The organism is Vibrio sp. LQ2 (assembly GCF_023920125.1).
In the GTDB taxonomy this organism is placed as follows: domain Bacteria; phylum Pseudomonadota; class Gammaproteobacteria; order Enterobacterales; family Vibrionaceae; genus Vibrio; species Vibrio fluvialis.
Genome location: NZ_CP085308.1, coordinates 399,723 through 457,393, shown reverse-complemented (window position 1 = coordinate 457,393; position 57,671 = coordinate 399,723). Strand labels below are relative to the sequence as shown.

Below are 57,671 nucleotides of genomic sequence, written 5' to 3'. Positions count from 1 at the left end.
CCAGCAAGGTGTCGAAATCTTTGATTTCTTCAACCTGGCAAATGTGGAACAGCTCCTGACGGGAGTATTCAAAGTGTTCACAAATATGATTGGTCACTTCCACGCCCATGGCCACCAGTTCAGCGTCCAGCACCGATTTTACCATGCTGGAACAGCCGCCACAGCCCGTGCCCGCTTTGGTGACGGATTTGAGTTCATTGAGCTCGGTCGCGCCAGCATGAATCGCAGCCACCAGCGCGCCTTTGGTGACGTTGTGGCACGAACAGATCATGGTGTCGTCCGACACTTCGCCGCTCAGCATCGACGTATCAAACAACAGGTGCGCCGGATGATCAGGCAGCACGGTTTGGTTGAGATACGCCTGCAGCAACGCATCGTAGTCGCTGTTGTCACCCACCAGAATCGCGCCGAGTAATTGGGTACCACTCGCATCGACGATCAGTTTTTTGTAGGTTCCCTGTACCGTGTCCTGCAACACCAGTTCCAGCGCGCCCGCGGTTTGCATCTGCGCGTCACCAATCGAGGCCACATCCACCCCCAACAGTTTGAGTTTGGTACTCATGTCCGCACCCGTGAAACTGCCACTCTGTCCCATCAACTGGTCAGCCACGGCGCGCGCCATCGCGTACCCCGGTGCCACCAGGCCAAAAATCCGTTGTTGCCACAGGGCACATTCGCCAATGGCGTAGATGTTCTCATCGCTGGTTTGGCAACTGTCGGAAATGACAACGCCGCCACGTTCGCCCACCGCTAAACCGGACTGACGCGCCAACGCATCCTGCGGGCGAATGCCGGCAGAAAACACAATCACGTCCACTTCCAGCGGCTCTGCATCTTTGAATACCATGCGATGCTTGGCGCTTTCGCCGTCAATGATGCGCTCAGTACCCGTTGAGGTATGCACCGTCAGGCCTAGCTGCTCAATTTTCTGTTTCAGCACACCACCCGCACCATCATCGAGCTGAACCGGCATGAGTCGCGGCGCGAATTCGATCACATGCGTTTCTAATCCCAGCAGACGCAGCGCGTTGGCCGCTTCTAATCCCAGCAGACCACCCCCGATCACTGCCCCCGTGCGAGCATGTTCACACGCATTGCGAATCGCAGACAGGTCGTCCAAAGTACGGTAGACAAAGACGTTGTCACGCTCTGAACCCGGCACGGGTGGCACAAACGGATAAGAACCGGTTGCCAGCACGAGGGAGTCGTAACCCAGCACATCTTCGTCATCCAGAATAATGCTTTTCTGCACTCGGTTAATGGCCGTGACCTGGCTACCCAGGATCAGATTGATCCCGTGTTTTTGATACCACTCTTCGCTGCTCAGCATCAGATCATCATGCGATTTACCGGAGAACAGCGACGACAGTTGTACGCGGTCGTAAGCGATAAAACGCTCCTCGCCAATCACGGTAATCCGTTTTTCAAGGTGGGCTTGTTTTTCCACCAGCTTAGCAACCAGATGGTGACCGACCATTCCGTTGCCGATAATGACAATATGTTCCATCATTTTGCGTTTCCTTATGCAGTTTTGGCGACCGTTGCAGCAGCAGGTTGACGACCTTCAGATTTCGATTGTTTCTCATACAAAAAGCGCAGTACCGACTGACGATATTTCTGATACGTCGGGTCATCCGCCAGTTGAACGCGATTGCGTGGGCGCGGCAGTTCAATGTTGAGCACTTCGCCGACCGTCGCAGCCGGACCGTTGGTCATCATGACGATTTTGTCCGACAGCAGCACCGCTTCGTCCACGTCATGGGTGATCATGATGACGGTGTTATTCAGCTCGGCCTGAATCTCCATCAGCGCATCCTGCAAACGAGCACGGGTTAAGGCGTCGAGTGCACCGAACGGTTCATCCATCAACAACACTTTCGGTTGCAGTGCCAGCGCGCGGGCAATACCGACGCGCTGCTTCATCCCACCCGAGATCTCATCCGGCTTCTTATCCGAGGCGTGCGCCATTTGGATCAGGTCGAGATAATGTTCAACCTGCTGTTTAATTTGGGCTTTGCTTTGTCCTCTGGCGACCTGTTTTACCGCCAGCTCAACGTTTTGGTACACCGTCAGCCACGGCAGCAGCGAATGGTTCTGAAATACCACCGCGCGCTCTGGCCCAGGGCCGTCGACTTCGCGTCCATCCACAATCACTCCGCCGTCGGTGGGCATGTAAAGGCCCGCGACCAGGTTAAGAACGGTTGACTTGCCGCAACCTGAGTGGCCAATCAGTGAGATGAACTCGCCTTTTTGGATCTGCAGGTCGACGTTTTTCAGCGCGACAAACTCACCTTGTGGCGTGGGAAAGCGCATGCCGAGTTGGGTTAAATCTAAAAATGCTTTGGACATAGGCCGTTCTCCTTAACGCAGCGCTTGCTGTTTGTTCCAAGACAGATGTTTTTGCAGTTGCAGCATGCCGCGATCCAACAGTAGCCCGATAAAGCCAATCGCAATCACCGCCACCATAATTCGCCCCAGCGACGCAGAGCTGCCATTCTGGAATTCATCCCACACAAACTTGCCGAGACCCGGGTTCTGCGCCAGCATCTCTGCGGCAATCAGCACCATCCAGGCAATCCCGAGCGACAACCGCAGCCCGGTGAAGATCATCGGAATCGCTGAGGGCAACACGATGGTGCGAATATGTTGCCACCACGACAGGCGCAGCACCTTGCTCACGTTAATCAGGTCTTTATCCACACTGGTGACGCCAACCGCGGTATTGATCAGCGTGGGCCACAAGCTGCACAGCGCCACGGTAAACAGCGAGTTGACGAACGATTTGGCAAACATCGGGTCATCGCTGACGTAAGTCGCACTCACCACCATGGTGACAATCGGTAGCCAAGCCAGTGGCGATACTGGTTTCAGCAGTTGAATGATGGGGTTGAATGCCTGATACAGTCCGTGGTTGAGCCCCAGTACAATACCGAGCGGTATCGCAATCAAAGACGCCAGCGCAAACCCCGCCGCCACCGTGACCAGGCTGGTCCCGATCTGATCAAAGAATGTCGGTTTACCGGTGTACGGACGAATGCGGACATCTGCATTGGGGTCTTTGGCCAATTTGGCAGCGTTACGCTTCTCCTGGCGTTCAATAAAAGCCTGCTCTTTTTCTCGCTCTTTGAAATGTTCATTAACCAAGTTGCTGAACTGGGCGAACGTCTGCACCGGTCCTGGCAGCGTACCGAGTGACGTTTCGACCTGTCTGGCGGCGAGGTGCCAGAACATCAGAAAGATAAGGATTCCAATCAGAGGCATCAGCATCACTTTACTGCGGCTGACCACTTTTTCGCGACTGGGGATCAGTGAAATTACATTGCTCGACATAGCAAACTCCTTGCGCTATTGCGTCTCGTCCCTGTGAAGGCAGGTCTGGTGCAGCCGTGTGGCATTGACCCAAAGCACCAGACCCCGTGTTTTATACTTTGTCGTTACCCTTCAGACCGATAGCGAACTTGTTGAGGTAAGCGTTCGGTTGATGGCCGTCGTAGACGATGTCATCGATGAAGTGTTTCTGTGGCGCGCGGAAACCGTCTTCATGGTTGAAATCCGGAAAGTCTTTCGCGCTCATCACACCGTCTTCAATCAGAGATTCCGCCGCCTGCTGATAGATATCCGGACGGTAGACCTCTTTGGCGATATTCATGTACCAGTCGTCCGATTTGGCATCCGCAATCTGGCCCCAGCGGCGCATCTGAGTCAGATACCAAATCGCATCGCTGTAGTACGGATAGGTTGCGTTATGACGGAAGAACACGTTGAAATCCGGCACCTCACGTTTGTCACCTTTTTCGTACTCAAAGGTGCCTGTCATGGAGTTGGCGATCACCTCCTTATCGGCACCGACATACTGACTTTTCGACAGCATCGCGACAGCTTCGCTGCGGTTGGCATTGTTGTTTTCATCCAGCCAGTGCGCTGCACGAATCAAGGCTTTCACCACGCGAATGTGCGTATTCGGATATTTCTCCGCCCACTCTTTTGATACGCCAAACACTTTTTCCGGGTTGTTTTTCCAGATCTCGTAATCCGTGACCACCGGAACACCGATGCCTTTGAACACCGCCTGCTGGTTCCACGGTTCACCCACGCAGTAGCCTTTGATGGTGCCCGCTTCCATAGTCGCTGGCATTTGTGGTGGCGGAGTGACGCTGAGCAGGACGTCGGCTTTCAACTGGCCGCTGTTGTCCCCCGATTGCGGTGCGTAGTAACCCGGATTGATACCGCCTGCCGCCAGCCAGTAACGCAGCTCGTAGTTGTGCGTCGAGACCGGAAACACCATACCCATGTTGAAAGGTTTGCCTTGGTCGCGATATTGCTGCACCACAGGTTTCAGAGCATCCGCTTTAATGGGGTGAACGATTTTGCCGTCGCTCTCTTTGCTCAAAAACGGCTTCATCTGCTCCCAGGTATCATTGGAAACGGTGATGGCGTTGCCGTTAAGATCCATACTGAACGCCGTGATGACTTCTGCTTTGGTGCCGATACCAATCGTCGCACCCAGCGGCTGGCCCGCCAGCATATGCGCGCCATCCAGTTCGCCATCAATCACGCGATCAAGCAGCACTTTCCAGTTCGCCTGTGCTTCGAGCGTGACGTACAGTCCTTCGTCTTCAAAAAAGCCTTTTTCATAAGCGACGGCAAGTGGTGCCATATCCGTCAGTTTGATAAAGCCGAACTTCAAATCTTCCAACTCTGGCTCACCCACCTGAGCATAGGCTCCGGCGCTCAGCAGTGAAGCGCTCAACAGTAAGCTGCGCATCCATGGTGTTTTCGATTGCATCGCAATACTCCCTTTCCTTGATTACAAATCCTGTCTGATTCCAAAACTTGCTTGATTCAAAAAGCCACAAAAAAGGCGCTACTGCTTCTCAGAGCAGTAGCGCCTTTGCTATTTCCGTCATCACCGCCGTTGATGATGTGGGTCAGCAGCCTTGCGGCTTATTCCAAATTGTCGGATGTACGTCATTTCCGTTACTGAAGATGACAATCCAAGTTACATGCCAGTTTTTATAGTTATTATTTATCAATAGGTTAAGTTGAACTTCTGAGATATTTACTGTTTTCGTGCTTTGTTTATGTGCAAAGTGCACCAGTGATAAGAATTCCGCCTAACCCCAAAGTATTATCAAACACCCAGACCTTCCATAGTGTGAATCACGTTCTTCGCCACCTGCGCCAGTGACAGGCTCGATTGCATCGCGCTACTGCGCAGTGCGCGATACGCTTTATCTTCATCCAAACCATGCAGACGCATCAGTATCCCTTTGGCCTTTTCGACCCATTTACGCTCTTCCAGTTTTTGCGTCAACGACTCGATTTCCTGCGCCATCGCCATACTGGTCTCACGCACCTGCTTGGCATAATCAATCCAGGGCTTGAGCTCAAACGCCGAGTCAAAAGGCAACAAAACGAAATCGTGATGTTGCGGTAAGCGATTGATATCGTTCACCTGAAGCTGTTTAAGAATCACCAGAAGCGGCACCTTGCGCTGGGAACAAAACTCAACAATGAGCCGCAGCTCTGCACTCGGTTGACGCCACGACACCACCACGGTGGGTGAAGATTCTTTGTCGATCATGCGCTCCAACTGAGCCAGTTGGCAGAGCAGGATCTGGTCGTAGTGCAACGCAAGTTTGGCACTGATCCCGGCCTGATCGCTGACGCTGTCACAGCACACCACAATGGATTGAGAAGAGTGAGAGAGAGACATAGCCATTCCTTGTTGTGTTCAAACTCTATGGAATGAAACTGCAAGGAGTGCGCCATGTTGAAGGTGCGAAATTTAGTTCAATAATAACAATAATATAAAGTTAATATCTGACAATTTATAACTCTTTAGGGCTAGATTGATCGGTACACCCAAAAGTGCTCACGACCTTCCCGGCGCCCTCTTGTTACAGAGAAGCGCTCAGGAGCAGCGACGCACGTTAACTTCACGATGTGATAGTTGAATGACTTGGTTGCGTCAATCCGCCATTTGATGTGGCAGAGGAGAAAAACGCGGGGGTAAATCAGTGCGTGTCGACATAGGCTTGCCAATAGCGAAAGGCCGTCGCCATCGCGGTATCGCGATCGAGCGTCTTCGCAAACAGGACAGCGGTCATGGTCGCAACGACACTGTTCGCCATCTGGACCCACTCTTCTTGCGGTGTACCCAGTGGGCAAGTGTTAGGCAGCGCGATGTCTGAGACAAACTGCTCAGGCCAATAGTAAGAGTGCACGCCATCGGTCTGGCTGAGCCACACCGTCTGGCTCACCTTCGGGTTGTACTCCGACTCACCGGACTGGCCTTTAAATGAGATAACCGCATGGGCGGTTTTGCCAATCACGTGCTCAACTTCTGCGTGCAGTTGCTGAAAACCAGGATGGAAACTGCCTCGCAGGCCAATTTCACCGCCGCCAGGATTCAGCGCCCGCACTACCGTGTTGATCGGCGTGCGCAGGCCGTAGCGGTTTTTCCAGCCAATCATCACCTCGGCTTGCGGTGCAAAATGACGCAGCGGCAGATACGCAATGTTGCCTTGTTGCAGCAGCGCTTTGGCCTGCTCTGCATCCTTGGCAAGCGGAACCTCACACGCGACCAAATAAGCTTCTGCATGCTCACGTGACGCCGGTTTGTCGTTGTAGCCGTGCATCAGTACTTTGTGTCCGTTGTCAGCCATGATTTTGGCGGCCAGCAGATGCCAGGGTTTACCCGCCGCGGCACGTTTTCCGGCGTAACACGGCCAGTCAATCTCCGCGCCAATACTCGGCACTCGGGACTGAAACGCTTTCACAAATCCGGCGATCTCAGCATTGGTTTCGTTTTGCACTCGGATCAGCATCAGCAGCATCGCCATCTGATCATCGCCCACGTCTCCGTTCAGGTAGTCATCCATCACCTGAAATGCCTGCTCAAAACTGAGCGGTTTGCGGCCGCGCTCACCGCGGCCGACAGTACGAATACAGTCCAGAATTGTGCTCATGAGTCCTCTTAATAAGCCGGGGCGCGTGCAGGTTGCGAATGTGACTGGGTCACCGCGTGCGCCGTTTGCATCAGTTGCTCCCGAAGTTTTACCACGTCTCCCATAATGATCAATGCCGGACTGAGACCTTTGAGTGCATTTGCTGTTTGTGTGAGCTGATTGAGCTCAAAGGTCACGACCGTTTGCTGCTCAGAACAGCCTTGGCCGACCACAGCAACCGGCGTTGAACCACTGAGACCCGCGGACATTAAACCCTGTTCAATCGCGTCTGCTTTTTCCAGCCCCATGTAGAACACCAGCGTCTGACCGCTGCTCACCAAACCCGCCCAGGCAGGCAATGCACCCGTGACGACTTGGCCGGTGATTAACGTCACGCTGCGCGAGACCTCTCGATGTGTCAGCGGAATCAACGCGCTTGACGCACAACCGATAGCGGCTGTAATGCCCGGTACCACTTGATAAGCAATGTTATGTTTGACCAGCGCCAGCGCCTCTTCACCACCGCGACCAAAGATGAACGGATCGCCGCCTTTCAGCCGCACTACCTGTTTACCTTGCTGAGCGAAATCGACCAGCAGCGCGCTGATGGCTTCCTGTGTCATACTCGGCTGTCCGCAACGTTTACCCACATACACCATCTGCGCATCGGGATTGGCGAGTTCGAGAATATCGCGGCCGACTAAGCGGTCATAGACCACCACATCAGCGTGTTGCAGGACTTTCACGGCTTTGACGGTGAGTAAGTCCGGATCGCTCGGCCCCGCGCCGACCAGAAACACAAAGCCTTTTTGACCAGCAGGTTGGCTTGTCTTCGGCGCGCTTGGGCTGTTCTGATAGAAGCGGTCATGCACCGTAAAGGAGGTCGCGTCAGAGCGGGGACTGCGCGCAAATCGTGGGGTTGAATCGGTTTTCATGGCTCGACTCCTGAGATTAAGGTTTCGCCATCACCAGCACAGAACGGCTGGCCAGCAATTTGTTGACTTCCGGCAGGCAGGAACCGCAGTTCGTGCCGCACTTCAATTTGCTCTGTAACAGGTTGAGCGTCACGCAGCCATCCTGCGCCATCGCGTGTTGAATCTGTTTGTCCGTGACGCGAAAGCAGCTGCACACCAACTGGCTGGTTACGGTTTCCCCGGCAAGTGCGAGCACAGAACCCAGCTGCAATGGCTTGCCAATCAGCGCCACCATCGCGGTGTACTCCTGCTCGACGGGTTGGGCGGAGACCATCAGGATGCCAGTCACTTCCATCGCAGGTGTATCAGCTTTTGCGCGCCCGATGACCATCATCCAGCCTTGCGGCAGATCCCAACGCAGCACCTGCTCGCCGCTGAGCAATTCAAACTGACCTTTGCCCAGCTCCGTTAGTGAGGCAAAACGCGTCACACCAAGGCGTTCTTCCTGCTGATAGCTGACATAATCACATTCTGGTAGCGTGCGGGACGCGCCGACATACAGGCCGTAACTTTGCATGGTGACGGGCGCAAGATGCACGTGAGCCGACTTAAACGCAGGCTGACCGGAGATGGGGTCGGCCGCGCGCAGCACGGCACGATTGACCTGAGAGTGCGCGCTGTAACGCCCGGCCCAGTGCATGGACATAAATAGCTGCTTTCCTTTCAGCCCCTCATCAAACGCCACGCGCGCGAACACGCACTGAGTTTGGCTGTCACTGCGCAGCGCGGCGATTTCCCCTTCCTTGAGGCCAATCGACTGGCCCGCAAGTTTGTTGACGTAGAGCGTCGGTTCGACTTCTGCCGCTGCCAGTTTGGCAATGTGTCCGGTGCGGGTCATGGTGTGCCATTGATCGCGCTGACGCCCGGTATTGAGCCACCACTCACCGCTTGGCACCTCATGAGGCTCAACGGGGATAAAATTGGCACGTCCGGATGGCGTTGAAAACTGGCCGTCGCGATATGGCGCACTGCGTGTCAGCGGCCATTGCACCGGCGTCCAGCGCTCATACTCATCGTCACTCATCGTGGCAAACATCGACAGATCGAGCAGATAGGGCGTACCCCGGTTGATGCCCGTCAGCCCCGCGTATTCGCGAAACACATCCGCTACGCTTTGAAACGCAAACCCGTCAGCGATGTTCAGGCGTGAACATAACGCACTCCCGACTTGGCTCACCGCCCACCAATCCGGTTTGGCTTCTCCGGGCGCGGCAAGAAAGGCGCGCTGACGCGACAAACGGCGCTCGGAGTTGGTGACCATGCCCTGTTTTTCACCCCAACCCGCCGCAGGCAGCAACAAATCAGCATACTCGGCGACATCGCTGCTGGCGGTAATATCTGAAACAATCACAAAGTCGCAGTGTTTCAAAGCTCTACGGATACGGTCGCTGTCTGGCAACGAGACAACCGGGTTGGTAGCCATGATCCACAGCACCTTAATTTGACCAGCTTCGACGGCATCAAACAGATCCAGCGCTTTCAAGCCCGGTTTATCCGCGATGGTTGGCGATTGCCAGAACGTCTGTACTTGCTGGCAGGCGATGTCATCAAAACCGCGGTGCACAGCGAGTTGATTCGCCAGCCCGCCGACTTCGCGTCCGCCCATCGCATTGGGCTGACCAGTGAGCGAGAATGGCCCGCAGCCTTCGCGACCGATTTTACCGCTCGCCAGATGTGCATTGATGATAGCGTTGCCTTTATCCACCCCCGATACAGACTGGTTCACGCCTTGGCAAAACAGCGTCAACGCCGTCGGGCTGGAAGCAAACCAGCGGTAAAACGTGCGCAGCGCCTCTTCGTCAACATCCAGCGCTCGGCTGACATGACTGAGCTGGTAACGCTCATCGGAAATTTCCGTTAATAACGCCTCAAAACCCTGCGTGTGCTCGTCAATATACGTCTGGTTAAGCGTACCGCTGTCTTTCATAAAACGCAGCAGGCCATTATACAGCAAGACATCACCATCATTTGCGATCGCCAGATGCAAATCAGCCTGCTCAGCGGTAACGGTGCGCCGCGGGTCAATCACCACCAGCTTGAGTCTGGAGTTACGTTCACGGGCCTGCTGAATACGACGAAACAGCACCGGATGCGTCCAGGCCGTGTTGGCGCCCACCAGCACCAGTAGGTCCGTTTGATCGATGTCATTGTAATTAACGGGAACCACATCTTCGCCAAAAGCGCGAACATGCGCGGCCACCGCCGACGACATGCACAGACGGGAGTTGGTATCGATGTTGGCGCTGCCAACGTAGCCTTTCATCAGCTTGTTGGCGACGTAGTAATCCTCAGTCAGGATCTGACCTGAGACATACATCGCCACCGAATCCGGTCCGTGCTGCTCAATTGCCTGATGAATGCGAGTGGCAATATCGTCAATTGCCGCATCCCACTGGATTTCTTGGCCTCTGAGTTTGGGATACAGCAAACGACTGGGCATATTGAGGCTTTCAGCTAATGCAGAACCTTTGACACACAGCGCGCCCTGATTCGCCGGGTGTGTTTTGTCCCCAACGATCGTCTCGCGGTTGGCTGACACGCCACACCCGACGCCACAGTATGGACACGTTGTGAGAATATTGGCTTGAGTCATCATCACTTCCTTGTGCTCAAGGCAAATAAAAAGCGCCTTACTTCCGAGAAGTAAGGCGCCTTTGCCTAGGTATTAACAAATATCTTTAATCGATATAGACAGAGCAAACCTTATACCAACTTTTGCGCTTTTATTTTTCAATAAGTTAGCAACATACGTCTGTTTTCGTTGCACCAGTGAAGTGCAGACTGCCCTGAAATTCAACACCAATTCTAGCAACCAACTAACCACAGGTTTGACAACAACGGACAAACCTTGACCAGCCATTTAGACGTCTAGACGTTGACATTCATCAGCGAGGCGATTAGTCTTCACGCCTTTCTATCTTTAAGTTTGTCGTTTACATGTCCGGTTCCCAGCACACTACAAAAACAGTTGCACCGTCTGCGGTCGCGCTGATCCCACTGATTATCTTTCTTGCACTGTTTATTGGTGTAGGTACTTACTTGTCTTTGCAAGGCGTTGAGTTTGCCTTTTATCAATTACCTGCACCGATTGCGATTCTGCCTGCTATCATCATCGCTTTTCTGTTGAGCAAAGATAAGCTCAGCCGCTCTATTGAGCACTTTATGCATGGCGTCGGCCATCAAGACATCATCGCGATGTGCATGATCTATTTACTGGCGGGTGCCTTTGCCGCCGTTGCTAAGGCTTCTGGAGGTGTGGATGCGACCGTCAACCTCGGTTTGTCAGCCATTCCAACCAACATGATTCTGCCTGGTTTGTTTCTGATCTCCGCCTTCATCGCCACCTCAATGGGTACCTCGATGGGGACCATCGCTGCGGTAGCACCGGTTGCACTTGGCATTGCGCAATCGGCCGGAATGAGCTTACCAATGACTGCCGGCGTCGTCCTGAGCGGCGCAATGTTTGGTGACAACCTGTCGATCATCTCGGACACCACTATTGCGGCAACGCGCTCGCAAGGCTGCGAAATGAAAGACAAGTTCAAAGAAAACGTTCGTATCGCATTGCCGGCCGCGCTGATTGCGTTGGTCGTGTTCGCTTACCACAGTACCGCGACACAAGTGCCGCAAGCCGGCCCGATTGAGTGGCTGAAAGTGCTGCCGTACATCACGATTCTGGTGTTGGCTGTCTCTGGGATGAACGTCTTTGTGGTCCTGACTATCGGTATTTTGCTTGCAGGCGGTGTGGGTCTGGCGTCGGTCGATGGCTACGCGCTCACCAATCTGGCTCAGGATATCTACGCCGGATTTGGCAACATGCAGGAGATCTTCCTGCTGTCTATGCTGATTGGTGGATTGAGCGAACTGATGCGTCGTCAAGGCGGACTGGCTTTTCTGACTAATCTGGTCAGCCGTTTGATCAATACCTTTGGCTCACGCCACTCAAAACACGCGAACAGCCGTGCGAGTGAACTGGGTATTGCCGGACTGGTTTCGCTGGTGAACGGCTGCACCGCGAACAACACCGTCGCGATTATTGTCTCAGGCAGCGTGGCTCGTCAGTTAGCTGAGGAGAACGATGTCTCACCCCGCCGCTCAGCCAGTTTGTTGGATATCTTCTCGTGCGTGGTACAAGGCATTCTGCCTTATGGCGCTCAGGTGCTGCTGCTTGGCTCTGTGTTTAAGCTGTCACCGCTGGAAATCGTCGCAAACTCCTACTACTGTTTTGCACTGGCGATTGCTGCCATCGTTGCCGTGTTCCTCAAACACCAGCCGCGACAAGCCACAGTGAAAGCAGAGAGCTAACAAGCGCTCTCAGCCCCGCCTCCCGACCATTTTGGGCAACGCGGCTGAAAGTAATGTTGCCTTGCTGTGTTCAGCACATAAAAAAACGGAGTGTTCACACACTCCGTTTTTTTGTACCTGTTCACTCAGATTGGCTTAGCCGATATGAGTCACGCCGCCCATGTACTTTTGCAGTACCGCTGGGATTGCGATGCGACCGTCAGCTTGCTGGTAGTTTTCCAGAATCGCAACCATGGTACGACCAACCGCCAGACCAGAGCCGTTCAGCGTGTGAACCAGTTCAGGTTTCTTCTCGCCTTTACGACGGAAGCGTGCTTGCATGCGACGAGCCTGGAAATCCCACATGTTTGAACAAGAAGAGATTTCACGGTAAGTCTTCTGAGCCGGAACCCAAACTTCCAAGTCGTAAGTCTTGCATGCGCCAAAGCCCATGTCGCCAGTACACAGAACCACTTTGCGGTATGGCAGCTCAAGCAGTTGCAGAACTTTCTCAGCGTGGCCCGTCAGTTCTTCCAGTGCTGCCATTGAGTCTTCAGGCTTAGTGATCTGAACCAGCTCAACTTTGTCAAACTGGTGCATACGAATCAAACCACGCGTGTCACGACCGTATGAACCCGCTTCAGAACGGAAACATGGTGTGTGCGCTGTCATTTTCAGTGGCAAATCCGCTTCTTCAGTGATGGTGTCACGAACCAGGTTCGTTACCGGCACTTCAGCAGTTGGGATCAGAGACAGGCGACGAGGTTCTTCATCGCTGGCTTTTTCTGCCAGAGGTTCAGTATGGAACAGATCTTTACCAAATTTTGGTAGCTGGCCAGTACCAAACAGCGTGTCTGAGTTGACCAGATAAGGCACGTACAATTCAGTGTAACCGTGTTGCTCAGTATGCAGATCCAACATGAATTGCGCGATAGCACGGTGCAGACGAGCGAACTGACCTTTCATGATCACAAAACGTGCACCAGTAATTTTGGTTGCACTCGCAAAGTCCAGACCGTCGCCCATTTCACCCAGGTCAACGTGATCTTTCACATCGAAATCGTACTCTTTGGGTGTACCCCAACGAGACACTTCAACGTTGTCGTTTTCGTCTTTACCGTCTGGCACAGAATCGTCAGGCAGGTTTGGCACGCTTTGAGTGATCGCGTCAAGCTGGCTTTGAATCGCATCCAGTTCCACTTTCTTCGCGTCCAGATCGTCACCCAGAGTACCGATCTGCTTCTTCACTTCTTCCGCGCCTTCTTTGTCGCCTTTCGACATCAGTTGGCCAATTTGCTTGGAGATGGAGTTACGCGTGGATTGTAAATTTTCAACTTCTACTTGAATGGACTTACGTTGTTCTTCAAGTGTACGAATTGTGTCCACGTCGAGTTTAAAACCGCGACGCGCCAGTTTTGCAGCTGTTTCATCCAGCTCAGTACGAAGTAATTTAGAATCCAGCATTGCTAATCCTATGCTTTAAGAGTTGCGAAAAAACGCGTGTGCTTCCTTTTTAATCAAAGCCACGCGTATAGAAATTTAACCCGTCAACGATAACGAAAAGCCGCTAATTTTCATAGCGCTTTTGTGGGCTTTTTGCGTCTAAATCCGCCAGATAATCTAACTTTTCACCAATCTTGGTTTCTAAGCCCCGATTCGTCGGCTGATAATAGCGAGTTCCGGTCATTTCAGGAGGGAGGTAGCGTTCACCCGCCGCATACGCGCCGGGTTCATCATGGGCATAACGATACTCTGCGCCATAGCCAAGATCTTTCATCAAACTGGTTGGTGCATTACGCAGGTGCACGGGCACTTCATACTCGGGCAAATTCTGTGCATCACTCAGTGCCTGCTTCCAGGCGGTATAGACCGCATTGCTTTTTGGCGCGCAAGCGAGATAGACAATGGCCTGGGCAATCGCACGATTGCCTTCTGCCGGACCAACCCGAGTGAAACAGTCCCACGCCGACATCGCCACTTGCATGGCGCGCGGGTCGGCATTACCGACATCTTCAGAAGCAATCGCCAGCAGGCGACGTGCGATATAGAGCGGATCGCAGCCCGCTGAGATCATGCGCGCCGCCCAATACAGTGCACCATCCGGATTCGAACCACGAATCGACTTGTGTACCGCTGAGATTAAGTCGTACCAAATGTCGCCTTTGTTATCAAAACGCGCCACTTTTTCGCCCGCGACTTCCGCTAGCAGGCTGAGCGTTATCTGCTTTTCGCCCTGCTCGTTCTCTTCTGCCATGTCATACAGCAGTTCAAGATAGTTGAGCGACATGCGCGCATCACCATTGACCAACTCGGACAGGCGATCCAGAACATTGTCATGAAACTGCGCGGCTTGTTTACCCAAACCTCGCTCGGTGTCTTCAATGGCCTGATCCAACGCCTGACGAATTTCCGTCTGGCTGAGTGACGTCAGCTTGTACACGCGCGCACGGGACAGCAGTGCGTTATTGAGTTCAAAAGAGGGGTTTTCAGTAGTGGCGCCAATGAAAGTCACCGTGCCGTCTTCGATGTGTGGCAGAAAAGCATCCTGCTGCGATTTGTTGAAGCGGTGGACCTCATCGACAAACAGTATGGTGCGCCGGCCTGCAAGCTTGTTTTCACGTGCTTTCTCTATCGCGGCGCGTATCTCTTTCACGCCTGAAGTGACTGCCGAGACGCGCTCCACTTCCGCATTGGCGTAGTTCGCGGCAACTTCTGCCAGAGTGGTTTTACCTGTGCCGGGTGGGCCCCACAAAATCATCGAATGAATGTGGCCAGCTTCCAGCGCCCGGCGCAGCGGTTTACCCGGACCAAGAACGTGTTGCTGACCAATATATTGTTCAACGGTTTGTGGGCGCATTCGCGCAGCAAGGGGACGAAAATCTTCGTCCCCGGCAAAATCAAAACTGTAGTTGCTCACGGTACTCACTTACCGGGTATGTGTAACCCGATTTAATTACGTTGGTCGTCGACTTCCACACCGTCAGGAACATCGAACTTAAAGCGGCTTGCCTGCGGCTTTTGTTGTTTCACATCATTAAACGTGAACAGACTCTTCTGTCCATCCTGCTCAATAACATTAAAACCTTTTACCACGCCTTTGCTGTCGATGGTGATTTGGAACTGACCCTGATTCGAATCGACCGCTGTTGGCGTCAGAGTAAAAACATCGCCTTTCTCTTCAACCTGGTAGGCATCCCAGTCACTGGCGCGATTACGGGTCAGCAGGACAAACGGCGTTTGCTCGGTCGCTTGTTCCTGATTGTAAATGGTCACCTGTTCAATAAAAGGGCTGTAATACCACAGCGATTTACCATCCGACACCAGCAGATTCTCGTCCGGCGCCAGTGTCTCCCAGCGGAACAAACTCGGGCGAGCAATATCGACCAGACCATTGCCTTCCATGACGACGTCACCGTCGGGGCTGACAACCTGCTGCTCAAACTTGGCACTGAAGCCATCGGCCAGCGCCAAACGCTCGCTGAGCGTCTCTTTTGGCGTCGCGAATACGGAAAAACTACAAAAAAACAGTGCGAACCATTTCTTCATTCTGTTACTGCTCCTAGCAATTGGGGATAAGGAAGTTATAGGCTTTTCGCTTCCTTATTGTGTCAATCCTGTGTGGGAAAAGTTCGATTATTTGCCGGAAAAGTTACTGCCCGCAGCACTGTTTGAACTTTTTACCGCTACCGCACGGGCAAATGTCGTTCCGGCCAATCTCCTTGAACGGGTTGACGCTTTGCGCTTTGTTACCCAGCATCGCTTCGTCTGCCGCCAACGCGACCTCATGCACCATCAAATCGAGCTGTTCGATCATATTAGCCAGCATTGGCAGTGATTCATAACCGGCTTCTCTCATCTGAGCGTGCGTCTGCTCTTCGTCGATCGCCAACATCAGCGTGGTCAGCAGAGCTTGAAGCATACGCATAGAACCATCGGAAAGACTGACCGACTGCCATTGTGATTCGACTTGCGGCCACACACTCATAAAGCCTTCAGCGAAATCGGCCAACGCCGCTTCACGCGACATCTCCTGATGGGCAAGCAAAGCCAACAAAGCATACTCATTGCGTTTGAGCTGGTGATATTGGGCATGAATCTGAGCCACGATGACCGCTTCCAACGCGGGTGCCTGTTCACCGAATACCACCGGGATCCACATCTCTGGATCCAGCGGCTGAGTCGCCAGGTTGGCCGCGTACACGGCACCTTCAATAAACAACGGGGATTCATTGCACTCAATCTGAGCCAAATTCACTAGCTGGTAACTCATGAAATCTCTTTTATCATAATGACTGGTTAGCCGAGCATTATACCCCAGCCTGCCGATTTGGCGAGTTTGACGGGGAAAATCATCGGGGCAACATATTTTTCTTTTAAAAATTTATTCATAAGAGCATTATTTCAGAATAATTCAAATAACAACCCATAACTCACTATGAAACGTCACTTTGGCTTTACTTTAATCGAGTTGATTGTCGTCATTGTTATTCTCGGCATTCTGGCCGTTACGGCGGCGCCTCGCTTCTTTAACCTTCAGAGAGATGCGCACGAAAAACGCGCCGCCGCGGCTTTTGCCAGTTTCCGCACCTCGGTGACTATGTACAATGCCCAATGGCTGGTTGACGGTGAACCCGCTATTTCTCAAGCCGTTGGTTATGGTCAAGGCGACATCTATCCTTCAACAACGGGCTATCCGATTTCCGTTAATCAAATCCCGTACAACGAAGGCAACTCGATTCGCGGCGAGGATTGCGTGGCACTCTGGCCAGCGCTCCTCAATACCGACCTGACGATTCGTTCGCAAATGGATACGGGCTATGTGTTGCCTTCCGATAGCGACATCGTGAGTTGGTACACTGGCAGTAACGAATGTTATTACTACTACACCTCCGGTTACGGCGCAGAAGATAATCTGCCGATACTCTATTACTCCCCTCTGACTGGCGAGATCAGTGTCACAACCGAGAGTCCGACCGTCACGCCATAAGCCTTCGTGACATTGCGCCCGCTTCCAACTACAATCTCGCCTCAATTTTATTTGGCGAAGACAAAAACAGAATATGCGAGTCATTTTAGGCCCGATGGAGGGCGTGCTGGATCACCTGATGCGTGAAATGCTGACACAGATTAACGATTACGATTTCTGTGTCACCGAGTTTGTTCGTGTGATCAATCTGCCGCTTCCGGATCATGTGTTTTACCGTCTTTGCCCAGAGCTGAAACAAGACTCGCGCACCAAAGCGGGTGTTCCCGTGAAAGTTCAGTTGCTGGGTCAAGAGCCACACTGGATGGCGGAAAATGCGGTACGCGCCGCTGAACTTGGCGCATGTGGGGTTGATCTGAACTTCGGCTGCCCAGCTAAAATGGTTAACCAAAGCAAAGGTGGCGCGGCACTGCTGCAACACCCTGAACTGATTTATCAGGTGATCAAAGCGTGCCGCGATGCAGTTCCTTCTGATATTCCGGTCACCGCTAAAATTCGCCTTGGCTGGGAAAACCCGGATGACTGTTTTGAGATTGTCGACGCCGTACAACAAGCCGGTGCGGATGAACTGACCGTACACGCCCGAACCAAAGCGGGCGGCTACAAAGCCAGTGAGATCAAATGGGATTACATTGATCAGATTCGCCAGAAAACCACCGTTCCTCTTATTGCAAACGGTGAAATCTGGAATTATGCCGACGGTCAGGCGTGCATTGAAACGACAGGCGTGGATTCTTTGATGGTGTGTCGCGGCGCATTGAACGTGCCTAACTTGGGCAACATCGTCAAACACAACCACAGCGCAATGTCATGGCATGAGGTGGTGGATCTGCTGCTGGAATACTCAGCGTATGAAGTGCGTGGTGACAAAGGTAAATACTACCCGAATCGTGTAAAACAATGGTTCTCTTACCTACGCCAATCTTACCCACAAGCAGCCGATCTGTTCCGTGAAATCCGCACTATGACAGAAGTCGACCCTATCGTGAGCCATTTTCAGCGTTACCGCGACACGCTTGCTTAAATCTAACAGCTGGTGTCAAAACACCAGCTTATCTTTCCCTGTGGTTTTCGCCTCATACAACTTCTCGTCTGCCAGTTTGAACAGCTCATCGAAACTCCAGTCCGGGTCGCTTTCAATGACTTCTACTCCGCCTGAAATGGTGAAACCATTCGGCACAACCTGTTTGGAATCCTTGGTAATGGCATCTTTGATTCGCTGCATAACGATCTTTAACTGCGCTGCATCTTCGCTGGTCAGATATACAACGAATTCCTCGCCGCCAAAGCGTGCAACGGCATCGGTATCACGCATGCTGTGTTCAATACGCTCGCCCATGTAACAGATCACGTCATCTCCTACGTCATGGCCGCGAGTATCGTTAATAGACTTGAAATTATCGATGTCCAGCACCGCAATAGACAGATAACGACGATGTTTTTGCGATGTCAGGAACTCTTTCATTCCCCGTCTATTCAGCAACCCTGTCATCGGGTCGCGTGACGCCAGATTCTCGTAGTAGGATTTTTCGATACGGGTGTTGAAGTAGAACAGAGCCACCACTGACACCATGTAAGCCAGCAGCAGCGCAATCAACGCTGACTGTTTCTCCGCTAAAAACTGCTTCGCTTCCGCGGCCCAATTCCACTCGTAGTAAAGATAGTGATCGAGATTGACGTAGTTGGCTTCCAGACGATAAGGCTGATAAGCCGAGCCATCGACGGGAAGGTCTGCCGTTCTCACCAACTGAATTTTACCCTGCAAACGTGAGTCGCTACCGATGAGCTTGTCGACACTGACGTCCAGCACAACCACTCCCTGAAATTCATTACCCTGAAAGACGGGCATGGTTAGGGTCATATTGTTGCGCTGGTGCAGCACCTCACTGAACGCACTTGGCCCAACCACACTGATGACATCGGGGTGGCTTGACGCTTCCTGCCAGAATTCCCGTAACTTGACGGTGACCAGCTGCTCTTTAGAGATGTCTTTGATCACGCTATCCGGAGCTGAGATGACATAACCGTGGTTATCAATGTAGTGCACGCCAATAATGTAATCATCGAGGTCATGCAAAAACGAGATGATTGGCGCAAGCGACACTTTGCGCAGCATCGAACGATACAGGGGATGGTGTTCATCACATAAGGACTCATCCCCGACCAACATGTAGCTGATACTGATAGGCGGTGAAGAGTTCGCTTTCTTATTGGAAATGATCAGCGACTCTTTCGGGGTGATACGACACAGACCATCACTGATCCCTTGGTTGAAACCGGAGGACAGAATTGGCGGCGATTCAAAATAATTGGTGAAGCCGTAATCGAGAGCCACCACGATTTTGCTCGCGCGCTGCAGCATGGCTCCCACACTGTGATACTCATCGTCAATATCGTTGTTCAAGACCTGCATGTAGGAGTAAATCATGGCAGCAAGCATCACCAATACGACGAGAAACGGTCCCAAGATTGCGTTTTTTTTACTGTAGTTCTTCTTTGGCTTCATTTGAGTAATCTGAGATTGAGCGGAGAGCGACCTGCTCACTATATACACATGGGTGGATATGATACAGCAGAATCACAGCAATACTATAAACCAATCATTGCTTCTTCAGTGCTTCCATCAGTGACAGTTATCAAATGCTGGCTAGCGGATAGATGCAGACATGCAGCTACCCACAGTGACTATGGACCAAAACAAAATAAAAAACCTCCCGTTGATTGAACACCAAACGGGAGGCTCGCTTTATGTTGTACGGGTTGATTAACTCAGCAACAGACTATCATCGCTCAGCTCTTCGCCACGCACTTTAGAGAACATTTCAAGCAAGTCAGGCACCTGCATATTGGCACGCTGCTCACCTGCCACATCAAGAACGATTTGTCCTTGGTGCAGCATAACGGTGCGATCGCCACAGGCTAACGCATCTTTCATCGAGTGCGTGACCATCATGACAGTCAGGTTGAACTCCTTCACGATCTTTTTAGTCAGGTCGATGATGAAAGCCGCCATACGCGGATCCAGTGCCGCTGTATGTTCATCAAGTAATAACAGTTTGCTGTCTGATAGCGTTGCCATCACCAGACTCACGGCCTGACGCTGGCCACCGGAAAGCAGGCCAATGCTGTCACCTAAACGGTCTTCCAACCCAAGCCCGAGGATACTGATACGTTCCTGAAACAGCTTACGGCGATTGGAAGAGAGTGCATGCGTCCAGCTGCGGCGTTTGCCTCGCATATAGGCCAACGCCATATTTTCTTCGATGGTCAGAGCGCCACAAGTCCCCGCCAACGGGTCCTGGAAAACGCGCGCACATAAACTGGCGCGTTGGTCCACACTCTGGCGAGTTACGTCCGTTTCATCAATCAGGACTTTGCCACCTACCATTGGCGTTTCCCCGGTAACGGCGCCCAACAGTGTCGATTTACCCGCTCCGTTCGAACCGATAACGGTCAGGAACTGATGCTCAGGCACCTCCAGGCATACGCCTCTCAACGCTCGGTTTTCCAGAATAGTGCCAGGGTTAAACGTAACTTGAATATCTTCTAAACGGATCATACTGCTTCTCCTGACGACTTACCCTGCTTAGATACCGCTATCTTCTGAGCAGGTGCACTACCCTTTTTTAATTTCAGATTCCTTTTCATTTTCGGCATGATCAGCGCCAGTGCCACCAGCACCGCGGTTACCAGGTTCAGATCCGATGCCTGCAAACCAAACATGCCAGTACTCAGTGCAAAAGCCACCGCAAGACGGTACAACACCGAGCCTACAATCACCGCCGTGACTGCAACCCAAATTTTTCGCCCCGGGATCAATGTCTGACCCAGAATTACCGCAGCCAGACCGACCACGATCGTACCGACACCAGAGGTTACGTCAGCGAAACTGTTGGTTTGTGCAAACAGAGCACCGGCAAAGCCAACGAAACCGTTCGACAAAGCAAGACAGAAATAAGTGTAAAATGCGGTGCTGGCACCTTGCGCCGCAACCATACGCGCGTTGACGCCCGTAGCACGAAGACCCAGACCAAAATCACTGTTCAACAGACGAACGACAAACAGCGCCGAAATCAATACCAGTACCGCGACCACTAACGGGCGAATATACATGGAATCGCCCATGGCTTCGAACGGCGTGAGAATCGTGTCATCCCCGAGAAGCGCCAGGTTTGGTCGGCCCATAATGCGGATATTGATGGAAAACGCAGCAATCATAGTAAGAATCGATGCGAGAAGATGCAGGATGCCACATCGAACGGTGAGGAAAGCGGTTACCCAGCCTGTCGCAGCGCCGGCTAAAATCGCCATGCCCGTTGCCACCCAAGGGTTAATGCCTGAAACAATAGCGGTTGCGGCGACCGCAGCTCCCATCGGGAAACTACCGTCCACACTCAAATCGGGAAAATCAAGAACTCGGAATGTCAGATAAACACCCAGAGCAACCAACCCGTAAATAAGGCCTACTTCCAAAGCCCCAAAAAATGCAAAAGCAGACATACAAACTCCCTTTCTGCTTAACAATGCCGGCATGGCGTCATACCGGCATGATTAATCTATTATTTTACGCTGGTCGCACGGTCCAGAACGGACTGAGGAATGGTCATGCCTAACTTGTCAGCCGCCGTCTTATTGATGACGAGATCAGAACCTTTCGCTACTTTCACATCCAGAGTACCTGGATCAGCACCTTCAAGGATCGCCGCTACGTAATCCGCAGTCTGTACACCAATCTGGTAGTAGTCGAAGCCCAAGCTCGCAACCGCGCCACGTTCAACGTATGACGTTGCAGCACCAAATACTGGCGTTTTCGCCTGATTTGCGGCCACAATCATGCCTTCGATAGCACTCGCAACTGTGTTGTCAATCAGTGCATAGATGATGTCAGATTTTGCAGCAATCGCTTGAGTCGCAGATTGTACATCCGCACTTTTCAGCGCTGTTGCTTCAACCAGCTGCACGCCATTTTTCTTCGCGGCCACTTTCAGAAGCTCCATCAGGCTAACCGCGTTCGCTTCACCCGGGTTGTAAACGACACCAATCGATTTCACATTTGGCATCAGTTCTTTGATCAACTCAACGTGTTGTTCAACCGGAGAAAGGTCAGACAGACCCGTAACGTTTTTGCCCGGCTGTTCCATCTTCTTCACCAGTTTGGCGCCGACAGGATCAGTGACTGCTGTGAAAACGACGGGAATAGATTTGGTCGCAGCGACTAATGCCTGAGCAGTTGGTGTGGCAATGCCCACCAATACATCTGGGTTTTCACCCACAAATTGACGTGCAATCTGTACGGCAATCGCTGGGTTACCTTGAGCGGTTTTGAAGTCAAATTCTAGGTTTTTGCCTTCTTCATAGCCTTTCGCTTTCAAACCGTCCAGAAGCCCTTGACGAGCCGCATCCAAAGCAGGATGTTCAACGATTTGCGATACAGCCACTTTAGCGACATTGGCCAGAACAGTGTGTGAAGAGAGTAATGCAGCTCCGGCTAGAACGGCGGTAGCTATAGCTTTGCCTGCTTTCATCTTAACTCCTTGATTTAAGCATTATTATTTTGGATGTTGTGTTGTGTTTGTTTTTATCGCGCACAGAGTGTGCAGCTAACGACATTATTACCAGTAAGTTTGGGGAAAGGGAAGCAAGAGTTAACAGGAAAGTAACAAAAAGAGAGATGGGAATATGGTATACAGCGCAAAATCAAGAGGAGTTCACTATTTGCACTTTTTCACTTGAAGAAAAGACCGTCTTGAACTAATCAAAACGGCCTCTCAGAGGAACTAGAACCAGCGTTCGAGCGCGGCCTTATCCAACTGACGGAACGCTCGGTTGAGCACCATCGCCAGCTCTTTATAACGTGGTTGAGACTTAATGGGTTCGAGTGCAAATCCGGTTTCAACGATTTTCTGATACAACTCGCGATACCAACTCGCGAGCGCTGGTGGCAGCTGTGTGTTGGCACGGTTGCCCAACCACCAGATACCTTGCAGCGGCAAACTGATTGCAAACAGGGCGATGATGATGGATTGTGGCATCGCCTGCACATTGTGGAATGTCATCTGGGTCAGCACACTGATTGCGGCAACCGCAGGCATCACTTTAATACCAAAGCGGGTTGCTTTAATGATGCGCTGCTCCGGGAACAGAAGGTTCAACTCTTTTCGCATCGGCCAGGTATCCATGTACTTCTGACCATCTTTTAGGCTGTGAACGATTCCGGCTCTATTACTCATACCATTTCCCCTCACTGTCTGGCGATCATTTCACTAAAAAATAGTTGAATGATTCAACAAATGGCGTAAAAATTTGACAAAAGCTAATATTGTTTCAAATTTTTTTTGTTATATTGGCCCATTATCGCTATCCTTTGCGGACTCTCAATCTCATTGTTGCCGTTATTTACAATTTAGGCAACTCCGAGGCGAATGCTGCACGGAACGCACCGACGATTTCACTGACACTGTCACGTCTTACTATACGGAAATTGAAGTTTTATTGACCAAGATTAGTACGCACTCTTTGGTGGGTCGTCTATTCTTGTGATTAATTTTTATCCTAACCGATTATTACAGGTAGTTACTCATGTCTAAGCTAGTTTTAGTTTTAAACTGCGGTAGTTCTTCACTGAAGTTCGCTATTGTCGATGCACAAAATGGCGACGAGTTCCTTTCAGGCCTTGCTGAATGTCTACACCTTCCAGAAGCACGAATCAAGTGGAAACTTGATGGTAAGCACGAAGCACAATTGGGTGAAGGCGCTGCACACGATGAAGCTCTGACTTTCATCGTTGAAACTATTCTTGCTTCTAAGCCAGAACTGGCAGAGCAACTGAAAGCCATCGGTCACCGTGTTGTACACGGCGGTGAGCAGTTCACTCAATCAGCACTGATCGACGAAACCGTTCTGAAAGGTATCGAAGACGCAGCAAGCTTTGCACCTCTGCACAACCCAGCACACATCGTGGGTATCAAAGCAGCACAAAAAGCATTCCCGGCTCTGCAGAACGTTGCGGTATTCGACACTGCTTTCCACCAAACTATGCCAGAAGAAGCGTACCTGTACGCTCTGCCATACAAACTGTACAAAGAGCACGGTATCCGTCGCTACGGCGCACACGGTACTTCTCACCTGTTCATCGCTCGTGAAGCGGCTGAGCGTATGGGTAAACCAGCAAACGAACTGAACATCATCAACTGCCACCTGGGCAACGGTGCTTCTGTTTGTGCCATCAAGAACGGCCAGTCTGTAGACACTTCTATGGGTCTGACTCCGCTTGAAGGTCTGGTTATGGGTACTCGTTGTGGTGACATCGATCCTGCGATCATTTTCCACCTGCACGACACTCTGGGTTACTCAGTTGACGACATCAATAAGATGCTGACTAAAGAGTCTGGTCTGCTGGGTCTGACTGAAGTGACTTCTGACTGCCGCTTTGTTGAAGACAACTACGGCGCTAAAGAAGAAGCAACTCGTGCGATGGATGTATTCTGTCACCGTCTGGCAAAATACGTTGCTGGTTACACTGCGAGCATGGACGGCCGTCTGGACGCTATCGTGTTCACTGGTGGTATCGGTGAAAACTCTGCACCAATCCGTGAAATGGTTCTGAACCGTCTGGCTATCTTCGGTATCGAAGTAGACGGCGACGCAAACCTGAAAGCACGCTTCGGTGGTGAAGGTGTAATCACCACAGCAAACAGCCGTATTCCAGCGATGGTAATTTCTACCAACGAAGAGCTGGTTATTGCTGAAGACACTGCACGTCTGACTAACATCTAATCATATTCATCTGGCTAACTGCGAAGTTAGCCAGTGTTTTATAGGGGCTCAACTCCTATTCATTCTGAATACGCAGTTGGGCTTTGTTCCTTTCAATCTAAGTCCCTTAGATTGCAATCAATAGTGTTGAGGTACTTTACGAATGTCCCGTACTATTATGCTTATCCCAATCAGTGCTGGCGTTGGTTTGACCAGCGTGAGCATGGGTCTTCTGCGCGCTATGGAGCGCAAAGGTGTAAGCGTTTCTTTCTATAAACCAATCGCACAACCTCGCAGCGGCGGTGACCAACCAGATCTGACGTCCACTATCGTGGGTCGTAACAGCGACATGAAAATTGGTGAGCCAATGTCTATGTCGTCTGCAGAAACTCTGATCGGTAGCGAAAAAATGGACGTTCTGCTGGAAACAGTGGTTGAGCGTTACAACCAAATCAACACTGCAGAGGTCACTCTGGTTGAAGGTCTGGTTCCAACTCGCAAACACCCATTTGCTAACCAAGTGAACGCGGAAATCGCGAAAACTCTGGGCGCAGAAATTGTGTTCGTTGCGACACCTGGTACGGACAACCCAACGCAGTTGAAAGAGCGCATTGAAGTTGCGTGTTCTAACTTCGGCGGCACTAAGAACAAAAACATTTCAGGCGTCATCATCAACAAGCTGAATGCACCGGTTGATGAAGCTGGCCGTACTCGTCCAGACCTGTCTGAAATCTTCGATGATGCAGATGGCGCAAAACAAGCCAATGTTGAAGTGATGCAGATCTTCAACACTAGCCCAATCCGTGTGCTGGGTTGCGTGCCTTGGAACGTTGATCTGATTGCAACTCGTGCCATCGACATGGCGAAACACCTGAACGCTGAAGTGATCAACCAAGGCGACATCAACACTCGTCGTATCAAGAGCATCACTTTCTGTGCGCGTTCAATCCCGCACATGATTGAACACTTCCGCCCAGGTTCTCTGCTTGTGACATCTGCGGACCGTCCTGACGTTATCGTTGCAGCCTCTCTGGCAGCAATGAACGGTGTTGAAATCGGTGCTGTGCTGCTGACTGGCGGTTACGATATTCCTAAAGAAATCGTTAGCCTGTGTAAACCAGCGTTCGACACTGGTCTGCCAATCTTCAAAGCTCAGGGTAACACTTGGCAAACGTCTCTGAACCTGCAAAGCTTCAGCCTGGAAGTACCGGCAGACGACCGAGAGCGTATCGAGTTTGTTTGCGACCACGTTGCAAGCCACATCGACGGTCCTTGGATTGATACTCTGACTGAAGGTACTCAAGGTACTCGTCGTCTGAGCCCACCAGCGTTCCGTTACCAACTGACTGAGTTTGCCCGTCGTGCCAACAAACGTATCGTTCTACCGGAAGGTGACGAACCACGTACAGTTAAAGCGGCAGCCATCTGTGCTGAACGCGGTATCGCGACCTGTGTGCTATTGGGTAACCCAGATGAAATCCGTCGTGTTGCAGCACAGCAAGGTGTTGAGCTGGGCGCTGGCGTTGAAATCATCGATGCAGATTCAGTTCGTGAAAACTACGTTGCTCGTCTGGTTGAGCTGCGCGGCGCGAAAGGCATGACTGAAGTTGTGGCACGTGAAAAACTGGAAGACTCCGTATTCCTTGGCACCATGATGCTGGAAGCGAACGAAGTTGACGGTCTGGTTTCTGGTGCGGTTCACACCACAGCAAACACCATCGTACCTCCGTTCCAGATCATCAAAACAGCACCGAATGCATCGATTGTATCGTCTGTATTCTTCATGCTGCTGCCTGATCAAGTACTGGTTTACGGTGACTGTGCAATCAACCCGGATCCAACCGCTGAACAACTGGCTGAAATCGCAATCCAGTCTGCAGACTCTGCAGCGGCATTCGGTATCGACCCACGCGTAGCGATGATCTCTTACTCTACCGGTACATCTGGTAAGGGTGCAGACGTTGATAAAGTACGCGAAGCAACACGTCTTGCTCAGGAAAAACGTCCTGATCTGATCATCGACGGTCCTCTGCAGTACGACGCAGCAATCATGGAAAACGTAGCGGCTTCTAAAGCACCTAACTCTCCAGTTGCGGGTAAAGCGACCGTATTCGTGTTCCCAGACCTGAACACAGGTAACACCACTTACAAAGCGGTACAACGTTCAGCTGACTTGGTATCAATCGGTCCAATGCTGCAAGGCATGCGCAAGCCGGTTAACGACCTGTCTCGTGGCGCGCTGGTTGACGACATCGTCTACACCATCGCTCTGACTGCGATTCAGGCAGACCAAGAGCAGAAATAATCGCTCTTAGTGCTAAGCAAAAAGCCTTCGGACTCCGAAGGCTTTTTTGTATCTCTTACCCCGTCAATCGCTATCTCACACTCAATGCAGTATCAATAGCGTCACCGCGCCCGCGACAACCGACAGCACCATCGCTGGTGCAACCCTAACCCACAAGCCTCGATCCCCGATACTGATCACCATCCCCATTTTTACCAACGTATTGACCGAAGCAGCGATAATGATCCCCATCGCAGCGGTATAAGCATCCAGCGAGTGAGTACTTTGCCGGCCTAAAGCCAGCGTTATCGCATCAACATCCGTAATACCGGAGACCGCAGACAGTGCTAGTGTCCCCGCCTGCCCAAACCAATCTGACAGCGCATGCGCGAGCAGCATGATAATGGCCAGAATGACACCAAACCAGAGTGCAGATTGCAGCGCTAACGGGTTTTTATGATTGGCCGACTGGTCTTCATTAAAATCTACATCCGTCGAGCGCCAGATAAACCAGGCCGGAATATAGAGCCCAATCATCATTACGGCAATGACAGGCCAGAGAATCGGGGTTAATTCGGTATTGATCAGAGAAGCCACAATCAATAAACGCGGAAACATGGTACCGCAACAAAGCAGAATACCCGAAGCAAGGAGTGGGCTGATAGTGGGCTGATCGCGCGACAGATTGGAAAATTGTAAAGTCAGAGCGGTTGAAGAGCTGAAACCAGCAAACACGGATGTAAATAACACCCCGCGTTTCGCACCACCAATTTTAATCGCAAAGTAGCCGAGAAAGGAAATGCTGGCGATTAGCACCACCATCCACCAAATCTCATACGGATTGAGTGCCTGCCAAGGCCCGTAGCTTTGATTGGGTAGAAGCGGCAACATGACAATAGAAATCAACATCAGACGCAGCGCCGCGTCTAACTCGTACTCTTGCAGTTTTTGCAACGCTTCGTGCAGCTCTTTCTTGTTATCCAATACCACGGCCGTGATCACCGCCGCTGCGGCCGCAAGCACAGGTTCCCCAGACACAGCCAGACTACCAAGCACAAACGTCACCAGCAAACTGACCACCCCGGTGATACTGATGTCCTGACTTTTGCGTTGCTTGAGTACAAACGCGATGCTGGCTAATACCACCAGCGCCAGTAACGCAAAGCCAAGCAACAGCGGAGAATAATGAGCAGCCAGTATCGCAGACAAGCCACCGTAAAGACCGACCAACGAGAAGGTGCGAATACCCGCGACCCGACTGCCTTCAACATTGTTGCGAGCCACCCAACCACGTTGCGTACCGACGATCGCTCCAAGTAGCAGTGCGACGAGAAGATTCCAGACAACACTCTGGCCGCTGACAATTTCGTTTAAGTCCATCGCCCTCTCCTTATCTCATCACTTACCTTTAGTGTATGCGATTTACCCGGTTAATCCGTGAGCGAGGCAAAATTGTGGTTATCTTTCAGTGCACTGAAAAAGGGAGATAAAAAAGCGCGGCCAGATGCTGCGCTTTTCTTCACGTAATGCGGGTTACATTTTTTCCCGGCCATGTGGCGATTCCAGATCCAGTTCAGGACCAACCGGCACCACTTGTGTTGGGTTGATGGTTGTGTGACTGAAGTAGTAATGTCGCTTAATGTGGTAGAAATCCGTGGTCTCTTTCACACCCGCTACCTGATAGAGCTCTTTCATGTAGCCATTCAGATTCGGGTAGTCGGCGATACGCTTCTTGTTACATTTGAAATGGCCAACGTAAACCGCATCAAAACGAATAAGCGTGGTAAACAAACGCCAGTCGGCTTCAGTAATTACACTTCCCGCCAGATAACGATGAGTAGCCAGATGCGCTTCCACTTTATCCAAAGCATCAAACAGGGAATCATACGCTTCTTCATACGCTTCTTGTGTGGTAGCAAAGCCGCAGCGATAAACCCCATTGTTGATGTTTGGATAAATGAACGTATTCCATTCATCGATCAACGGGCGCAGGTGTTGAGGATAGTAATCGTCATCGTTGCCAGTCAGCTCGTTGAATGCAGAGTTGAACATGCGAATGATTTCTGAGGACTCGTTACTCACGATGGTCTGAGTTTTCTTATCCCACAACACCGGGACAGTTACACGGCCTGTATAATCTGATTTAGCCTGAGTATAAATCTGGTGCATTTTTGTATGACCAAACAACGGCTCTGGGATGCCAAATTTCCAGCCTTCGCTCATCATATCCGGACAGACGATGGTCACATCAATATGTTCCTGAAGCTGCTTCAATGAGCGGAAGATCAGGGTACGATGCGCCCATGGGCAAGCCAAAGACACGTACAGATGATAACGACCTGATTCCGGAGCAAACTGTGCATCTGCTTTGTTTTCGATCCACCCACGAAAGCCCGCATCCTCACGCACAAAGCGTCCGCTGCTGCTTTTCGTGTCGTACCAAACGTCTTGCCACACGCCTTCGATCAGTTTACCCATGACTCACCTCGTTCTAATTCAAGTAATGCTTTAATTAAGTCCATTATAGATATTGAAAAATAGGATATAACCGGAGAGTTCTGGCTTAGTTATTCGAAAAATTTGAACTAGGTGCAACACCAGCCTTTAAGGCATATCAGGGTTCTCTAAGCAGTTAAAACCGACCCAAAACTGGGTCTTCATCCCGATCGATTTTACATCAACAATCTCACCGGGCTGTTGAGGGTAATGCACCCATCGGTCATAAAGACGATAGCTACAGGTTGTGATGACGCCTAACGCCAACATCACCACTATCACGTGACTGAGTAGCGATGGTGCTACTGCGGACAACTTAGGCTTTAACGATGCCCAAAATGCCGCCAATGAGATAATGGCCAGCAGTTGGCTCATCGGCGAATCCAATACGCTGGAAACCAAACTATACAGTAGCCCTGTCAATACACTCGCGCCCAGCACTTTAGTGACGCGGGAAGCAGCCGTAGCAACCTTAAACAGCAGTAAAAAGCACAACACAACATAGCAAACAGCCGATACCCAACCCCAATGGACTAACACGTTTAACACTGAATTATGGGGGCGACCAAAGTTGAAGTCGTGGCAGACAAAGGCACCACCACCATTCCCCCAAAATGATGCAATACTCAATGCTTGTGACCACAACGCCAGCCTGTCTGACGTTGTAGTGCGAAATAAAATGGCTTCACTTTCAATACCAAGAAGATACGACGGCAGTGGATTCAAAAATACAAATGAAATACACGCCCCAAAAAAGGCGCCGATTAGCAGCGTCTTGATCCATTGACGCCACAACTCCCTGTCCACTAGTGACATCAGAATAAAACCGGACAATACGGCCAGAACGACTCCCCTGCCGTTGAGGGTAAAGCAGACTGAAAACGCCATTGAAACCGAAAGCAATGGCAAGAAGGCAGATTTTTTTCTTCGCAAAGCACGCACAGCTAAATATGCCATAGGCAAAATTAACCAGACTTGCACTTGATTAATAAATCGGGGATTAGAAAATCCGTAAAAGGTTGTCGTGCCGACTGGTACCCGGTGAAAGAGAAGCGTCCAGAACGCCACTGCGACACTCAAAAATAGCAAGACATTAAGCAACATCGCTAAATTGAATAACACTGAGCGGGAAGACTGAAAATAGGAATTGAACAGTCCCAGCAGTAAAAACAAGCCCACCAGATAAAACCATTGGCTTGGCGCACTGACACTATAGTGACTCAATGCAGTGGCAATCATACTGAATACGACAAACACCACTACCAATCCTTTAACTGGCTGTTCAAGCGATTGATAAACTTTGATCACAGGCTGGCGAATACGTGCCGACATGACCAATCCTGCCGCAAATAAAATGAGCAACAGGCTGACAACTAAGCGTTTAGAGTCATAGATAAACAACAGTTGGTTGCGCGGAATAAAGACATTAAAACTAAAGACAATCAGCGACCAGAAAGTCAGTTTGACGATCAAGGTTTCCCATAACGAATTACGATTCACCATTTGCGCCTTTCATTATTATTTTCAATAACCTGAGTATTGTTGATATTTTACAAATGGCAAACTTGGATCGGCGTTTTGAGAATTGAGAGCAACGCAAAACTTGGAGCGAGAAATAAACACAAAAAAAGCGCGACCCAATTAAGGAGCCGCGCTTAAGCCCGTCACAGGCTGAATTTACGCACTAACGTGCAAGCAGGATACGGAATGCGTATCTGTGCCTTCAATTTGTGGTTTGGTCTTCGCACATTCCGCGGTTGCTTGCGGGCAACGAGTACGGAATACACAACCGGATGGTGGATTGATTGGCGACGGCAAATCACCTTCCAACATCTGAATTACTTTGGCGCGCTCCAGGTTTGGATCCGGAATCGGTACCGCCGACATCAGCGCTTTGGTGTATGGATGCAGAGGGTTAGCAAACAGTTCATCGGCTTCGCCCAGTTCCACCGCATTGCCCAAGTACATCACCAATACGCGATCAGAAATGTGTTTTACCACTGACAAATCGTGCGCGATGAACACCAGGCTGAGGCCCAGTTCTTTCTGTAGCTCTTTCAGCAGGTTGACCACCTGAGCCTGAATCGATACATCCAACGCTGATACAGGTTCGTCACAGATGATCATCTTAGGTTTCAGAATCAACGCGCGAGCGATACCGATACGCTGACACTGGCCACCTGAGAACTCGTGCGGGTAGCGGTTAATCACGTTAGGCAACAGGCCTACTTTAGCCATCATTTCCTTAACGCGATCTTTGACTTCCTGCTTAGACAGCTCAGGGTAGAACGTCTGCAATGGTTCCGCGATAATGTCGCCCACCGTCATACGCGGGTTCAGAGAAGCCAGTGGATCCTGGAAAATCATCTGAATTTCTTTACGCGTATTGCGGCGTTTCACTTCCTGCATACGAGTCAGATCCTGACCCAGCCACACCACTTCACCTTCGGTTGACTGAACCAGACCGATGATCGCGCGGGCAAAGGTGGATTTACCACAGCCGGACTCACCCACAACGCCTAATGTTTCGCCTTCGTAAAGACGCACGTTAACGCCGTCTACCGCTTTCAGGGTAGATGGTTTAGTCCATGGCCAGCCCGATTTAGCCGCGATGCTGAAGTGAACTTTCAGGTTTTTTACATCTAACAGTAATGGTTTATCTGCGCTCATTTTGTCCAAGTCTCCCAATCAGAAAAACAAGCACGCTGACGACCATCACCAAATGGAGTCAGAATCGGTGCTTCACGCTTACAACGGTCCATCACACGATGGCAGCGCTCTTGATAAGGGCAGCCAACAGGCAGACGCAGTAAGTTTGGCGGATTGCCAGGAATGGTTGGCAGAATTTCGCCTTCTGTATCCAGACGAGGAATCGCTTTGAGCAGACCTTCCGCGTATGGGTGGCTTGGGTTATAGAAAATCTCGTTAACGCTGCCGTACTCCATGGTACGACCCGCGTACATCACCAGCACTTTGTCACACGATCCTGCAACCACACCGAGGTCGTGAGTGATCATGATGATTGCCGTGTTAAATTCGCGCTTCAGCTCGTTCAGCAGATCCATGATCTGCGCCTGCACGGTCACATCCAGTGCGGTAGTTGGCTCATCGGCGATCAGCAGTTTCGGACGACACAGCAGTGCCATCGCGATCATCACACGCTGACGCATACCGCCCGAGAATTCGTGCGGATACATGGTGATACGTTTACGTGCTTCAGGGATTTTGACCGCTTCCAGCATGCGCACTGATTCTTCAAACGCTTCCGCCTTGCCCATGCCTTTGTGCAGCATCAATACTTCCATCAGCTGATCGCTGACTTTCATATATGGGTTCAGAGACGTCATCGGGTCTTGGAAGATCATCGCGATCTGCTCGGAACGAACTTTGTTCAGTTCTTTCTCAGGCAGGTTAAGAATCTCTTTACCTTCGAATTTTGCACTGCCCGAAATCTTACCGTTTTTCGCCAACAGGCCCATGATCGCGAATACCGTCTGAGATTTACCCGAACCGGACTCACCGACAATACCCAGTGTCTCACCTTGTTTAAGTGAGAAGTTCAAATCGTTGACTGCGGTTACGATACCATCTTGCGTGGTAAATTCGACGCGCAGATCTTTGACATCTAATAAGCTCATCATTGCTTCCTTAATCTTGCTCTTTTCTGATTATCTGTCTTTTGGATCCAGCGCGTCGCGCAGACCGTCACCGACGTAGTTAAAACAGAACAGGGTAATCACCATGAATGCGGCCGGGAACAGAAGCTGCCAAATCGCGACTTCCATTGTGTTCGCACCTTCTTGTAACAGTGCGCCCCAGCTGGTCATTGGTTCCTGTACACCCAGACCAAGGAATGAGAGGAAAGATTCTGTCAGAATCATGCTTGGGATCAGCAGCGTTGAGTAAACGGCTACGATACCCAGTACGTTAGGCACGATATGACGGGTAATGATTCTCCATTTGCTAACACCACATACGTGGGCCGCTTCGATAAATTCTTTGCTGCGCAGGCTCAGAGTCTGGCCACGCACGATACGCGCCATATCCAGCCAGGCAATCGCGCCGATAGCAACGAAAATCAGAATGATGTTACGACCGAAGAAGGTCACCAGTACGATAACCAGGAACATGAACGGTATTGCGTACAAAATTTCCAGAATACGCATCATGACACGGTCAGTACGGCCGCCGATGAAACCAGAAGCAGCGCCATACAGCGTACCAATCAGGACCGCCACCAGCGCGCCCATGATACCGACCATCAGAGAGATACGGCCACCCACCAGAGTTCGCACCAATAGGTCACGACCCAAAGCATCGGTACCAAACCAGTGCTCAGCCGTTGGCGCTGCGTGCATTGCGTACCAGTCCGTATCTTCGTAGGTGTAAGCAGAGAACATCGGCACAAAAATAACGGCCAGTGTAATTAAAGACAGAATGAACAAGCTGACCATCGCCGCTTTGTTGCGCATGAAACGAATGCGAGCATCCTGCCATAGGCTGCGACCTTCAATTTCCAGGTTCTCAGTGAACTTTTCGATCGCTTCTAAGTTTTCTTTTTTGGTTAACATAATATCCGTGTCCAATTAGTAGCGAATTTTAGGGTCGATATACGCGAGCAGAATATCCACAACCGCATTGAAGAGAATGAATAGGAAACCGATAAGGATCGTTACACCCATAACCAGAGAGTAATCACGGTTAAAGGCAGCGTTAACGAACAGTTTACCAATCCCTGGCAGACCAAAAATCGTCTCGATAACCACTGAACCTGTAATGATGCCGACGAATGCCGGGCCCATGTACGATACAACAGGCAACATTGCTGGTTTCAGCGCGTGTTTAATCACGATGTAGCTGTAGCTCAGGCCTTTCGCACGTGCGGTACGAATAAAGTTACTGTTCAGTGTTTCAATCATTGAACCACGGGTAATACGCGCAAAAGTTGCAACGTACAATAGCGACATACCAATCACAGGCAGCGCCATATAGTGGAAGGAGCCATCTTGCCAACCACCCGCCGGAAACCAGCCAAGGTTGATGGAGAAGATGTAAATCAGTACCGGCGCTAACACGAAGGATGGCATGACCACCCCGAGCATGGCTGTCGACATGATCGTATAGTCTATCCAGGTGTTGTGCCTTAGTGCCGCAATGGTGCCAACCGCTACCCCCATAATGACGGTAAAGATGAAGGCCGCAAAACCCACTTTGGCAGACACTGGCAGCGCACTCGCGATAAGCTCGTTCACCGAATAGTCTTTGTATTTGAATGACGGACCAAAGTCACCCTGCAGGATGTTGGTCAGATACGTTAAATACTGTTCAGATACTGGTTTATCCAAACCGTATTTCGCGTTGATGTTGGCCATTACCTCTGGCGGCAAAGGACGCTCAGAAGAAAATGGGTTACCTGGTGCAAAACGCATCAGAAAGAAAGATATTGTGATCAGCACCAACAAGGTTGGAATCGCTTCAAATATCCTTTTTGCAATGAATTTAATCATAAACTCACTCTTTCAGTCTGTGACAATAGAAAATGAAAAGACGCTGTATGTGCGCTGCACATACAGTGTCTATATATTTATAGTTTTAAATGCTCAGGAATTACTGAGCTTTGATGTAAAGATCTTTTGCGTAGATCTTATCTTCCGCGTTACCAGCTGGGTAGCCGCCAACAGTCGGAGATACTAGACGTGATTTAACGTACTGGTAGATAGGCACGAGTGGCATATCACGAGCCAGCAGTTTCTCAGCATCAACGTACAGCCCTTCACGTTCAGCGTCTGAAGTGGTGTTCATCGCTTTTTCCATCACTGCATCGTATTCTGCACTGTGGTATTTCTGGTCGTTTGAGCTGTTGTTAGACTGCATCAGTGACAGGAAGCTTGATGCTTCGTTGTAGTCACCACACCAACCTGCACGAGTCACGTCGTAGTTACCTTGACGACGAGTATCCAGGAAGGTTTTCCACTCTTGGTTTTCTAGCGCTACGTCAACACCCAGTGTGGTTTTCCACATTGATTGGATCGCAGTTGCAATCTTCTTGTGGTTTTCTGAAGTGTTGTACAGCAGTGTGAATTTCAGAGGGTTTGATTTGTCGTAACCCGCTTCAGCCAGAAGTTTCTTCGCTTCAGCAATGCGCTCTTTCTGAGTCATCTTGCCGTAAGCTGGCATTTCTGGGTGGAATCCTGCCGTGATTTCTGGCGTCAGGAAGTAAGCAGGTTTCTGGCCTTGGCCAAGAATCGCGTCGGTGATGATGTTACGGTCAATCGCGTAAGACAGTGCTTTACGGATACGAACATCGTTGAAAGGCGCTTTTTGGTTGTTGAAACCGTAGTAGTAAGTACACAGGTTACCTTGTACTTGAACTGACTCTGGGTGCTCTTTCTGCAGACGTTTGAAGTGCTCAAGTGGCAGTTCGTTGGTGATCTGGATTTCGCCAGATAGGAAACGGTTCATTTCCGCAACTTGGTTTTCAATCGGCAGGTAAGTCACTTTGTTGATGACTGTGTGCTCGTTGTCCCAGTAGTTCGGGTTACGTTTCAGTTCCATGCGTTCGTTCACAACCCATTTGTCTAGAACGTATGCACCGTTACCGACGAAGTGATCAGGTTTGGTCCACTGATCGCCCCATTTTTCAACCGTTGCGCGGTGAACTGGTTTCACAGTAGTGTGGCCCATCATTTTCACAAAGTATGGAACCGCTGATTCAAGTTTGATCTCCAGTGTGTTTGCATCCAATGCTTTCACACCCAGAGTTTCTTTGTCTTTTTTCCCTGCGATGATGTCAGCAGCGTTTTCCATCGTCGTCATCTCTAGGTACCAAGAGTATGGCGACGCGGTTGCTGGATCAACTGCACGTTTAAAGCTGTATACGAAGTCTTCAGCAGTCACAGGATCGCCGTTAGACCATTTTGCATTTTTGCGCAGGTGGAAAATAAAGGTTTTGTTGTCTGTCGTTTCCCAGCTTTCAGCCACACCTGGAATAGTGTTGCCAGCTGCATCCTGGTTCACCAAGCCTTCTAGCAAATCGCGGATAACGTTTGACTCAGGCACACCTTCCGTTTTGTGCGGATCGATAGACGCAACTTCAGTACCGTTACCGCGTACGAGTTCTTGTACATCCGCCAATTTGGTGCCTGCTGGAACGTTAGCAGCGATGGTTGAGAAAGAAGTGGTTGCCACTGCAAGGCTAGCGCCTAGAAGAAGGGCTTGTGTGATTTTATTTTTATACATGCATAAACTCCAAGTTTTCATTTTGCATCCATGACTTCTCTGGAGAGCATCTAGAACGAAACGGCTAGCACTCAGGTTGCTTAGTGCAAAAACTAAACTAAAAAAACCTAAACCCTCACAGAGAATGCGGCACACATTAGCAATCATCGAAGTAATTTGCCATAAATTTGTAGCAAAAACTGAATATATTCTGAGCCAACTTCAATAATTAGCGTAATACTTCAAGCTTGTTCTATAGGCTAGATTATTAGAACAAAGAACAACTTACGCGTAGACCATAGTGCCATTTCATCTAACTAAGATTGCATTTATAGAATCTTATGCTAGAAATTACTCAAAAATTTAACATTTAGTGTACAAGGCGTCTAATTGAAAGTGATGATCCACTCGTCAGATGACAGGATTTGTGAAGATAATCACCTCTTGCACTAGGATGATCAGGACTGCACTTCTTCGGCGCAGCCAGTGCATAAATATTGAAAGGATACTTCGGCAGGAAACGGGAATATGCAGCAACCCACTTTTGTATCGTTGGGCGCTGCAATTAAGCATTATTGAGCGTCGCGAATCAGTTCAGCGAGGCTGGTTAAACGGCGGCGGGAATCTTTCACATACGGATTTTGAGTATCCCAGGCATAGCCAGCCAAAATAGAACAGATCATCTGTTTGATACGCTGATTGGGCTTGTCATAGTAGATAACATCCTGAAGCGAACCGTCATACCACCCTTCTACATAAGTGCGGAACGTATTCACGCCCACCATCAACGGCTCGGCATACTCTTGCTGCCAATCAACGGTTTCACCGCTCAGTTGACGCTGCACGCAGCGCACCGCAAATTGCGCAGATTTCATGGCAATTGTTACACCGGATGAAAAGACCGGATCCAAAAATTCGCCGGCGTTGCCAAGCAAAGCATAATGGCGGGTAGCAAGGTGCTTCACGTTCGCAGAGTAACCACGCAATTCACCAGCCGCATTTGGGTATTCCGCCTGCTTGAGCAGCTCTGCCAGGCCAGGCTCTTCACCCACCAGTTGTTGCAGTGCGGTGAGTTTGTCCAGCGAATAACGTTCAAAGAACGCGGGCTTACCAACCACACCTAAAGAGCATGTACCGTTAGAGAATGGGATCAACCAGTACCATACGTCGCTGTTCTCCGGATGAACGGAAATCAGAATTTTATTGCGGTCATAAGGCAGGCTTTCGGACTGAATATGATCAACCACGTGAGTAAAAATCGCTTTACGTGGCGGCAAGCAAGATGGCTCTTCCAACTCGAGCAATTTTGGCAATACTCGGCCAAATCCACTGGCGTCCAATACATAGTCCGCTTCTACCTGATAAGGTTGGCCCAACTCGTCTGCAATCGTCAACCAAGATTTTGAACCTTCAAAAGCTACCGCCAGCACTTCATGACCGTAACGAATCTCCACACCCTGTTCTGCCGCACTGTCAGCCAGTACTTTATCAAAGCTGGCGCGTTGGACCTGAAACGTCGTGCCCGGTCCTGGCGTAAATTTATCGGTGAAATCAAACTCGGTATACACGCCTTGCTTGCGAAACGCCGCCCCATTTTTAAATTGGAATCCCGCAGCTTGCACCGCGTCGGTCATGCCCGCTTCTTCTACCACTTCCATACACGCTGGAAGCAAACTTTCGCCGATGGAAAAACGCGGAAACTGCGCTTTTTCGACCACCAGCACATCAATTCCTTGCTTGAGCAACAGTGCTGCAGCCGTCGAACCTGACGGGCCTGCACCGATAATAACCACTTGACGCTGCTGAATATTCATTGTTTTTACTGTCATTCTGACTTTGCTTTGAGTTTAAGTAAGGTATGGCCTAAACCAATATTGTCGGTACGTTCTTCAATGACCAACCCCGCCGCTTCGATAAGTTCAAGGAAGTCATCACTGCGGTAGAAACGGCTGTTGCCGTTGGCAAGGCAGGTGAAATAGAGTGAAGTCGCATTCAGACTGTATGACGCCGCATCATATTTTTGTGCATCCCAAAACAGTTCGAGAATATATACCACGGCATCTTCGGTTAACTGAGCTCGTACCCGTTGCAGGATACTGAGAATTTCCATTGGTGAAAAGCAATCAAGAAACTGGCTCATCCACCATACGTCAGCTTTCTCCGGCAGCGCTTGCGCTTTGTCCAGCATATTGGCCGGATACGGATGAATACGCTCGGCAAATCCTTGCTCGGACGCATTACGCATCGCCATTTCCAGTTGCTGTGGTAAGTCGACAATCGTTACCTGCACCTCTGAATCATAACGGCAGCATTGCAGTGCCCATTTTCCGGTGTTGCCGCCAATGTCGACCAGATGTTTCGGCTTGTCGGCAAACACCCGTTCCAACAGAACCGGGAACGAGCGATCGGAGTAAAAATGGTCGAACTGGAACCAGCTCTGTTTGGCTTGTTCCGGCAGGCGTGACAACCCTTGGTAAATGGTTTCCCAATCCCCCAGTTCTTTCAGCCCCGCAGGCTTGCCCTCTTCTATCGCCTCCGTTAAGTGCATCATCGCGGCGTAACAGACGTCAGCGGTGAAATCCATATTGGCGCGGGTCATGCCGTCATGCAGCAGGAAAAAGCCCAAATTAGCAAGACGATAGTGCGGTTTAGTCCACAAGACGATGTTGGCGCTAATCGCCATGTCGAGCAGCACTTTTACGCCGTACTCGGATACGCCTGTCTGCTGATGAATTGCCTGTGCGGACAAACCCGTGTCACCCGCCTCATCCAGTGCTTTTAAAATCCCCAAATCACGCAATGTTCTTGCGGTATGGAATACGATCGGGGCAAATGAAAGTTTTTGGGCTTCAGTCTTCGCTTCGAGAGCGTTAAAGGGGTCAAGTTGTTCCATCAAGAGAACCTAGCTGTTATTAGTGTGTTCGGAAATTCACCTATTGAGCCGCCGCAGCTTGCGCAAGCTGTTTCTTAATATCGACGTTTAAGTTGTTGACCCAACGGTTATAATTGCGGTGAATGCTACCATCGTCCGCTTTTAAGTTTTCTGACCTAACGTAAAGAATTGAGTAGTATTTTTCGTTATAAGGAATATGAATTTCAGCGAAATGGTTACGCACACTAATTTTGGCATCCAAAAGGCCGGGCTCGACCTCTTGAATAACCCAGCCGCGTTGAAGTGCTGCTTGAGTAATTGCTAATTTAATTTGATCACTTTGAAGATTATAAGCAACTGGAGTATTCTCCACATTCAGAACAGGCTGGACGCGACCACAAGCAGCCAACAAAAATATTAATAAAACTGATAGGGTTAATTTAATTACCTTCATGGCTTATCCTTATTTTCAGCAAAATGAAAAGTCGGCCATAGTATTTAATCCCCTCGGCAACAAATCAATCGTTTATGTCAAATCAATTGCAATTCATGTCGTTCAATATCGACGCCTGGTCAGCCAACGCGCAGGGAATTCATCAATGCGATGAATGGAAATCATGGAGTCAGGATGGAATCTGGCCAGAAGGGCCGATTGAAGCCGGACTCATTCCGCCAATGATGCGCCGCCGCATGAGTCCGCTCAGTAAACTAGCGGTTCAAACGGCACTCTCTTTAATGAATGAGCATGCGGTTGATTATCTGGTATTTTCCAGCCGTCATGGTGAACTGCATCGCAGTGCCGAGTTGGTGAAAGAGATTCTACACGGCGAAGAAGCCTCTCCGATGAACTTTTCGCAGTCGGTGCACAACACGGCAGCCGGACTATCAACCATCGCCAGCAAACAAGCCATTCCGGTCACCTCGATTGTGGCGGGAGACAACACTTTTCACAGCGCATTGACTGAAGCTTGGTTGTATCTGTGTGAGCATCCTGAGCAACGTGTGCTGCTGGTCGATTTTGATCTTCCCCTGCCACAAGCCTATCAGGAATTTGAAGACAAGCAGTTCAGCGGATACGCATTGGGGCTGGTTCTTTCTGCGGGCGACCAGTGGAACGTGACCGGATTGGCAGCAACTTCAGAGGTCGATATCCTGCCTCAGGCACTGGTCGTGCTGAAACATTATCTGGCTAGTGAAACACAGTGGTTGGTTCAGGGCGAGCGCAACACTTGGCAATGGCAGCAGAAATGAAAATCATCAGCCAGTATTGGCGAATATTCGCCACCGGTTTCTGTTTCAGCGTGTTTGGCCTTGGCGGCCTGACCCTGAGCTTTATCATCATTCCGTTGATTCGGCTGACAACGCGCGAGCAAATTAAACGAGAATATCGGGTACAAAAAGTGATTCGTGCCACCTTCAACTTCTTCTGTAAGTTAATGAAGGCCACCGGCGCGATTGATTATCGAATTGACGGAGCGGAGATCCTCAAGCAGGACCGCAACTGTTTGATTGTCGCCAACCACCCAAGCCTGATTGACTATGTGCTGATAGCTTCGCAGTTACCGCAATGCGACTGCTTGGTGAAATCGGCCATTTGGTCCAATCCGTTTATGAAGCACATCGTCAAAGCGGCTGGCTATATTCCTAACGAAACGCCGGATGATCTGCTGAGCCTGTGCGATGAGCGTTTTGAGCGCGGTAATGTGCTGCTGGTCTTTCCGGAAGGCACCCGCACCACGCCGGGAGTCGAGTCCAAACTGCAACGCGGCGCAGCGCAGATTGCGATTCGTACTGAACGCGATTTACGCGTCATTCACATTACAGTGACACCCAGCTTTCTGACGAAACAGAAAAAGTGGTATCAGGTTCCCGATACACGTCCATTTTTCCTGATAGAAGTTAAGGATAAAGTTGAGGTCGCGCCCTTTATAGAGCAAACTAACAATCCAACTTCGGCGGCTAGGCGATTAAATCGACATTTAGCTGAAGTGATTTTTCCAGTTGATAAATAACAAAAAAAGTAGGTCCCAGTGGAAACACTACACAACGACATTAAACAATTGATCATCGATGCCCTGAATCTAGAAGACATCAGCATTGATGATATTGATACTGAAGCTCCTCTTTTCGGAGATGGTTTAGGTCTAGATTCGATTGATGCGCTTGAGCTTGGCTTAGCGATCAAAAAGAAATACAACATTGTGATTGACGCGGACGACACCAACACTCGCCAACATTTTTCATCCGTCGCCAATCTGGCTCGTTACATCTCATCTCAAACCAGTAACTAATTGATAGACATCGCTATGACAGACACAAATAAGCAGCAAGTATTTGATCAGGTTAAAGACGCTCTGGTAGAGCTGTTTGAGATCGACGCCGACGACATTCAGCCAGACGCGCATCTTTATCAGGACCTGGATCTGGACAGCATTGACGCCGTGGATTTGGTGGTTCATCTGCAAAAAGTTACCGGCAAGAAAATTAAGCCGGAAGAGTTTAAGGCCGTACGCACTGTTGAAGACGTGGTTGAAGCGGTAACCGAACTGCTCAAGGACGCCTGATGCGCCAACTGCTGACAGCCCTGTCTGCAATTGTTCTGCTCGCTTACCCTTTCGCTGTCTATTATGGCATCGATAAACTTGGATTAAGTGTCATTGGGCTGTTACTTGCTGTGATGTTCGCTTTACGCATCATCACAGCAAGTCGAACCAAACTAAAAGAATTCAAACAGTTAGCTGCAATTAGTGGTCTCATTGGGATCACTTTGATTATTTTGGGCGTGGTGTTTCGCAAAGAAGGGTGGCTGATGTTCTACCCGGTGGCGGTTAACGCCTGCATGCTGCTGTTTTTTGCCAGTAGCCTTAAGCAACCACAGACCCTGATTGAACGTCTGGCCCGTTTACAAGAACCCGATTTACCTGCCAGTGGCGTGCGATATACGCGCAAAGTCACGCAGGTGTGGTGTCTGTTTTTCCTGTTCAATGGAATCACAGCGCTGTACACCTGTTTTTTGCCGCTGGAAATCTGGACGCTGTACAACGGTCTTATCAGTTACTGCCTGGCTGGCGCACTGTTTACCATTGAATGGCTGGTTCGCCGCTCTGTTCGTCAACACGATTGAACACCAAACTGTTTGCCAGAATAACTGTTCGCAAGGACTGATAAAGCATGAATCACAGCAACACTCCTTTCTGTTCCCTGTCACAACTCTTACTAACATCACGTGACAAGAACGTGGTGGCCTTTCAGGGCGATGAACACATTGGCTGGTCGCAGTTTGTTCAGAATGTGAGTGATTACACACATCTTCTGAATCGCTACCCGCAACCAACCGTCGCCCTGTGCGCCCGTGACAGTTACTGGTTCGCCGTCGGCTTTTTTGCTCTGTGTCATAGTGGAAAATCCACAGTGCTGCCTGGTAATTATCAGCCTCAGGCGCTGGCTGAATTGAGCGCCCATTTTGATCTTTTGCTGCACGACAGTGAACTGAACGATATCGCCAACTGCCCGAATATCGAATTAGGCAAAGTGACGGAGCCATCGCCGCATTTCGACTTTGCTCCGCTTGCTCTTGATGAGACCAAACTGACCCTGTTTACGTCCGGTTCGAGCGGCGTACCAAAAGCGATTCATAAAACGTTGCGTCAACTGGATGTCGAAGTCAGCATTTTGCAGTCTTTGTGGGGCGAAGCCCTGTCAGGGTGCCGAATTGAATCGACCGTATCGCATCAGCACATTTATGGCTTACTGTTTCGCCTGTTATGGCCTTTGTGCGCAGGCCGACCGTTTGCACGTCACAATCTGGAGTTCCCAGAGCAAGTGAGCGCTCACGCAAGCCCTGACGTGGCGTTAATCAGCAGCCCTGCGTTATTAAAACGCCTATCGGAAGAACATCAGGCAAACACTCTGCGCATGACGTTTTCATCCGGCGGCCCACTGCCCCACTCTGCGGCTGTCCACGCCCACGAACTATTTGGCTCGCTGCCCGTCGAAGTGTTTGGCAGTACGGAAACGGGCGGTATCGCGCATCGTCAACAAGCCCATGCAGTGACACCTTGGAAGCTGTTTCCGCGTGTTGAAGCGACACTCAATCAAGAAAACTGTCTGCGCCTGCGTTCTGCGCATGTCGATCCACAAGGGTGGTATCAAACTGCCGATGAGTGCGAATTTGTTGATGAACGCCACTTTGTGCTCAAAGGACGGACTGACCGCATCATTAAAGTGGAAGAAAAGCGGGTTTCTCTGGTCGAAGTGGAAAAACGTGCAGAGCAACTTAGCTATATTGATGAGTGCGCCGTGATCCCGGCCAGCGAAGGTGAACGCACCGTATTGCTGGCGGCGATTGTGCTGACCCAAGACGGTCACCAAAGCGTCGCAACATTGGGCAAAGGTAAATTCTGGCTGCTGCTGCGCAACGAACTGCGCCAATGGCTTGAACCGATTGCCGTGCCGCGCCGCTTTCGCATCGTCACGGAAATTCCGCTCAACAGTCAGGGCAAAAGACAAAATACCGAAATCGAGCGACTGTTTGCCGACGCGCAGACTCGCGATTAGATAACGAGCACTATGATCAAAAGAAAACCGACGTTACTGGCTACCGACATTCAACCATCGCAGGCAACATTGTCCTTGCGGGTGGATGCCGACATTCTGGATTTTTCCGGCCATTTCCCACAGTTTGCTCTGCTGCCGGGCGTATCGCAGATCGACTGGGCAATTTTCTATGCTTGCGAACTGCTGTCGACGCCCGACCAGTTCAAAGGGATGGAAGTGATCAAGTTTCAGGAGCCGATTTTGCCAAATATGGAAGTCACCCTGACCCTGAACTGGGATGCCGACAAACAAAAACTGGCGTTTCAATATCGCTCCGAACGCGATGGTCACCCAGTGGTGCATTCCTCGGGCAAAATGAAACTGGGAGAACGCAGTGACTGAGAATTCCTTCGCTCCCGCGTATCATCCCTGCTTTTTGATCCCCTGCTACAACCACGGCTCAACCGTAGCCGCGGTGCTTGATTCGCTGGCTCGTTTTGAGTTTCCGGTGCTGCTGGTCGATGACGGCAGTAATCAGGAAACCAAAGCCGCGCTGAGTGAAGCCGCGCAACGCGATAACGTGCATCTGCTGACGCTGCCAGTCAATCAGGGCAAGGGCGGCGCGGTGATGGCGGGCATCCGTCAGGCGCACTGGCTTGGTTTTAGCCACGTGATCCAGATTGATGCTGATGGCCAGCACGATATTGAAGCGCTGCCTACACTGATTGAAGCGTCTCAGGCCAATCCGCAGCATCTCATTTCCGGCCAACCGGTGTATGACGAGAGCGTACCAAAAGCGCGACTTTATGGCCGTTACGCTACGCATATCTGGGTATGGATTGAAACGCTGTCGTTTGCTATCAAAGACAGTATGTGCGGTTTTCGCGCCTATCCTGTGGCCAAAACCGTCGAGGTACTAAGCCGTTTTGATATTGGCAGCCGCATGGATTTCGACATCGAAATTCTGGTGCGTATGTACTGGCAAGGTGTCGACATTGATTTCGTCGAGACACGGGTGATTTACCCGGAAGGCGGCATTTCTCACTTCGATGCGCTGTGGGACAACGTCAAAATCAGTTGGATGCATACCCGTTTGTTCTTTGGCATGCTGCCAAGAATTCCGGCACTGCTGGCCAGAAAAAAACGTCGCCAAGCAAGCAGCGACGCTCACTGGTCAAAACGTCAGGAGCGCGGCACGGTACTTGGCATCAAAACACTGATGTGGGTTTACCGCCTGCTGGGTCGCGGCGCGTTTCAACTGATCCTCAGAGGGGTAATGGCTTATTACTACCTGACGGGCAAACAGGCACGCCGCGCGTCTGAGCACTATTTGCAACAGTTGACCCATTACGCTCACAGCAACCACATCACGCTGCCTGCCAAGCTGAACAGCTATCGGCATTTGCTTTCATTTGGCGAAACCATGCTCGATAAGCTGGCGGCCTGGCGCGGAGATTTTAGTGCCGACAACCTGACCATTCATGGCCAGGAGCAGTTTCAGTCGATGGTGGAAAAGCAGCAAGGCGTGCTGATTTTAGGTTCGCATCTTGGCAACATCGAACTGTGTCGCGCGCTCGGCCGTCGTCACGCCAACATCAAGATCAATGCTCTGGTGTTTACCGAACATGCTGAACGCTTCAACGCGGTGATGAAAGCCATCAATCCGAGCTCCGAACTCAACCTGATTCAGGTCTCGACACTCGGCCCTGACACCGCCATTCTGCTACAACAGAAAATTGAGCAGGGCGAATGGGTAGTGATTGTCGGCGATCGCACCTCCACCAGCAAAGAGAGCCGCGTGGTCTGGGCCGATTTCCTAGGTCAACCTGCACCGTTCCCGCAAGGGCCATTCATGCTGGCATCCGTATTAAAAGCGCCGGTTTACCTCTTGTTTGGTCTGCGTGACGACACACAAAAAACACCGCATTTTGACGTTTATTTCGAACATTTCAGCGATGGTATTGAGCTACCAAGGGCACGCCGACAAGCCGCGCTGCAAGAAGTGGTTCAGCGCTATGCTGAGCGCCTGCAACACCACACGCTGAATGCACCGCTACAGTGGTACAATTTTTTCAACTTTTGGACATTAAGCAAACAACACCATGACGATGAACAACAACAATAAGATTCTCTTTGGCGCGGAGCGCCTGACCATCGAAGATGTGGTCGCTATTGCCAATGGCGCACAGGCGGCAATTAACGATTCTGACGCCTACAAAGCGCGCATCGATCGCGGTGTGGCGTTTCTTGAGCGTCTGTTGAAAGAAGAAGGCGTGATTTACGGCGTGACGACCGGTTACGGCGACTCGTGTACCGTGGCCATTCCACCTAGTCTGGTTGAAGAACTGCCGCTGCACCTGACCCGTTTCCACGGTTGTGGCTTGGGTGAAATTCTGACTCATGAGCAGTCGCGCGCAGTTCTGGCCACGCGTTTGTGTTCGTTGGCACAAGGTGTTTCTGGTGTGTCGCACGATGTGCTCAATCAACTGATCAATCTGATTAACTTTGATATCGCGCCGCGCATTCCTCAGGAAGGTTCGGTTGGAGCCAGCGGCGATTTGACGCCGTTGTCTTACGTTGCCGCAACACTCATCGGTGAGCGCGATGTACTGTACAAAGGCGAACTGCGCGAAACCCGCGACGTGTTTGCCGAACTGGGTATTACCCCGATCAAGCTAAAACCCAAAGAAGGTCTGGCGCTGATGAACGGCACGTCAGTAATGACCGCGCTGGCGTGTCTGGCGTACAAACGCGCCGAATATCTGGCACAGCTCTCGACCAAAATCACGGCGCTGGTCTCGGTGGGCATGCACGGCAACGACTTCCACTTTGATGAAGCGCTGTTTGCGGTGAAACCTCATCCTGGTCAACAACAAATTGCCGCTTGGCTGCGTGACGACCTTCAGGCTGAACGTCCACCACGCAATAGCGACCGTCTGCAGGATCGTTACTCGCTGCGCTGCGCACCGCACGTCATTGGTACAGTGCAAGATGCTCTGCCGTGGTTGCGTCAGCTGATTGAAAATGAACTCAACAGCGCTAACGACAACCCAATTATCGATGGCGACAACGAACGCGTGCTGCATGGTGGTCATTTCTACGGCGGCCACATCGCCATGGCGATGGACACGTTAAAAACTGGTGTCGCAAACCTGGCCGATCTGCTGGATCGCCAAATGGCACAGCTGATGGACTACAAGTTCAACAACAGCCTGCCGTTTAACCTCACCGGAGCAGAAGGTGCACGTAAACCGATTAACCACGGTTTTAAAGCAGTACAAATTGGCATCTCAGCCTGGACAGCAGAAGCGCTGAAACACACCATGCCAGCGAGCGTTTTCTCCCGCTCCACGGAGTGTCACAATCAGGACAAAGTGAGCATGGGCACCATCGCCGCGCGCGACTGTTTACGTGTTCTGCAACTGACCGAACAGGTGGCGGCGGCTTCACTGCTGGCGGCCACACAGGCGATTGAGCTGCGTAAACGTCATCAGGAACTGGATGAGCAACACATGAGCCACAGCCTGAAGCAGATGGTTGACGCGGTGCAGAGTGAGTTTGAATTTGTGGTAGAAGATCGCCCGTTAGAAGCCGATCTGCGCTTGTTCATCGAACGCATTCAGACCCAACACTGGGCCTTGTATTAATCATTGAGGAGAAAGTATGAGTGATGTGACTTTCCCGCTGGAAACTGAGGTGACACTGGTCACCTCTTTTCAGGACGCCGACCCGATGGGCGTGGTGTATCACGGCAACTACTTCCGCTATTTTGAAGAAGCACGCCGTGAGCTGTTGGATAAAATTGCCTATGGCTATCTGGCGATGAACGATTCCGGCTACATGTGGCCGGTTATCGATACGCGCGTTAAATACGTGAAAGCGATACCGTTTAACCATAAAATTCGCGTCCATGCTCGCCTGACTGAATGGGAAAATCGCCTGCGTATTGACTACGTCATCTTTGATGCCGAAAGCGGTCAACGTATGTGCAAAGCGCACACCACTCAAGTTGCGGTCGAACGACAAACGCAAGAAATGTGTTTCGTCTCCCCAACGGTTTTCACCGACAAAGTGTCCCACTGGCACCAAACCGGAGAGTGTCTGGCATGATGGCAAAAAAGACGTATCGCTTACTTACCTTGCTGGCGCTCAGTGCCGCCAGTCTGTTCTCAACAGCCATAGCTCAGGTCACTGATCTGGCATCGCTGCAGACTCAGTTGCAACGCTTTGAGATTGTGCGCGGTGACTTCACGCAAAGCCGTAAAATTGAGATGTTTGCCGAGCCACTCTCTTCGCAGGGCACATTTCTGCTTGATAAAGCGCATGGCCTGTTGTGGCAACAAAGTACACCTTTTCCGGTCAATCTGGTGCTGACGCAAGACAAATTGCGCCAGACGTTTGCCGGCCAAGCGCCGCAAACCATCACCGCCAAAGAGAACCCGATGGCATTCTATTTCAGCCATATTTTCCTGTCGGTGTTCCACGGTGACACCGAGCAACTGCAATCTGAATTTGACCTCGATTTTTCTGTTCAGGATGAGCAGTGGACGCTGGTTCTGACTCCGAAAGGCGCTCCGCTCAACGCGGTGTTTAAACACATTACGTTGCAGGGTCAAGACGATATCAACGCTCTGTCACTGCAGGAAGTGCGTGGTGATAACACCGAGATCCGCTTCAGCGCGCAAACGCACGAGCCGCAAACGTTAAGCCAAGCGGAACAAGCGCAGTTTGAGTTTTAATATGCCAAACTTGCCAAGCTCCCGCTCCATTGCCTCTTCGCGCCTCGCCTTCTTCTGGCTGGTGCTGGTTGTGCTAGCTTCAGCATTGCTCGTGAAACAATGGGCCTTTTCGGCTAGCTCGCCGATTGAAACCGACATCATGAAGCTGCTGCCGCAGTCACGGCAGAACCCGCTCGCTCAGGCCGCGTTTGATAAAGTGACTGACAGTATGAGCGATAAAGTCGCTTTTGTTCTGACTGGTAAGGATTCCACGTCACTGTTCGCTGCCGCGCGTGACCTCGAAACCAAGCTCCGTCACCAGAGTGAACTGACTGAAGTCACCGGACAGATTGACGCAGCCAAGCAGCAAGCCTGGGCGAGTTATTACTTTCAGCACCGTTTTCAATTTCTGACTGACGCGCAACGTAACCGTCTCAACACGGCACCAGAACAGCAGGTGCAAAGCGTCATCCAGGCGCTCTACAATCCCTTTTCCGGCGTGACCGGACAGGAGCTCGCCAGCGATCCGTTTCTGCTGTTTCGTGATTACCTCAGTCACCTCAATCAGTTGTCGACCCAATTTCAATTGCACCAAGGTTTCCTGACCACACAAAAAGAGGGTCAGACGTACGTACTGCTCACCGCCTCACTGACTGATTCGCCTTATAGCCTGCAAGCTCAGCAGATCGTGGCTCAGGTGAATGAGTGGCAACAAGCAATCAAGCAGCAGTATCAGGTCGAGATGGCTTACACCGGCGTGGTGTTCTACGCAGATTTCGGGACCCGCAGCGCCAAATCTGAAATCAGCACCATCGGCAGCGTGTCGCTGCTCGGCATTGTGCTGTTGGTTATGCTGGTGTTTCGCAGCGCGGCGCCACTGCTGCTGGCTTTGCTATCGGTATCGGTCGGATTATTGGTTGCCTTAGCGACGACCACTGCCATTTTCGGCAAGGTGCATCTGTTCAGTTTGGTGTTCGGCGCCAGCTTGATTGGCGTTTCCATCGACTACGCGTTCCATTATCTGACTGATCGTCTGGCTGCCGGTAGACGTTGGGACAGCGTTGCCGGGCTCAAACACATTCTTGCCGCCATCACGCTGGGATTAATCACCAGTTTAATTGGCTATTTGGGCTTGCTCGTTGCGCCATTCCCGGGCTTGCAGCAACTGGCGCTCTTCTCCGCGATTGGTTTGCTGGCCGCCTACGCTACCGTGGTGAGTTGGTATCCGTTACTGGCGCGCGCGCCAACGCCCTCTCGTCATTTGCCCGCCATGGGCTTGCTCAGTCGATGGCTCGATTGGTGGCAAGGTCGCACTATACGCATCGCTCTGCCTTCAACGCTTCTGGTGCTCAGTGCCATCGCTCTGACGCAGGTGCACTACGATGACGACATTCGTCAACTGCAAGCCATGCCTCAGGCATTAAAGCAGCAGGAAACGCGGGTCAGTCAGGTCACTGGCATGAACTCGTCACAGCAAATGTTGGTGGTTTCGGCCAACGATGACGAGGCTCTGATGCAGAAACTCGAACAGCTCGATGACACACTGCAAAACTGGCAACAGGATCAGGTGTTACAGGGTTACCAGAGCCTGCATCAATATCTGGCGTCACAGCAGCGCCAGCAAAGCGACTTTGCGCTGGTTGAGCAACTCTACCAAGGCTTTGCCCCGCAACTGAGCCAAAGCTTACGATTGGCTAGCGAGCCGACGTTGAGCGCCTCATTTATCCCCGTATCGCTGAGTGATTATCTGAGCGCAAGTGTCTCTGAGCCAGTGAAGTTTCTCTATCTTGGCCGGATTGGCGAAGCGGTCGCCGCGGTCATCATGTTAAAAGGCGTGCAGCATGCCGATGTGATTCAGGCGTTTGCTGCCAATGACGCACATCTGGCTTATCTCGATAAAGCAGCCGAAATCTCGCAGCTGTTTGGCGAGTACCGAGTCAAAGTAATGGAGCTGCTGGCGGCAGCCTTGGCCGGAATCGCCCTGCTGCTGATGTGGCGTTACGGCTGGCGACACACGCTGCGCATTCTGTTCCCCTGTGTGATTGCGTGCATGGTCGGACTGGCGGTTACTGTGCTGACGGGTTCGGCTCTCAACCTGTTTAACCTGCTGGCCTTAGTGCTGGTGATTGGTATCGGTATCGACTACACACTGTTTTTTGCCGAGCAGTCTCGCAGCCATAGCACGTTGCTCGCGATTACTTTGTCGGCGATAACCACTCTGCTGTCGTTTGGTCTATTGGCTCTGAGCCAGACTCACGCGATTCACAGCTTCGGTGTCACCACCTTAAGCGGCATTTTTATTGCCTGGCTGCTCTCGCCGCTGGCGATTCAGCCACCACCACCTTCGGAGTCAAAATCATGAAGTGGTTACTGACCAGTCTGATGAGTCTTTGGTTGTGCGCTTGCAGTTTGCAACCCCAAATCAGCGCGACACAAGTCGAAATCAGCCCGGATGTTTGGGTAGAACTGCCTAAGCCGGCTCAACTTAGTCAATCGTTTACCGCCAGTCAGCTGATTTCAGCGACCTGGCACAACGAAAGTGGCCACAGTCAAAGTCAGCAGTTACCAGTGCAGCTTCAGGTCAGTGATCAACAAGTGCTGCTGGCGGGCTTTTCCTCGTGGGGCACACGCATTCTTTCTCTCGATTACGATGGCGAGCAGATTCAGACTCAGGTGCTGTCCGGTTTAGAGAACACCGTTCCAAAGCCGGAACAGGTACTATTTAACCTGATGATCACGCTCTGGCCGCGAAATGCTTGGGAAGCCCCGCTAAATAAGGTAAGGTGGCGAATTATTGATGACGCTAATCAGCGCACTGTGATCAATGAAAAGGGTGAAACTATTCTGGCTATCACCTACTCCGGCGACACTCCGCTTAGCGGCGATATTCATTTTAAGAATCTGCCTCTGAACTACGACATCACGATTCAGACGCTGACTCTTCAACCGACACAAACAGCATCACAACAGTAGATAAGCCATGATGAATTCCCATTCTTCATTTCCAATTTTCATTCATGACTGTGGCTTTCACTCCGCTATGGGGCGCGAAGCAGCGCAAATTCATCACACGTTGGCCAGCGGTCAATGCGCGCATATGTTGCGCGACGATGAAATTCTTAACACAGGGACGTCGACCATCATCGGCCGGGTCACGGAGACATTACCTGACATTCCGGCGACACTGGCACGTCATGACTCGCGCAACAACCAACTGGCGTTGTCAGCCTTACAGCAAATTGAACTCAGCGTGCGAAGCGCAATCGAGCGCTTTGGCGCTGATCGGGTCGCCGTGATTGTTGGCACCAGCACCTCAGGCATTTCGGATGGCGAACACGCCTACGCCCAGAAGCTGGACCACGGTGCTTTCCCTGCTGATTATCACTATCGCAAACAAGAACTTGGCAACACCAGCGAGTTCGTTGCGGATTACTTTGGGATCTCCGGTCCATGCTACGCTATCTCCACCGCCTGCTCCTCCAGTGGCCGCGTGTTTATCAGCGCCAAACGGATGCTCAAAGCGGGCTTGGTCGACGCAGTGATTGTCGGCGGCGCCGATACCATCTGTAAGCTCACTCTCAACGGTTTTAATGGCCTGGAAGCGCTGTCAAACTCGCTCTGCCAGCCATTCAGCGCTGAGCGCAGTGGTATCAACATCGGCGAAGCGGCCGCGTTTATGCTTCTTTGCCGCGAACCGAGCGACATCGCCCTGCTCGGCGTAGGCGACAGTTCCGACGCACACCATATCTCCGCGCCTCATCCTGAAGGCGTCGGTGCGTTTGATGCGATGCAAAAGGCGCTCGACGATGCCGGTTTAACCCCACAGGACATCGGCTATATCAATGCCCATGGCACCGCCACACCGCTCAACGACAGTATGGAAAGCAAAGCGATATTCCGTTTGTTTGGCGACGGCGTTCCGGTAAGTTCCACCAAACCGTTAACCGGACATACGCTCGGTGCCGCCAGCGCTACCGAAGCCGCCATCGCCTGGCATTTGCTGCGTTACGATCTGCCGCTGCCACAACAGCGTTGCCACAACAAAGCGCAAGACATTGAAGTCTCCTTGGTCGAATCAGACCAAACGCTGCATGGAAAAGCCATTTTAAGTAACTCGTTTGCCTTTGGAGGCAACAACATCAGTTTGATTTTTGGATACGTCAATGCGTGAATACCCAGCCATAGAGCAACTGCTTCCGCACGCCAGACCGATGATTCTGGTCGATCGTGCTCTCGACATTGGTGCTGAGTCGATTCACTGTCAGGTGGATATCGGCGATCACCTGATGTTCTTTGATAAAGAGACGCAAACCATTCCGGCGTATGTCGGCATTGAGTTTATGGCTCAGTCTATCGCCGCGTGGTCCGGTTTCCATGCCCTTGAAAAAGGAACCGTACCACCGATCGGATTTCTGCTCGGCAGTCGCCGCTATCAGGCAGAGTGCGATCATTTCACTCAGGGACAAACGTTGGATATTCATGCCGAACAGGTGATGGAAGATAACGGCATGGCCGTCTTCTCCGCCCGTCTTGAGCATCAGGGCCAGTTAGTGGCACAGTGCCAGCTTAATGTGTACGTGCCATCAGAAGAAAAACTACAAGAAATGAAAATCAGGAGTCACGCATGACCCGACAAGTTCTCGTCACCGGCGCCAGCAAAGGCATCGGCAAGGCCATTGCAATTCAGTTGGCAAAAGATGGTTTTACCGTTGTTGTGCATTACATGGGCGATGAAAAAGGCGCGCAAAACACACTCGACACTATTTTACAAAACGGCGGTCAGGGCCGTTTGATTCAGTTTGATATCAGTGATCGAGCCGCGTGTCGCAGCAAAATTGAACACGACATTGAACAACACGGCGCCTATTACGGCGTGGTGAACAATGCTGGCATCACCCGTGATACGGCGTTCCCGGCCATGACCGAAGAAGAGTGGGATGGCGTGATTCACACCAACCTCGACAGTTTCTACAACGTGCTGCACCCGTGCGTGATGCCGATGGTGCAACTGCGCAAAGGTGGCCGTATTGTCACGCTTGCTTCAGTGTCCGGCATTATGGGCAACCGTGGCCAGACGAACTACAGCGCAGCGAAAGCGGGTGTGATAGGCGCAACCAAAGCACTGGCGCTCGAACTGGCTAAACGCAAAATCACCGTCAACTGCGTGGCTCCGGGCCTGATTGATACGGGTATGATCGACGAACACGTCAAAGAGCATGCCCTGCCTCAGGTTCCTCTGCGTCGTATGGGTGAACCCGAAGAAGTGGCCGGTTTGGTCAGCTACTTAATGTCGGATATTGCGGGCTACGTGACCCGTCAGGTTATTTCAGTCAACGGAGGTCTGCTATGAGCCGTCGTGTTGTTGTCACCGGGATGTCCGGTATTACTGCTTTTGGTAACGACTGGCAGGCCATTGAGCCTAAGCTGCGCGACTGTCAGAACGCTACCCAGTACATGCCGAGCTACGAACAGTATGAAGGTTTGAACACCAAACTGGCGGCGCCGGTTATTGGATTCGAACTGCCGAAACATTACAAACGTAAGCAGGTACGCGGTATGGGCCGCGTCTCACAACTGGCTACCGTTGCGACCGAAAACGCGCTGATTCAGGCCGGGCTGATTGGCAACGACGTTCTGACCAACGGCCAGACGGGCATTGCTTACGGTTCATCGACCGGCAGTACCGACGCCATCGGCGCGTTTGGTGTCATGCTGAATGAGAAAACCACCAAAGCAATTACTGCGACCACCTACGTACAGATGATGCCGCATACCACTGCGGTAAACGTAGGACTGTTTTTTGGTCTGCGCGGCCGCGTCATTCCCACCAGCAGCGCTTGTACTTCTGGCAGTCAGGCAATTGGTTATGCCTACGAAGCCATCAAACATGGTTACCAGACCGTGATGGTGGCTGGCGGCGGTGAAGAGCTGTGCCCGACTGAATCGGCGGTGTTTGATACCCTGTTTGCCACCAGCCTGAAAAATGACGCGCCGAAGACCACGCCACGCCCATACGACAGCGAACGTGATGGTCTGGTGATTGGCGAAGGCGCCGGCACGTTGGTGCTGGAAGAGTACGAACACGCCAAAGCACGCGGGGCAAAAATTTATGCGGAAATCATTGGCTTTGCCAGCAACTGTGATGCGGCACACGTGACGCAACCACAGATGGAAACCATGCAGATTTGCATGGAAATGGCGCTGCGTGACGCCCAATTGGATCCGGCGAAAATCGGTTATGTGTCGGCGCACGGCACCGCTACCGACCGCGGTGATATTGCCGAGAGTAACGCCACCGCGAATGCGCTGGGCAAAGTGCCAATCAGCTCGCTGAAGAGTTATTTTGGTCATACGCTGGGGGCCTGCGGCGCAATTGAAGCGTGGTTAAGCCTCGAAATGATGCACACTGGCTGGTTCCACCCGACGCTTAATCTGGAAAGTCTCGATCCCCAATGCGGCGATCTCGACTACATCACAGGCACTGGCCGTGAGATGACAGTCGATTACCTCATGAGTAATAACTTCGCATTTGGTGGCATCAACACCTCGATCATCTTTAAACGCCACGCCGAGTAACGCCGATAGCGCACTCGCAAATGGTCAAAAGCCGTCCCTCTGGACGGCTTTTTTGTCTCTATTTTTCGTCAGGAAAAAAGATTTACGCCACCGCCCGACTGAGTATTTCCACAATCTGCGGGCGGAAGATAAAGAACACGGCGCCGAGCAGGCACAATCCCGCCCAGACGAAATCCATTCGAAACGGCTCTTTCATGTAAATCAGCGCAAAGGGTACAAACACCGACAGCGTGATGACTTCTTGCAGGATTTTCAATTGGCCTAGGTTCATGACCGTGTAACCAATGCGGTTTGCCGGCACCTGGAACAGATATTCAAACAGCGCGATACCCCAACTGAGCAGCGCAGCAATCACCCACGGCTTATGGCCAAGCTCACGCAGATGGGCATACCAGGCAAATGTCATGAAGACGTTACTGATCAGCAACAAACCAATCGTGATCAGCATAGGAGGAAGAGCAAACATGCGGGACTCCGAAAAACAAGATCGAAAACGCGCGCAGTGTGCGCCGAGTTGCGTTGGCCGTCAATCGGATTCATCGCTTTGACGCAAAACTGGGAACGATACCGAATTTAAAATCAAAATGCCTCCTGATCTGTTTATTTCTCCCTAATTGATCACAAATCTGAATGACAACATCAGGCGCAGCGGCTTTGGCACTGTTCATCAGCAGCACTTGGATTACACTGAGGCAAATTTTATGGAGAGATACGATGAGCAAAGTATGGGTCACTGGCGACGCAGTCGTCGACTTAATTCCTGACGGTGAAGCACACTACCTGAAATGTCCGGGTGGTGCACCTGCTAACGTGGCTGTGGCGATTGCGCGCCTTGGCGGCAACAGCGCATTTTTCGGTCGGGTCGGGAACGATCCCCTTGGCCGTTTTATGCAGCAAACGTTGAACCACGAGCAGGTTGACTGCCAGCATCTGGTTCTGGACGACGAGCAACGCACGTCGACCGTCGTCGTGGATCTGGACGAGAGCGGCGAACGCAGCTTTACATTTATGGTCAAGCCAAGCGCCGACCAATTCCTGCAACCCACAGATATTCCTACGTTTCATACCGGCGACTGGTTACATGTCTGCTCGATTGCTCTGGCCAATGAGCCAAGCCGCAGCAGCACCTTTGCAGCGATTCAGCGCGTCAAACACGCGGGCGGCTTTTTCAGTTTTGACCCGAATCTGCGTGAAGAAGTGTGGGCCAAGCCGGAAGAGCTTACCGAAGTGGTGATGCGCGCGGTGGCGTTGGCGGATGTGGTGAAATTCTCCGAAGATGAGCTGATGCTACTGACAGGCACCCATTCGATTGAGCAAGGCCTGCTGGCGTTAGCGCCGTTGTCACTGCCTCTGGTTGTGATTACTCAAGGTGCCAAAGGTGCTCTGGTGGTAACTTCAGGCAGCCAAACGCTGGTGAGCGGCAAAGTCGTCAAACCGGTGGATACGACGGGGGCGGGAGACGCGTTCGTGGGTGGTTTGTTGTATCAACTGTCGGTCAGTGAACACTGGCAATCAAACGATGCAATTGCTCAAGCCATCCACTTAGCCCATGGTTGCGGAGCCCTCGCCACGACGCAAAAAGGCGCGATGACAGCCCTGCCCGATTTAGCGGCGTTGCAACACTTCCTTAGCGAATAACTCTGAATGTGTCCGTCAGGCGAGCCTCGTGCTCGCCTTTTTTATCGCCAATAGAACGTGACTTAGCACATATACCCAGATCACAAATCTTATTCAGATCGTGAATCAGCTAAAAGTTTTCAATATTTTTTCGGGATCGTTCCCTATCAATTAGATATAGTCCAACCCACACAATGAGTGATGATTCTTCAGGTGTTAGGTCATTTATATTTGAACACTGCCAGATAATTTTTACTCATACATCCACGCTGCCTCGTGATTATTTGGGAACGTTTGCAAAACTATCAAATTATCATCCAATGTGGAGAAACAGAATAATGAAAACTAAAGCATTGACGCTGGCCGTTGCCGCAGCCCTCTTCCCTGCCACAACCGTTTGGGCAGAT

General features: G+C 51.1%; 53 protein-coding genes (2 of these 53 cut by a window edge). 24 read left to right on the top strand and 29 right to left on the bottom strand.

Translation table 11 applies throughout. From position 1 onward, the window contains the following. The 8 genes from nirB to LGV68_RS02225 all read right to left on the bottom strand — a co-directional run. Positions 1-1,507 carry the 5' portion of a nitrite reductase large subunit NirB gene (gene nirB, locus LGV68_RS02260; RefSeq protein WP_252536723.1) on the bottom strand. The gene continues 980 nt to the left of window position 1, outside the view, so only the first 1,507 of its 2,487 coding nucleotides appear in the window; the start codon lies at positions 1,505-1,507; its stop codon lies beyond the left edge, outside the window. Between the two features lie 14 nt (positions 1,508-1,521). Further along, on the bottom strand, positions 1,522-2,349 hold the full coding sequence (locus LGV68_RS02255; protein ID WP_222752504.1) for an ABC transporter ATP-binding protein: 828 nt from the start codon (positions 2,347-2,349) through the stop codon (positions 1,522-1,524). 12 nt (positions 2,350-2,361) lie between these two features. Beyond that, positions 2,362-3,330 (bottom strand): ABC transporter permease, encoded by a 969-nt coding sequence (locus tag LGV68_RS02250; protein WP_020428773.1) that lies wholly within the window; start codon positions 3,328-3,330, stop codon positions 2,362-2,364. A gap of 91 nt (positions 3,331-3,421) precedes the next feature. After that, positions 3,422-4,765, bottom strand: coding sequence for a CmpA/NrtA family ABC transporter substrate-binding protein (locus LGV68_RS02245; RefSeq protein WP_252536721.1), 1,344 nt, complete (start codon positions 4,763-4,765; stop codon positions 3,422-3,424). A gap of 366 nt (positions 4,766-5,131) precedes the next feature. After that, positions 5,132-5,716, bottom strand: coding sequence for an ANTAR domain-containing protein (locus LGV68_RS02240; RefSeq protein WP_020330177.1), 585 nt, complete (start codon positions 5,714-5,716; stop codon positions 5,132-5,134). Between the two features lie 301 nt (positions 5,717-6,017). Beyond that, positions 6,018-6,971: a glycosyl transferase family protein gene (locus LGV68_RS02235; protein ID WP_252536164.1), complete on the bottom strand. Its 954-nt coding sequence runs from the start codon at positions 6,969-6,971 to the stop codon at positions 6,018-6,020. A gap of 8 nt (positions 6,972-6,979) precedes the next feature. Next, the gene (gene cobA / locus LGV68_RS02230; RefSeq protein ID WP_252536162.1) at positions 6,980-7,885 is read right to left on the bottom strand and encodes a uroporphyrinogen-III C-methyltransferase; all 906 of its coding nucleotides are present in this window, start codon (positions 7,883-7,885) and stop codon (positions 6,980-6,982) included. Positions 7,886-7,901: 16 nt separating this feature from the next. Then, entirely contained in the window at positions 7,902-10,517 is a 2,616-nt protein-coding gene (locus LGV68_RS02225) for a nitrate reductase (protein ID WP_252536160.1), read from the bottom strand. Positions 10,518-10,861: 344 nt separating this feature from the next. On the opposite strand from LGV68_RS02225, the gene LGV68_RS02220 reads away from it, so the two are divergent. Then, positions 10,862-12,229 (top strand): Na+/H+ antiporter NhaC family protein, encoded by a 1,368-nt coding sequence (locus LGV68_RS02220; protein ID WP_165879821.1) that lies wholly within the window; start codon positions 10,862-10,864, stop codon positions 12,227-12,229. Between the two features lie 135 nt (positions 12,230-12,364). Here the strand turns inward: LGV68_RS02220 and serS are convergent, their stop codons facing one another. The 4 genes from serS to LGV68_RS02200 form a co-directional block, all read right to left on the bottom strand. Continuing rightward, positions 12,365-13,672: a serine--tRNA ligase gene (serS, locus tag LGV68_RS02215; protein ID WP_004725316.1), complete on the bottom strand. Its 1,308-nt coding sequence runs from the start codon at positions 13,670-13,672 to the stop codon at positions 12,365-12,367. Positions 13,673-13,775: 103 nt separating this feature from the next. After that, positions 13,776-15,125: a replication-associated recombination protein A gene (locus LGV68_RS02210; RefSeq protein WP_055453071.1), complete on the bottom strand. Its 1,350-nt coding sequence runs from the start codon at positions 15,123-15,125 to the stop codon at positions 13,776-13,778. A 32-nt stretch (positions 15,126-15,157) separates the two neighbouring features. Further along, complete coding sequence (gene lolA, locus LGV68_RS02205; RefSeq protein ID WP_020330170.1) at positions 15,158-15,754, bottom strand: outer membrane lipoprotein chaperone LolA; 597 nt, start codon at positions 15,752-15,754, stop codon at positions 15,158-15,160. A gap of 103 nt (positions 15,755-15,857) precedes the next feature. Beyond that, positions 15,858-16,478 carry a YecA family protein gene (locus LGV68_RS02200; protein WP_061056392.1) on the bottom strand — a complete coding sequence of 207 codons (621 nt, stop codon included), beginning with the start codon at positions 16,476-16,478 and terminating at the stop codon, positions 15,858-15,860. Positions 16,479-16,643: 165 nt separating this feature from the next. Here LGV68_RS02200 and LGV68_RS02195 point away from each other — a divergent pair, with 165 nt between their 5' ends. Both LGV68_RS02195 and dusC read left to right on the top strand, forming a co-directional pair. Further along, entirely contained in the window at positions 16,644-17,195 is a 552-nt protein-coding gene (locus LGV68_RS02195; protein WP_055453069.1) for a type II secretion system protein, read from the top strand. A gap of 73 nt (positions 17,196-17,268) precedes the next feature. Continuing rightward, the gene (dusC, locus tag LGV68_RS02190; RefSeq protein ID WP_252536157.1) at positions 17,269-18,216 is read left to right on the top strand and encodes a tRNA dihydrouridine(16) synthase DusC; all 948 of its coding nucleotides are present in this window, start codon (positions 17,269-17,271) and stop codon (positions 18,214-18,216) included. A gap of 15 nt (positions 18,217-18,231) precedes the next feature. Here the strand turns inward: dusC and LGV68_RS02185 are convergent, their stop codons facing one another. The 5 genes from LGV68_RS02185 to yfbV form a co-directional block, all read right to left on the bottom strand. Continuing rightward, entirely contained in the window at positions 18,232-19,659 is a 1,428-nt protein-coding gene (locus LGV68_RS02185) for a GGDEF domain-containing protein (RefSeq protein WP_252536155.1), read from the bottom strand. Between the two features lie 297 nt (positions 19,660-19,956). Continuing rightward, a complete protein-coding gene (locus LGV68_RS02180; RefSeq protein WP_020330163.1) occupies positions 19,957-20,751 on the bottom strand; it encodes an ABC transporter ATP-binding protein in 795 nt (264 codons plus the stop codon). Beyond that, positions 20,748-21,692, bottom strand: coding sequence for an ABC transporter permease (locus LGV68_RS02175; RefSeq protein WP_020428794.1), 945 nt, complete (start codon positions 21,690-21,692; stop codon positions 20,748-20,750). Before LGV68_RS02175 ends, LGV68_RS02180 begins: the two co-directional genes overlap by 4 nt. A gap of 59 nt (positions 21,693-21,751) precedes the next feature. Beyond that, entirely contained in the window at positions 21,752-22,717 is a 966-nt protein-coding gene (locus tag LGV68_RS02170; RefSeq protein ID WP_020330161.1) for an ABC transporter substrate-binding protein, read from the bottom strand. 252 nt (positions 22,718-22,969) lie between these two features. After that, on the bottom strand, positions 22,970-23,422 hold the full coding sequence (gene yfbV, locus LGV68_RS02165) for a terminus macrodomain insulation protein YfbV (protein WP_024373408.1): 453 nt from the start codon (positions 23,420-23,422) through the stop codon (positions 22,970-22,972). A gap of 349 nt (positions 23,423-23,771) precedes the next feature. Between yfbV and LGV68_RS02160 the strand changes: the two genes are divergently transcribed. Both LGV68_RS02160 and pta read left to right on the top strand, forming a co-directional pair. Beyond that, positions 23,772-24,968 (top strand): acetate kinase, encoded by a 1,197-nt coding sequence (locus LGV68_RS02160; protein ID WP_020428796.1) that lies wholly within the window; start codon positions 23,772-23,774, stop codon positions 24,966-24,968. Positions 24,969-25,110: 142 nt separating this feature from the next. Continuing rightward, complete coding sequence (gene pta / locus LGV68_RS02155) at positions 25,111-27,252, top strand: phosphate acetyltransferase (RefSeq protein WP_020330158.1); 2,142 nt, start codon at positions 25,111-25,113, stop codon at positions 27,250-27,252. 81 nt (positions 27,253-27,333) lie between these two features. On the opposite strand, the gene LGV68_RS02150 is transcribed toward pta, so the two are convergent. The 11 genes from LGV68_RS02150 to LGV68_RS02100 all read right to left on the bottom strand — a co-directional run bounded on the left by LGV68_RS02150 (position 27,334) and on the right by LGV68_RS02100 (position 40,271). Beyond that, the gene (locus LGV68_RS02150) at positions 27,334-28,611 is read right to left on the bottom strand and encodes an MgtC/SapB family protein (RefSeq protein ID WP_020428797.1); all 1,278 of its coding nucleotides are present in this window, start codon (positions 28,609-28,611) and stop codon (positions 27,334-27,336) included. A 153-nt stretch (positions 28,612-28,764) separates the two neighbouring features. Then, positions 28,765-29,709 (bottom strand): glutathione S-transferase family protein, encoded by a 945-nt coding sequence (locus LGV68_RS02145; RefSeq protein ID WP_020428800.1) that lies wholly within the window; start codon positions 29,707-29,709, stop codon positions 28,765-28,767. A 126-nt stretch (positions 29,710-29,835) separates the two neighbouring features. After that, positions 29,836-31,230 carry an O-antigen ligase domain-containing protein gene (locus LGV68_RS02140; RefSeq protein ID WP_252536153.1) on the bottom strand — a complete coding sequence of 465 codons (1,395 nt, stop codon included), beginning with the start codon at positions 31,228-31,230 and terminating at the stop codon, positions 29,836-29,838. Positions 31,231-31,404: 174 nt separating this feature from the next. Further along, a complete protein-coding gene (gene oppF, locus LGV68_RS02135; protein WP_020330148.1) occupies positions 31,405-32,397 on the bottom strand; it encodes a murein tripeptide/oligopeptide ABC transporter ATP binding protein OppF in 993 nt (330 codons plus the stop codon). Then, positions 32,394-33,365 carry an ABC transporter ATP-binding protein gene (locus tag LGV68_RS02130; RefSeq protein WP_020428807.1) on the bottom strand — a complete coding sequence of 324 codons (972 nt, stop codon included), beginning with the start codon at positions 33,363-33,365 and terminating at the stop codon, positions 32,394-32,396. Before LGV68_RS02130 ends, oppF begins: the two co-directional genes overlap by 4 nt. A gap of 30 nt (positions 33,366-33,395) precedes the next feature. After that, positions 33,396-34,298 carry an oligopeptide ABC transporter permease OppC gene (gene oppC / locus LGV68_RS02125; protein WP_020330146.1) on the bottom strand — a complete coding sequence of 301 codons (903 nt, stop codon included), beginning with the start codon at positions 34,296-34,298 and terminating at the stop codon, positions 33,396-33,398. Between the two features lie 15 nt (positions 34,299-34,313). Further along, complete coding sequence (oppB, locus tag LGV68_RS02120; RefSeq protein ID WP_020330145.1) at positions 34,314-35,234, bottom strand: oligopeptide ABC transporter permease OppB; 921 nt, start codon at positions 35,232-35,234, stop codon at positions 34,314-34,316. A 100-nt stretch (positions 35,235-35,334) separates the two neighbouring features. Continuing rightward, on the bottom strand, positions 35,335-36,966 hold the full coding sequence (locus tag LGV68_RS02115) for an ABC transporter substrate-binding protein (protein ID WP_252536151.1): 1,632 nt from the start codon (positions 36,964-36,966) through the stop codon (positions 35,335-35,337). A gap of 551 nt (positions 36,967-37,517) precedes the next feature. After that, positions 37,518-38,759, bottom strand: coding sequence for an NAD(P)/FAD-dependent oxidoreductase (locus LGV68_RS02110; protein ID WP_252536719.1), 1,242 nt, complete (start codon positions 38,757-38,759; stop codon positions 37,518-37,520). Positions 38,760-38,770: 11 nt separating this feature from the next. Beyond that, positions 38,771-39,838, bottom strand: coding sequence for a class I SAM-dependent methyltransferase (locus LGV68_RS02105; RefSeq protein ID WP_020330142.1), 1,068 nt, complete (start codon positions 39,836-39,838; stop codon positions 38,771-38,773). A gap of 40 nt (positions 39,839-39,878) precedes the next feature. Beyond that, entirely contained in the window at positions 39,879-40,271 is a 393-nt protein-coding gene (locus LGV68_RS02100; RefSeq protein ID WP_024373203.1) for a hypothetical protein, read from the bottom strand. A gap of 74 nt (positions 40,272-40,345) precedes the next feature. On the opposite strand from LGV68_RS02100, the gene LGV68_RS02095 reads away from it, so the two are divergent. From LGV68_RS02095 to LGV68_RS02015, 17 genes are read left to right on the top strand one after another with little or no spacing between them, the layout of a single operon-like run. After that, positions 40,346-41,068, top strand: coding sequence for a beta-ketoacyl synthase chain length factor (locus tag LGV68_RS02095; RefSeq protein ID WP_202659203.1), 723 nt, complete (start codon positions 40,346-40,348; stop codon positions 41,066-41,068). Further along, positions 41,065-41,829: a lysophospholipid acyltransferase family protein gene (locus tag LGV68_RS02090; RefSeq protein ID WP_020330138.1), complete on the top strand. Its 765-nt coding sequence runs from the start codon at positions 41,065-41,067 to the stop codon at positions 41,827-41,829. The genes LGV68_RS02095 and LGV68_RS02090 overlap by 4 nt, the downstream gene beginning before the upstream one ends. Positions 41,830-41,847: 18 nt before the next feature. Next, positions 41,848-42,108 (top strand): phosphopantetheine-binding protein, encoded by a 261-nt coding sequence (locus LGV68_RS02085; protein ID WP_020330137.1) that lies wholly within the window; start codon positions 41,848-41,850, stop codon positions 42,106-42,108. 15 nt (positions 42,109-42,123) lie between these two features. After that, positions 42,124-42,381: an acyl carrier protein gene (locus LGV68_RS02080; protein ID WP_020428819.1), complete on the top strand. Its 258-nt coding sequence runs from the start codon at positions 42,124-42,126 to the stop codon at positions 42,379-42,381. Continuing rightward, a complete protein-coding gene (locus LGV68_RS02075; RefSeq protein WP_020330135.1) occupies positions 42,381-42,941 on the top strand; it encodes a hypothetical protein in 561 nt (186 codons plus the stop codon). Before LGV68_RS02080 ends, LGV68_RS02075 begins: the two co-directional genes overlap by 1 nt. A gap of 47 nt (positions 42,942-42,988) precedes the next feature. Next, positions 42,989-44,374: an AMP-binding protein gene (locus LGV68_RS02070; protein ID WP_252536148.1), complete on the top strand. Its 1,386-nt coding sequence runs from the start codon at positions 42,989-42,991 to the stop codon at positions 44,372-44,374. Between the two features lie 12 nt (positions 44,375-44,386). Then, positions 44,387-44,755 (top strand): hypothetical protein, encoded by a 369-nt coding sequence (locus tag LGV68_RS02065; protein WP_024373200.1) that lies wholly within the window; start codon positions 44,387-44,389, stop codon positions 44,753-44,755. After that, complete coding sequence (locus tag LGV68_RS02060) at positions 44,748-46,478, top strand: glycosyltransferase family 2 protein (RefSeq protein ID WP_208563951.1); 1,731 nt, start codon at positions 44,748-44,750, stop codon at positions 46,476-46,478. The genes LGV68_RS02065 and LGV68_RS02060 overlap by 8 nt, the downstream gene beginning before the upstream one ends. Further along, positions 46,456-48,000, top strand: a complete 1,545-nt coding sequence (locus LGV68_RS02055) for an aromatic amino acid ammonia-lyase (protein ID WP_252536146.1) — start codon at positions 46,456-46,458, stop codon at positions 47,998-48,000. Before LGV68_RS02060 ends, LGV68_RS02055 begins: the two co-directional genes overlap by 23 nt. A 16-nt stretch (positions 48,001-48,016) precedes the next feature. Further along, positions 48,017-48,463: an acyl-CoA thioesterase gene (locus tag LGV68_RS02050; protein WP_020330130.1), complete on the top strand. Its 447-nt coding sequence runs from the start codon at positions 48,017-48,019 to the stop codon at positions 48,461-48,463. Continuing rightward, on the top strand, positions 48,463-49,092 hold the full coding sequence (locus tag LGV68_RS02045; protein ID WP_161624196.1) for an outer membrane lipoprotein carrier protein LolA: 630 nt from the start codon (positions 48,463-48,465) through the stop codon (positions 49,090-49,092). The genes LGV68_RS02050 and LGV68_RS02045 overlap by 1 nt, the downstream gene beginning before the upstream one ends. 1 nt (position 49,093) lies before the next feature. Beyond that, on the top strand, positions 49,094-51,433 hold the full coding sequence (locus LGV68_RS02040; protein WP_020330127.1) for an MMPL family transporter: 2,340 nt from the start codon (positions 49,094-49,096) through the stop codon (positions 51,431-51,433). Continuing rightward, complete coding sequence (locus LGV68_RS02035) at positions 51,430-52,044, top strand: DUF3261 domain-containing protein (protein WP_252536145.1); 615 nt, start codon at positions 51,430-51,432, stop codon at positions 52,042-52,044. Before LGV68_RS02040 ends, LGV68_RS02035 begins: the two co-directional genes overlap by 4 nt. A gap of 10 nt (positions 52,045-52,054) precedes the next feature. Next, positions 52,055-53,242 (top strand): beta-ketoacyl-[acyl-carrier-protein] synthase family protein, encoded by a 1,188-nt coding sequence (locus LGV68_RS02030; RefSeq protein WP_038128178.1) that lies wholly within the window; start codon positions 52,055-52,057, stop codon positions 53,240-53,242. Next, a complete protein-coding gene (locus tag LGV68_RS02025) occupies positions 53,235-53,699 on the top strand; it encodes a hotdog family protein (RefSeq protein ID WP_047457055.1) in 465 nt (154 codons plus the stop codon). The genes LGV68_RS02030 and LGV68_RS02025 overlap by 8 nt, the downstream gene beginning before the upstream one ends. Continuing rightward, positions 53,696-54,421, top strand: a complete 726-nt coding sequence (locus tag LGV68_RS02020; RefSeq protein ID WP_020428831.1) for a 3-ketoacyl-ACP reductase FabG2 — start codon at positions 53,696-53,698, stop codon at positions 54,419-54,421. Before LGV68_RS02025 ends, LGV68_RS02020 begins: the two co-directional genes overlap by 4 nt. Then, positions 54,418-55,647, top strand: a complete 1,230-nt coding sequence (locus LGV68_RS02015) for a beta-ketoacyl-ACP synthase (protein WP_020428833.1) — start codon at positions 54,418-54,420, stop codon at positions 55,645-55,647. The genes LGV68_RS02020 and LGV68_RS02015 overlap by 4 nt, the downstream gene beginning before the upstream one ends. 82 nt (positions 55,648-55,729) lie before the next feature. On the opposite strand, the gene LGV68_RS02010 is transcribed toward LGV68_RS02015, so the two are convergent. Further along, positions 55,730-56,113, bottom strand: a complete 384-nt coding sequence (locus LGV68_RS02010) for a DMT family protein (protein WP_024373193.1) — start codon at positions 56,111-56,113, stop codon at positions 55,730-55,732. 248 nt (positions 56,114-56,361) lie between these two features. Between LGV68_RS02010 and LGV68_RS02005 the strand changes: the two genes are divergently transcribed. Both LGV68_RS02005 and LGV68_RS02000 read left to right on the top strand, forming a co-directional pair. Then, entirely contained in the window at positions 56,362-57,285 is a 924-nt protein-coding gene (locus LGV68_RS02005; RefSeq protein WP_208563945.1) for an aminoimidazole riboside kinase, read from the top strand. Between the two features lie 317 nt (positions 57,286-57,602). Continuing rightward, positions 57,603-57,671: the 5' end (the start) of a carbohydrate porin gene (locus tag LGV68_RS02000; protein ID WP_222763070.1), read on the top strand. 1,320 nt of this gene lie beyond the right edge of the window; 69 of the gene's 1,389 nt are visible here — the first part of the coding sequence; its start codon is at positions 57,603-57,605; the stop codon falls past the right edge of the window.

What these genes read in the sequence shown, in the direction of transcription:
- LGV68_RS02255 (WP_222752504.1), bottom strand. Translation starts at nt 2,349, where the DNA reads ATGTCCAAAGCATTTTTAGATTTAACCCAACTCGGCATGCGCTTTCCC.
- LGV68_RS02250 (WP_020428773.1), bottom strand. Translation starts at nt 3,330, where the DNA reads ATGTCGAGCAATGTAATTTCACTGATCCCCAGTCGCGAAAAAGTGGTC.
- LGV68_RS02245 (WP_252536721.1), bottom strand. Translation starts at nt 4,765, where the DNA reads ATGCGCAGCTTACTGTTGAGCGCTTCACTGCTGAGCGCCGGAGCCTAT.
- LGV68_RS02240 (WP_020330177.1), bottom strand. Translation starts at nt 5,716, where the DNA reads ATGTCTCTCTCTCACTCTTCTCAATCCATTGTGGTGTGCTGTGACAGC.
- LGV68_RS02235 (WP_252536164.1), bottom strand. Translation starts at nt 6,971, where the DNA reads ATGAGCACAATTCTGGACTGTATTCGTACTGTCGGCCGCGGTGAGCGC.
- cobA (WP_252536162.1), bottom strand. Translation starts at nt 7,885, where the DNA reads ATGAAAACCGATTCAACCCCACGATTTGCGCGCAGTCCCCGCTCTGAC.
- LGV68_RS02225 (WP_252536160.1), bottom strand. Translation starts at nt 10,517, where the DNA reads ATGACTCAAGCCAATATTCTCACAACGTGTCCATACTGTGGCGTCGGG.
- LGV68_RS02220 (WP_165879821.1), top strand. Translation starts at nt 10,862, where the DNA reads ATGTCCGGTTCCCAGCACACTACAAAAACAGTTGCACCGTCTGCGGTC.
- serS (WP_004725316.1), bottom strand. Translation starts at nt 13,672, where the DNA reads ATGCTGGATTCTAAATTACTTCGTACTGAGCTGGATGAAACAGCTGCA.
- lolA (WP_020330170.1), bottom strand. Translation starts at nt 15,754, where the DNA reads ATGAAGAAATGGTTCGCACTGTTTTTTTGTAGTTTTTCCGTATTCGCG.
- LGV68_RS02200 (WP_061056392.1), bottom strand. Translation starts at nt 16,478, where the DNA reads ATGAGTTACCAGCTAGTGAATTTGGCTCAGATTGAGTGCAATGAATCC.
- LGV68_RS02195 (WP_055453069.1), top strand. Translation starts at nt 16,644, where the DNA reads ATGAAACGTCACTTTGGCTTTACTTTAATCGAGTTGATTGTCGTCATT.
- dusC (WP_252536157.1), top strand. Translation starts at nt 17,269, where the DNA reads ATGCGAGTCATTTTAGGCCCGATGGAGGGCGTGCTGGATCACCTGATG.
- LGV68_RS02180 (WP_020330163.1), bottom strand. Translation starts at nt 20,751, where the DNA reads ATGATCCGTTTAGAAGATATTCAAGTTACGTTTAACCCTGGCACTATT.
- LGV68_RS02175 (WP_020428794.1), bottom strand. Translation starts at nt 21,692, where the DNA reads ATGTCTGCTTTTGCATTTTTTGGGGCTTTGGAAGTAGGCCTTATTTAC.
- LGV68_RS02170 (WP_020330161.1), bottom strand. Translation starts at nt 22,717, where the DNA reads ATGAAAGCAGGCAAAGCTATAGCTACCGCCGTTCTAGCCGGAGCTGCA.
- yfbV (WP_024373408.1), bottom strand. Translation starts at nt 23,422, where the DNA reads ATGAGTAATAGAGCCGGAATCGTTCACAGCCTAAAAGATGGTCAGAAG.
- LGV68_RS02160 (WP_020428796.1), top strand. Translation starts at nt 23,772, where the DNA reads ATGTCTAAGCTAGTTTTAGTTTTAAACTGCGGTAGTTCTTCACTGAAG.
- pta (WP_020330158.1), top strand. Translation starts at nt 25,111, where the DNA reads ATGTCCCGTACTATTATGCTTATCCCAATCAGTGCTGGCGTTGGTTTG.
- LGV68_RS02150 (WP_020428797.1), bottom strand. Translation starts at nt 28,611, where the DNA reads ATGGACTTAAACGAAATTGTCAGCGGCCAGAGTGTTGTCTGGAATCTT.
- LGV68_RS02145 (WP_020428800.1), bottom strand. Translation starts at nt 29,709, where the DNA reads ATGGGTAAACTGATCGAAGGCGTGTGGCAAGACGTTTGGTACGACACG.
- LGV68_RS02140 (WP_252536153.1), bottom strand. Translation starts at nt 31,230, where the DNA reads ATGGTGAATCGTAATTCGTTATGGGAAACCTTGATCGTCAAACTGACT.
- oppF (WP_020330148.1), bottom strand. Translation starts at nt 32,397, where the DNA reads ATGAGCGCAGATAAACCATTACTGTTAGATGTAAAAAACCTGAAAGTT.
- LGV68_RS02130 (WP_020428807.1), bottom strand. Translation starts at nt 33,365, where the DNA reads ATGAGCTTATTAGATGTCAAAGATCTGCGCGTCGAATTTACCACGCAA.
- oppC (WP_020330146.1), bottom strand. Translation starts at nt 34,298, where the DNA reads ATGTTAACCAAAAAAGAAAACTTAGAAGCGATCGAAAAGTTCACTGAG.
- oppB (WP_020330145.1), bottom strand. Translation starts at nt 35,234, where the DNA reads ATGATTAAATTCATTGCAAAAAGGATATTTGAAGCGATTCCAACCTTG.
- LGV68_RS02115 (WP_252536151.1), bottom strand. Translation starts at nt 36,966, where the DNA reads ATGTATAAAAATAAAATCACACAAGCCCTTCTTCTAGGCGCTAGCCTT.
- LGV68_RS02110 (WP_252536719.1), bottom strand. Translation starts at nt 38,759, where the DNA reads ATGAATATTCAGCAGCGTCAAGTGGTTATTATCGGTGCAGGCCCGTCA.
- LGV68_RS02105 (WP_020330142.1), bottom strand. Translation starts at nt 39,838, where the DNA reads ATGGAACAACTTGACCCCTTTAACGCTCTCGAAGCGAAGACTGAAGCC.
- LGV68_RS02100 (WP_024373203.1), bottom strand. Translation starts at nt 40,271, where the DNA reads ATGAAGGTAATTAAATTAACCCTATCAGTTTTATTAATATTTTTGTTG.
- LGV68_RS02095 (WP_202659203.1), top strand. Translation starts at nt 40,346, where the DNA reads ATGTCAAATCAATTGCAATTCATGTCGTTCAATATCGACGCCTGGTCA.
- LGV68_RS02090 (WP_020330138.1), top strand. Translation starts at nt 41,065, where the DNA reads ATGAAAATCATCAGCCAGTATTGGCGAATATTCGCCACCGGTTTCTGT.
- LGV68_RS02080 (WP_020428819.1), top strand. Translation starts at nt 42,124, where the DNA reads ATGACAGACACAAATAAGCAGCAAGTATTTGATCAGGTTAAAGACGCT.
- LGV68_RS02075 (WP_020330135.1), top strand. Translation starts at nt 42,381, where the DNA reads ATGCGCCAACTGCTGACAGCCCTGTCTGCAATTGTTCTGCTCGCTTAC.
- LGV68_RS02070 (WP_252536148.1), top strand. Translation starts at nt 42,989, where the DNA reads ATGAATCACAGCAACACTCCTTTCTGTTCCCTGTCACAACTCTTACTA.
- LGV68_RS02065 (WP_024373200.1), top strand. Translation starts at nt 44,387, where the DNA reads ATGATCAAAAGAAAACCGACGTTACTGGCTACCGACATTCAACCATCG.
- LGV68_RS02055 (WP_252536146.1), top strand. Translation starts at nt 46,456, where the DNA reads ATGACGATGAACAACAACAATAAGATTCTCTTTGGCGCGGAGCGCCTG.
- LGV68_RS02050 (WP_020330130.1), top strand. Translation starts at nt 48,017, where the DNA reads ATGAGTGATGTGACTTTCCCGCTGGAAACTGAGGTGACACTGGTCACC.
- LGV68_RS02045 (WP_161624196.1), top strand. Translation starts at nt 48,463, where the DNA reads ATGGCAAAAAAGACGTATCGCTTACTTACCTTGCTGGCGCTCAGTGCC.
- LGV68_RS02040 (WP_020330127.1), top strand. Translation starts at nt 49,094, where the DNA reads ATGCCAAACTTGCCAAGCTCCCGCTCCATTGCCTCTTCGCGCCTCGCC.
- LGV68_RS02035 (WP_252536145.1), top strand. Translation starts at nt 51,430, where the DNA reads ATGAAGTGGTTACTGACCAGTCTGATGAGTCTTTGGTTGTGCGCTTGC.
- LGV68_RS02030 (WP_038128178.1), top strand. Translation starts at nt 52,055, where the DNA reads ATGAATTCCCATTCTTCATTTCCAATTTTCATTCATGACTGTGGCTTT.
- LGV68_RS02025 (WP_047457055.1), top strand. Translation starts at nt 53,235, where the DNA reads ATGCGTGAATACCCAGCCATAGAGCAACTGCTTCCGCACGCCAGACCG.
- LGV68_RS02020 (WP_020428831.1), top strand. Translation starts at nt 53,696, where the DNA reads ATGACCCGACAAGTTCTCGTCACCGGCGCCAGCAAAGGCATCGGCAAG.
- LGV68_RS02015 (WP_020428833.1), top strand. Translation starts at nt 54,418, where the DNA reads ATGAGCCGTCGTGTTGTTGTCACCGGGATGTCCGGTATTACTGCTTTT.
- LGV68_RS02010 (WP_024373193.1), bottom strand. Translation starts at nt 56,113, where the DNA reads ATGTTTGCTCTTCCTCCTATGCTGATCACGATTGGTTTGTTGCTGATC.
- LGV68_RS02005 (WP_208563945.1), top strand. Translation starts at nt 56,362, where the DNA reads ATGAGCAAAGTATGGGTCACTGGCGACGCAGTCGTCGACTTAATTCCT.